The 57,671-nt window shown below is 58.6% G+C and carries 51 protein-coding genes (2 of these 51 running past the window's edge); 25 read left to right on the forward strand and 26 right to left on the reverse strand.

The features are described 5' to 3' along the window. From IFT84_RS16035 to IFT84_RS16090, 12 genes are all read right to left on the reverse strand, one after another. Positions 1-123, reverse strand: the 5' portion of a protein-coding gene (locus IFT84_RS16035; protein WP_192121156.1) for a carbohydrate ABC transporter permease. Its footprint begins 723 nt before the window's first position; 123 of the gene's 846 nt are visible here — the first part of the coding sequence; it begins with the start codon at positions 121-123; the stop codon falls past the left edge of the window. Between the two features lie 162 nt (positions 124-285). After that, entirely contained in the window at positions 286-1,590 is a 1,305-nt protein-coding gene (locus IFT84_RS16040; RefSeq protein WP_192121158.1) for an ABC transporter substrate-binding protein, read from the reverse strand. Beyond that, the gene (locus IFT84_RS16045; protein WP_192121161.1) at positions 1,587-2,645 is read right to left on the reverse strand and encodes a LacI family DNA-binding transcriptional regulator; all 1,059 of its coding nucleotides are present in this window, start codon (positions 2,643-2,645) and stop codon (positions 1,587-1,589) included. The genes IFT84_RS16040 and IFT84_RS16045 overlap by 4 nt, the downstream gene beginning before the upstream one ends. A gap of 149 nt (positions 2,646-2,794) precedes the next feature. After that, positions 2,795-4,501: a D-lactate dehydrogenase gene (gene dld / locus IFT84_RS16050; protein ID WP_192121163.1), complete on the reverse strand. Its 1,707-nt coding sequence runs from the start codon at positions 4,499-4,501 to the stop codon at positions 2,795-2,797. A gap of 49 nt (positions 4,502-4,550) precedes the next feature. Beyond that, the gene (locus IFT84_RS16055; RefSeq protein WP_192121165.1) at positions 4,551-5,552 is read right to left on the reverse strand and encodes an ABC transporter permease; all 1,002 of its coding nucleotides are present in this window, start codon (positions 5,550-5,552) and stop codon (positions 4,551-4,553) included. An 11-nt stretch (positions 5,553-5,563) separates the two neighbouring features. Next, positions 5,564-7,120, reverse strand: a complete 1,557-nt coding sequence (locus tag IFT84_RS16060) for a sugar ABC transporter ATP-binding protein (protein WP_192121167.1) — start codon at positions 7,118-7,120, stop codon at positions 5,564-5,566. Positions 7,121-7,293: 173 nt separating this feature from the next. Beyond that, on the reverse strand, positions 7,294-8,376 hold the full coding sequence (locus IFT84_RS16065) for a sugar ABC transporter substrate-binding protein (protein ID WP_197975578.1): 1,083 nt from the start codon (positions 8,374-8,376) through the stop codon (positions 7,294-7,296). Between the two features lie 186 nt (positions 8,377-8,562). Further along, entirely contained in the window at positions 8,563-9,267 is a 705-nt protein-coding gene (gene rpiA / locus IFT84_RS16070; RefSeq protein WP_192121171.1) for a ribose 5-phosphate isomerase A, read from the reverse strand. A gap of 79 nt (positions 9,268-9,346) precedes the next feature. Continuing rightward, the gene (locus tag IFT84_RS16075) at positions 9,347-10,186 is read right to left on the reverse strand and encodes a MurR/RpiR family transcriptional regulator (protein ID WP_192121173.1); all 840 of its coding nucleotides are present in this window, start codon (positions 10,184-10,186) and stop codon (positions 9,347-9,349) included. Beyond that, a complete protein-coding gene (locus IFT84_RS16080; RefSeq protein ID WP_192121175.1) occupies positions 10,183-10,878 on the reverse strand; it encodes an HAD-IA family hydrolase in 696 nt (231 codons plus the stop codon). The genes IFT84_RS16075 and IFT84_RS16080 overlap by 4 nt, the downstream gene beginning before the upstream one ends. A 68-nt stretch (positions 10,879-10,946) precedes the next feature. Next, positions 10,947-12,467, reverse strand: coding sequence for a xylulokinase (gene xylB / locus IFT84_RS16085; RefSeq protein WP_192121177.1), 1,521 nt, complete (start codon positions 12,465-12,467; stop codon positions 10,947-10,949). Between the two features lie 3 nt (positions 12,468-12,470). Further along, on the reverse strand, positions 12,471-13,940 hold the full coding sequence (locus IFT84_RS16090) for an aldehyde dehydrogenase family protein (RefSeq protein WP_192121179.1): 1,470 nt from the start codon (positions 13,938-13,940) through the stop codon (positions 12,471-12,473). A 296-nt stretch (positions 13,941-14,236) separates the two neighbouring features. Between IFT84_RS16090 and IFT84_RS16095 the strand changes: the two genes are divergently transcribed. Beyond that, complete coding sequence (locus IFT84_RS16095) at positions 14,237-15,382, forward strand: fumarylacetoacetate hydrolase family protein (protein ID WP_192121181.1); 1,146 nt, start codon at positions 14,237-14,239, stop codon at positions 15,380-15,382. A gap of 61 nt (positions 15,383-15,443) precedes the next feature. Beyond that, the gene (locus IFT84_RS16100) at positions 15,444-16,196 is read left to right on the forward strand and encodes an SDR family NAD(P)-dependent oxidoreductase (RefSeq protein ID WP_192121183.1); all 753 of its coding nucleotides are present in this window, start codon (positions 15,444-15,446) and stop codon (positions 16,194-16,196) included. Here IFT84_RS16100 and IFT84_RS16105 read toward each other — a convergent pair. The 4 genes from IFT84_RS16105 to IFT84_RS16120 all read right to left on the reverse strand — a co-directional run bounded on the left by IFT84_RS16105 (position 16,193) and on the right by IFT84_RS16120 (position 21,542). Beyond that, entirely contained in the window at positions 16,193-17,014 is an 822-nt protein-coding gene (locus IFT84_RS16105; RefSeq protein WP_192121185.1) for an inositol monophosphatase family protein, read from the reverse strand. The genes IFT84_RS16100 and IFT84_RS16105 overlap by 4 nt on opposite strands. A 19-nt stretch (positions 17,015-17,033) precedes the next feature. Next, positions 17,034-18,116, reverse strand: a complete 1,083-nt coding sequence (locus IFT84_RS16110) for an ABC transporter ATP-binding protein (protein WP_192121187.1) — start codon at positions 18,114-18,116, stop codon at positions 17,034-17,036. After that, complete coding sequence (locus IFT84_RS16115; protein WP_192121189.1) at positions 18,113-20,338, reverse strand: ABC transporter permease; 2,226 nt, start codon at positions 20,336-20,338, stop codon at positions 18,113-18,115. The genes IFT84_RS16110 and IFT84_RS16115 overlap by 4 nt, the downstream gene beginning before the upstream one ends. A 178-nt stretch (positions 20,339-20,516) precedes the next feature. Further along, a complete protein-coding gene (locus tag IFT84_RS16120; protein ID WP_192121191.1) occupies positions 20,517-21,542 on the reverse strand; it encodes an ABC transporter substrate-binding protein in 1,026 nt (341 codons plus the stop codon). 169 nt (positions 21,543-21,711) lie between these two features. Between IFT84_RS16120 and IFT84_RS16125 the strand changes: the two genes are divergently transcribed. Then, on the forward strand, positions 21,712-22,719 hold the full coding sequence (locus IFT84_RS16125; protein WP_192121193.1) for a LacI family DNA-binding transcriptional regulator: 1,008 nt from the start codon (positions 21,712-21,714) through the stop codon (positions 22,717-22,719). Between the two features lie 3 nt (positions 22,720-22,722). Here the strand turns inward: IFT84_RS16125 and IFT84_RS16130 are convergent, their stop codons facing one another. Beyond that, a complete protein-coding gene (locus IFT84_RS16130; protein ID WP_192121195.1) occupies positions 22,723-23,631 on the reverse strand; it encodes a LysR family transcriptional regulator in 909 nt (302 codons plus the stop codon). A 91-nt stretch (positions 23,632-23,722) separates the two neighbouring features. On the opposite strand from IFT84_RS16130, the gene IFT84_RS16135 reads away from it, so the two are divergent. Next, complete coding sequence (locus tag IFT84_RS16135) at positions 23,723-24,589, forward strand: aldo/keto reductase family oxidoreductase (protein ID WP_192121197.1); 867 nt, start codon at positions 23,723-23,725, stop codon at positions 24,587-24,589. Here the strand turns inward: IFT84_RS16135 and IFT84_RS16140 are convergent. Beyond that, positions 24,477-25,499, reverse strand: a complete 1,023-nt coding sequence (locus IFT84_RS16140) for a LysR family transcriptional regulator (RefSeq protein WP_192121199.1) — start codon at positions 25,497-25,499, stop codon at positions 24,477-24,479. The genes IFT84_RS16135 and IFT84_RS16140 overlap by 113 nt on opposite strands. A gap of 127 nt (positions 25,500-25,626) precedes the next feature. Here IFT84_RS16140 and IFT84_RS16145 point away from each other — a divergent pair, with 127 nt between their 5' ends. Beyond that, the gene (locus IFT84_RS16145) at positions 25,627-26,664 is read left to right on the forward strand and encodes an aldo/keto reductase (RefSeq protein WP_192121201.1); all 1,038 of its coding nucleotides are present in this window, start codon (positions 25,627-25,629) and stop codon (positions 26,662-26,664) included. Position 26,665: 1 nt separating this feature from the next. On the opposite strand, the gene IFT84_RS16150 is transcribed toward IFT84_RS16145, so the two are convergent. Beyond that, positions 26,666-27,862 (reverse strand): MFS transporter, encoded by a 1,197-nt coding sequence (locus tag IFT84_RS16150; RefSeq protein ID WP_244651254.1) that lies wholly within the window; start codon positions 27,860-27,862, stop codon positions 26,666-26,668. Positions 27,863-28,078: 216 nt separating this feature from the next. Further along, positions 28,079-29,059 (reverse strand): L,D-transpeptidase family protein, encoded by a 981-nt coding sequence (locus IFT84_RS16155; RefSeq protein ID WP_192121203.1) that lies wholly within the window; start codon positions 29,057-29,059, stop codon positions 28,079-28,081. Between the two features lie 180 nt (positions 29,060-29,239). Here IFT84_RS16155 and IFT84_RS16160 point away from each other — a divergent pair, with 180 nt between their 5' ends. The 4 genes from IFT84_RS16160 (at position 29,240) to IFT84_RS16175 (ending at position 32,788) form a co-directional block, all read left to right on the forward strand. After that, the gene (locus IFT84_RS16160; RefSeq protein ID WP_192121205.1) at positions 29,240-29,812 is read left to right on the forward strand and encodes an aminotriazole resistance protein; all 573 of its coding nucleotides are present in this window, start codon (positions 29,240-29,242) and stop codon (positions 29,810-29,812) included. Between the two features lie 111 nt (positions 29,813-29,923). Then, positions 29,924-31,495, forward strand: a complete 1,572-nt coding sequence (locus IFT84_RS16165) for an ABC transporter ATP-binding protein (protein WP_192121206.1) — start codon at positions 29,924-29,926, stop codon at positions 31,493-31,495. Continuing rightward, on the forward strand, positions 31,482-32,153 hold the full coding sequence (locus IFT84_RS16170) for an energy-coupling factor transporter transmembrane component T family protein (protein WP_192121208.1): 672 nt from the start codon (positions 31,482-31,484) through the stop codon (positions 32,151-32,153). Before IFT84_RS16165 ends, IFT84_RS16170 begins: the two co-directional genes overlap by 14 nt. Next, the gene (locus tag IFT84_RS16175; protein WP_192121210.1) at positions 32,150-32,788 is read left to right on the forward strand and encodes a phosphoribosyltransferase family protein; all 639 of its coding nucleotides are present in this window, start codon (positions 32,150-32,152) and stop codon (positions 32,786-32,788) included. The genes IFT84_RS16170 and IFT84_RS16175 overlap by 4 nt, the downstream gene beginning before the upstream one ends. A 36-nt stretch (positions 32,789-32,824) precedes the next feature. Here IFT84_RS16175 and IFT84_RS16180 read toward each other — a convergent pair whose 3' ends face one another. Continuing rightward, positions 32,825-33,712, reverse strand: a complete 888-nt coding sequence (locus IFT84_RS16180; RefSeq protein ID WP_192121212.1) for an SDR family oxidoreductase — start codon at positions 33,710-33,712, stop codon at positions 32,825-32,827. A gap of 158 nt (positions 33,713-33,870) precedes the next feature. Between IFT84_RS16180 and IFT84_RS16185 the strand changes: the two genes are divergently transcribed. After that, the gene (locus IFT84_RS16185) at positions 33,871-34,479 is read left to right on the forward strand and encodes a TetR/AcrR family transcriptional regulator (RefSeq protein ID WP_192121214.1); all 609 of its coding nucleotides are present in this window, start codon (positions 33,871-33,873) and stop codon (positions 34,477-34,479) included. Continuing rightward, positions 34,476-34,904, forward strand: a complete 429-nt coding sequence (locus tag IFT84_RS16190; RefSeq protein WP_342212885.1) for a DoxX family protein — start codon at positions 34,476-34,478, stop codon at positions 34,902-34,904. Before IFT84_RS16185 ends, IFT84_RS16190 begins: the two co-directional genes overlap by 4 nt. Positions 34,905-34,908: 4 nt before the next feature. On the opposite strand, the gene IFT84_RS16195 is transcribed toward IFT84_RS16190, so the two are convergent. The 3 genes from IFT84_RS16195 to IFT84_RS16205 form a co-directional block, all read right to left on the reverse strand. Then, complete coding sequence (locus IFT84_RS16195; RefSeq protein WP_197975579.1) at positions 34,909-37,188, reverse strand: putative bifunctional diguanylate cyclase/phosphodiesterase; 2,280 nt, start codon at positions 37,186-37,188, stop codon at positions 34,909-34,911. Positions 37,189-37,396: 208 nt separating this feature from the next. Further along, positions 37,397-38,230, reverse strand: a complete 834-nt coding sequence (locus tag IFT84_RS16200; protein ID WP_192121216.1) for a shikimate dehydrogenase family protein — start codon at positions 38,228-38,230, stop codon at positions 37,397-37,399. A gap of 192 nt (positions 38,231-38,422) precedes the next feature. After that, on the reverse strand, positions 38,423-39,808 hold the full coding sequence (locus IFT84_RS16205) for an MFS transporter (RefSeq protein ID WP_192121218.1): 1,386 nt from the start codon (positions 39,806-39,808) through the stop codon (positions 38,423-38,425). Between the two features lie 144 nt (positions 39,809-39,952). Between IFT84_RS16205 and IFT84_RS16210 the strand changes: the two genes are divergently transcribed. The 5 genes from IFT84_RS16210 (at position 39,953) to IFT84_RS16230 (ending at position 45,088) form a co-directional block, all read left to right on the forward strand. Next, positions 39,953-40,867: a LysR substrate-binding domain-containing protein gene (locus tag IFT84_RS16210; RefSeq protein WP_192121220.1), complete on the forward strand. Its 915-nt coding sequence runs from the start codon at positions 39,953-39,955 to the stop codon at positions 40,865-40,867. A 175-nt stretch (positions 40,868-41,042) separates the two neighbouring features. Beyond that, positions 41,043-41,867: a transporter substrate-binding domain-containing protein gene (locus IFT84_RS16215; RefSeq protein WP_192121222.1), complete on the forward strand. Its 825-nt coding sequence runs from the start codon at positions 41,043-41,045 to the stop codon at positions 41,865-41,867. A 79-nt stretch (positions 41,868-41,946) separates the two neighbouring features. Further along, positions 41,947-43,227, forward strand: a complete 1,281-nt coding sequence (locus tag IFT84_RS16220; RefSeq protein ID WP_192121224.1) for an NAD(P)/FAD-dependent oxidoreductase — start codon at positions 41,947-41,949, stop codon at positions 43,225-43,227. Positions 43,228-43,245: 18 nt separating this feature from the next. Then, positions 43,246-44,217, forward strand: coding sequence for an amino acid ABC transporter permease (locus IFT84_RS16225; protein WP_192121226.1), 972 nt, complete (start codon positions 43,246-43,248; stop codon positions 44,215-44,217). A gap of 118 nt (positions 44,218-44,335) precedes the next feature. Further along, positions 44,336-45,088, forward strand: a complete 753-nt coding sequence (locus IFT84_RS16230) for an amino acid ABC transporter ATP-binding protein (RefSeq protein ID WP_192121228.1) — start codon at positions 44,336-44,338, stop codon at positions 45,086-45,088. Between the two features lie 24 nt (positions 45,089-45,112). Here IFT84_RS16230 and IFT84_RS16235 read toward each other — a convergent pair whose 3' ends face one another. After that, the gene (locus tag IFT84_RS16235; RefSeq protein ID WP_192121230.1) at positions 45,113-45,925 is read right to left on the reverse strand and encodes a PfkB family carbohydrate kinase; all 813 of its coding nucleotides are present in this window, start codon (positions 45,923-45,925) and stop codon (positions 45,113-45,115) included. 82 nt (positions 45,926-46,007) lie between these two features. Further along, a complete protein-coding gene (locus tag IFT84_RS16240; protein WP_192121476.1) occupies positions 46,008-47,021 on the reverse strand; it encodes an SIS domain-containing protein in 1,014 nt (337 codons plus the stop codon). A 218-nt stretch (positions 47,022-47,239) separates the two neighbouring features. Here IFT84_RS16240 and IFT84_RS16245 point away from each other — a divergent pair, with 218 nt between their 5' ends. The 9 genes from IFT84_RS16245 to IFT84_RS16285 all read left to right on the forward strand — a co-directional run. Continuing rightward, a complete protein-coding gene (locus tag IFT84_RS16245) occupies positions 47,240-47,971 on the forward strand; it encodes a GntR family transcriptional regulator (RefSeq protein WP_192121232.1) in 732 nt (243 codons plus the stop codon). Between the two features lie 135 nt (positions 47,972-48,106). Then, positions 48,107-49,468, forward strand: coding sequence for an NtaA/DmoA family FMN-dependent monooxygenase (locus IFT84_RS16250; protein ID WP_192121234.1), 1,362 nt, complete (start codon positions 48,107-48,109; stop codon positions 49,466-49,468). A gap of 45 nt (positions 49,469-49,513) precedes the next feature. Continuing rightward, on the forward strand, positions 49,514-51,127 hold the full coding sequence (locus IFT84_RS16255) for an ABC transporter substrate-binding protein (RefSeq protein ID WP_197975580.1): 1,614 nt from the start codon (positions 49,514-49,516) through the stop codon (positions 51,125-51,127). Positions 51,128-51,132: 5 nt separating this feature from the next. Next, entirely contained in the window at positions 51,133-52,146 is a 1,014-nt protein-coding gene (locus IFT84_RS16260; RefSeq protein ID WP_192121236.1) for an ABC transporter permease, read from the forward strand. Beyond that, positions 52,143-53,018, forward strand: coding sequence for an ABC transporter permease (locus IFT84_RS16265; protein WP_192121238.1), 876 nt, complete (start codon positions 52,143-52,145; stop codon positions 53,016-53,018). The genes IFT84_RS16260 and IFT84_RS16265 overlap by 4 nt, the downstream gene beginning before the upstream one ends. Then, positions 53,015-54,688 (forward strand): dipeptide ABC transporter ATP-binding protein, encoded by a 1,674-nt coding sequence (locus IFT84_RS16270; RefSeq protein ID WP_192121240.1) that lies wholly within the window; start codon positions 53,015-53,017, stop codon positions 54,686-54,688. The genes IFT84_RS16265 and IFT84_RS16270 overlap by 4 nt, the downstream gene beginning before the upstream one ends. A gap of 25 nt (positions 54,689-54,713) precedes the next feature. Then, complete coding sequence (locus IFT84_RS16275; RefSeq protein WP_192121243.1) at positions 54,714-55,982, forward strand: acyl-CoA dehydrogenase family protein; 1,269 nt, start codon at positions 54,714-54,716, stop codon at positions 55,980-55,982. Positions 55,983-56,156: 174 nt separating this feature from the next. Further along, positions 56,157-56,801: an aldehyde dehydrogenase iron-sulfur subunit PaoA gene (paoA, locus tag IFT84_RS16280; protein ID WP_192121245.1), complete on the forward strand. Its 645-nt coding sequence runs from the start codon at positions 56,157-56,159 to the stop codon at positions 56,799-56,801. After that, positions 56,798-57,671: the 5' portion of an FAD binding domain-containing protein gene (locus IFT84_RS16285; RefSeq protein ID WP_192121247.1), read on the forward strand. 77 nt of this gene lie beyond the right edge of the window; only the first 874 of its 951 coding nucleotides appear in the window; its start codon is at positions 56,798-56,800; its stop codon lies off the right edge, out of view. The genes paoA and IFT84_RS16285 overlap by 4 nt, the downstream gene beginning before the upstream one ends.

The raw sequence follows: 57,671 nt of genomic DNA on the forward strand, positions 1-57,671 counted from the left end.
AACAAACAGCGGATCGCTGATCCCGTCCCACTCGAAAAATGCGAGCATGACAGTCACCAGCGCCGGAATGGCGATAATTGCGACATTGATGATCAATGTCGGCAAGACGTACAGGCGGTGCATCCTATAAACCTTTCAGGGTCGACCGGGCATTTCCCCCCCCCGCCTGTCCTCATCAGGGAGGCGGGGGTCTGAAAGCGCTGGCGGTGCCAGCGCGGTGTTTCAGTTTGTGTTTTCGCGCAGTTGCAGATGCAAAACGCTGCTCGCTTTGCGGGATTTGCCCACTCAGCGCGCGGGGATGGCCGGCACCTTCTTGGCTTTCAATTCCTTCTGGAACGACGCATCAAGCTTTGTCAGAAAATCAGCAGTGCTGATTTTACCGAGCCAGACTTCCTCGATACCGTTGATGAGATAGCTGTCGGTTGCCGGTGGCAGGAATGTCCACGTCGTGTAGCCGTAATTCCCTGCACTCACCGCCGATGACAGGTTCTTCATCGTTTCGGTAAAGAGCGGTGTCACATCACTGCCCATTTGCACGCTGGACAAGTCCTTGAGTGGAATATTCCACTCGCCCTGCCACGCCGAATTCATCGACCCGTAAACCTCGGGTGAGAACACATAATTGATGACGGCGGCTGCACCATCCGGGTTCTTGGTACGGCTCGCGATGGAGAATGTGGAGCCGATCCCCAAGGGAAAGACGGGATCTCCGCTGGCGCTGGGGAAGCCGACAAATCCGGCTTCCGAGCCTGCCTTTTTGCTGTAGCTGGCAACATTCTGGAACTGCCAGGTTCCGGTCGGCATCATGCCCGCACGGCCTGAGGCCATCATATCTGCGGTCTGCTCTGCGCTGGTGAGCGAGAAATAGTTCTTGCCAAAGTATCCTTTTTTCCACCAGCCATTCAATCGGTCGATAGACTGGACGAAGGGTTCCGATGTCCACGGCAGCTCGCCGCGCAGAGCCTTGTTGACATTGTCTGGGCCTGCAACCGCATTCAGTGCCAGCGTCACAAACCATTCATTGGCGCCGCGCCAGTCGGCATTGCCAGCGGCAAAGGGTGTAACACCGGCCTCCAGCATGGAATCGGCCACTTTTTCCAATTCATCCAACGTTTTGGGCGCCTGCCAGCTGTTCTTTTCAAACAGTGTTTTGTTGTAGAACAGGCCAACCGTCTCGTAGGTCTTTGGCAGCGCGTAGAGTTTTCCGTTGTACTCACCCATCTTCAGAAAGACGGGCAGAATGCGCTCCTGCCATTTGAACTTGGTTGCGTAATCGTCAAGCGCCAGCAACTGACCGGACTGCGCCATGGGCGCCACGTAGCTGGGACCGGCGGTGTAGACAACATCGGGACCATTGCCCGAGAGCATCGCCACGCGCAACTGCTTGTCGAGTTCGCTCCCACGGTAATCGACAGTCAGTGCATAATCTGCATTCGCCTTGTTGAAAGGCTCGATAATATGCTGCTGGATGAGTTTCTGTTGCTCCGGCGTGGCAAGTTCATACCACCAGGACACCGGTTCCTGCGCCAGCGCGCCCTGCGCTGCGCCGAGCAACACGGCAGTTGTAATAGCAAATCGGCTCGTCTTCATCGGGTTTCCTCCCTGAGGTGATTTTGGACATGCGGCTGCCGCTTCGGTGCGGCAATCGAAGCACGTATGATCAGTTCGAATGACATTTCCTCGGCATGTCCCGGATCGCTCCGGTTGCTGACGAGGCGCGCGAGCAGCCTCTCTGCAGCCCGCGCGCCCAGCCTGTCCTGAAACTGGGCCACGGTGGTCAGCGCTGGCGTGACCAGCGCCGAGGCCAGAATATCGTCAAATCCCGCCACCGAGATTTCGCCGGGAATGGATACGCCGTGCGAAATCAGGCTCTGCATGACGCCGATTGCCATCAGATCGTTGGCAGCAATGATGGCTGAAACCTGTCGGCCATCGGCCAGCAGAGTGTCGGTGGCGGTGCGTCCTCCCTCGACTGTGAAATGATCGGCTTCCAGAACGACGGGCTCGGCACCCATGGCTGCCATGGCCAAAAGATAACCGTTCAATCGCACCTGCTGCGGGCCGCCGGGCGCCGCAATCATGGCAATGGCGCGGTGACCGAGATCAAGCAGATGTTGCGTCAGCGCACGCGCCGCTGCCTCGTTGTCGATGAACAGGTCATCGATTGGCAGGGGACCGCCTGCCTTTCGGCTCACCTCAATGCGCACGACCGGCACACCGGCTTTGCCGAGCGGAGACAGTTCCTTGACGCCAAGATTGAAGAACACACCGACAATCCCGTCAAATCGTCCCTGTTGAGCAGCCGCCACGACCTGCCGTTCGTTGGCCAGTTGACCTTCCGTGTCGATGGTGATGACTTCATAGCCCGACGCACGGGCAACACGCTGAACGGCAACGACCAGTGACGGGTAAAAGGGGTTTGCCAGATCCGGCACGACACAGGCGATAACATGCGTGCGCTGTGTACGCAGGGCCTGCGCAAAGCGGTTCGGCTGATAGCCAAGATCGGCAACCGCAGCTTCAATCCGCTCGGCCGTATCCGCAGAAACTTTATCACGACCGCCATTGAGAACAAGCGAGACCGTGGCCTGAGCAACCCCGGCCTTCTTCGCCACTTCCCGCTGTGTGATTCTCTGCCCGCGCATACAACCTCCCCGTTGATACGTAGCAATAGTGCGTTGATACGTATCAACTGTCAAGCATGTTTTGTGGGACACGGTTGGGCTGTTGATAAACTCGATGTATTTTTGGCTAGCGTGTCGTCAACAAAGCCGGGGCCGACAAGGCGAACCCGTTACAGCGAGGCGTGATGCCCGGCGTCTTTCCAGTCCAGATGAAGCGAGGTCTTGCCGATTCCCGGGTTGAAGGAATTGGTCGGGTCGAGTTCGCGGTAGAAATTCTTCAGGCTGTCGGCAGCTTCATACTGGTGGCCAACATTGTGCTCCGCCGGATATTCTGCACCGCGCGCTTTCAACAGGTCGAGCAGGGCATGCTTGACCGCGTCGCAATCCTCGCCCTTCTTTACCAGATATTCCTGATGCATGACGTGGCAGAAGAAATGCCCGCAATACATCGTCACATCAATCTTGTTGGCGATGTCAACCGGAAGGGTCTCAAACCAGTCGATGGTGTTGCGTGGCAGGGCCACGTCAAGCGCCACGATATCCTCCACAGTCCCGGCATGGACGGCGCGATAGCGCACGACCGAGCCGCCGACTGCGAACCGGTTGAGGAATGCCGCCTGCCCCTCCGCTACCGTGCATTCAAAATACGCGCCCTGCGCAGACGGAAACCGCGCAGCCAGATAATCGCGTGCTTCCTGCACGCCGTCATTGCCCATTTTCAGCAAAAGATGATGCTCGTACCGGTCACGGTATTCATTCAGACGCTCCGGCAGGTGGTTTGGAAGCAGACCCGTAAACACCTGCAAGAGGCGGTCGCTGACTGCGCCGCCGAGACCAAGCTTTTCCGTTATTCCATCAAAGCGGCTTTTGGCGGCAAAAGCACGCGGAACCCGGTCCGTGCCGAATCTCTGAATGAACATAAACAGATCTTTGCCATAGCGCTTGCTCAAGTCGAAGGCTGAGCGGTGCATATATTCGCCAGCGATTGGCAGGCTATCGAAACCACCCAGAATATCCCGGCGAATGGTTTCAAGCTCCAACGGATCATTGCTGCCGATGTAAAATACCTGCGTGTTCTCGTCTGCCAGAAATGTGTCGAGCCGCAGAGCAAACACGGCAATTTTTCCCGCAGACCCTGACGCCTCATACAGGCGGCGCGGATCGGCATTGAACCGCGCGGGCGTGCTCGCCGAGATATCACGAACGTGGTGGCAATATTCGTGATCGGACGCAAAAAGGTTCGAAGGCGTTCTGATATCGGTATCTGCAATCTGGCCTCGATCCAGCCTGCTCAGAATCTCATCAGGTGTTTGGCCAAGTTCGATGCCGAGATTGTTGACGAGTTTCAGCTCACCGCTCGCATCGATCTGGGCAAACAGTGCAAACTGCGTGAAAGCAGGACCGCGACGGATCAGCGAGCCGCCGGAATTGTTGCAGATACCGCCGGTGACGGAGGCACCGATACAACTGGAGCCAATCACGGAATGCGGCTCCCGGCCAAGCGGGCGAAGGGTTTTTTCAAGCTGCTCCAGCGTAACGCCGGGATGTGACACAATCTGCTCACCGCCCTTGACGAGATCGAGGCGGCGCAGCCGAAGCGTGCTGATGATCACAACCGGGCGATCATAGCCTTCCGCAACCGGTGTGGACCCGCCCGTAAGCCCCGTATTGGCCGCCTGAAAGATGACGATCATCTTCGCGCGGTGGCAGGCCTGGAGAACACGCCACATTTCCAGAAGAGTGCCCGGCTGCACGACGGCAACCGCGTCCCCGCCGCCATAGCGGTAGCCCTGCCGGAAGCGGCGGGTTTCCGTCTCCCCTGTCAGAACGTGCTTGCGGCCAACGACTGCGCGCAGCTGATCAGGAAAATCGTTCATGCGTTCATGCTCTCTGTCGTGGTCTGGAAGACCGGAATATTTTCAGGGATCAGGCGAAATAGCGCACACGAACCGCATCGATTGCAACCGCGATGAAGATCATGAAACCGCCGATCATGCCCACATAAAAGGATGGCACGTTGGTAATTGCAAGTCCTACCTGAATAACAGTGAGAAGGAGCACACCGCCGAGGATACCAACCACATTGCCGCGCCCGCCAAATACGCTGACCCCGCCAATGATGGGCGCAGCAATCGCATAGAGCAGATAGCTCGATCCCTGATTGGACGTAATTGCCATCTGCCACGACGCCAGCAGAAAGCCCGCGACCCCCGCCAGAAAGCCCGCAATGGTGTAGGTGATGATCTTGACGCGATCCACGCGGATACCGGCGGAGTTGGACGCCAGCGGATTGCCACCTACGGCATAGATGGACCGGCCGAGGATCGTCATCCGCAGGAGAACGCCGATCAGCGCGAGCGCGACCAGCAGGATCAGTGGCATCAGCGGCCAGCCGCCGATTGTGGTTGCCTGACCGATCCACACGTAACCGTCAGACAGGTTTGTCAGCGTTTTGCCTTGCGTCAGCGCCAGCAAAGCACCCTGCAGGATAATCATCATCGACAGGGTCTGGATCAGCGACACCATACGAAGTTTGGTGATGCAAAGGCCGTTGAAAAAGCCAACCAGCGTCGCAACCGCGATGCCAATCAGCATGGCCGGAAACCAGGGTAATCCCCAGTCCGAATAGGCCAGTGCCCCAATCGCAGACGAGAACCCCAGATTTGCAGGAATAGACAGATCGATTTCCGCCACAAGCAGGGGCAAAGCCACGGCCAGACCGAGCATGCCGAGAACGGTTGCCTGCACGGTAATGTTCTGCATGTTGAGAACGGTGAGGAAAAATTCGTTGAACATGCCGAAGCCCAGAATGAGGGCCACCAGCCAGATCCAGACCACGTTGTGCAGCACCCAACCGATGATCCTGTGCATTCCCACCTCTTTATCAGGCGTGTCCTTCGGTGCGGTCGTCGTTACGACTGTGCTCATTGTCTTTTCTCCTACCGAACTGTCTCAGGCTTGCTTGGGGCGCGGCGCAGGCGCTCGGTTGTTATGTCATCGCCGATAATTGTCTCGTGAATTGTGCCATCTCGAAACACACAGACGCGGTCAACGGCGCGAACCAGTTCGTCTGTATCCGTCGAAACGATGATGATACTGACGCCGGTCTTGCTTAGCGCATCGATGATGCGCAGCACATCCTGCTTGACGCCCACATCGATGCCTCTGGTCGGCTCATCGAGGATCAGAAGTTTCGGCTCGGTCGCCAGCACGCGGCCAAGGCACACCTTCTGCTGGTTGCCACCGCTCAGCGTGTTGACCACCGCGCCTGCATTGGGCGCCTTGATACCCATGCTGTTAAAATAGGTCTTGCAGAGGCTGGATTCTGCCGATCCCTGCACGAAGCCAAACGTGGCCCGGCGCTCCAGTGACGACAGCGCAATATTTTCAGCTATCGACAAATGCCCGACGACGCCGTCCTTGCGACGGTCATCGGAAAGATAGGCAATGCCCCGGTCAAAGGCTGCCTGCGGGTGGTCTGGCAGGGGCTCGCCTTCGTTTCCGGCAAGGCTGACAGACCCGGTTGCCGTACCGTTCAAACCGAAAATAGTCTTTGCCAATTCCTTGGCACCGGCACCCGGAAGGCCGGTGAACCCAACAATTTCACCACGCCTGATGTCCAGTTCCTCAAGCTTCACATGTTTGGCGGCAACATTGCGCAAACGGATCGCCACCGGCTCGTCCGCAAAGCTGCGGCGCGCCCGTTGGAACAGTACCAGATCACGACCCAGCACGAGCTCGGATAATTGGCCCGATGTCATGGCAGCGATATCCTTGCTGCCGCCAGCGAGCGAGCCATCCCGAAGAACCGAGACGGCGTCACAGATTTCCAGTATCTCGTCGTTATAGTGCGAGATAAAAATGAAGGTCACGCCGTCGTTTTTCAGCGCGCGCATGAAGTCAAACAGTTGGCTGCGATCCGGCACTGTGAGTGCTGCGGTCGGCTCATCCAGAATGATGACCTTGCCGCCGGAAAACATGGCGCGCAAGATGTTCAGCTTGCGGCGCGCGACCGCGTTCAGCCGACCTGCATTGACGTTCGGGTCGATACCCGAGCCCGTCAACATACGGGCTGCATCCGCCTTCAACGTGCGCCAGCGCACGAAACCGCCCTTGGATGGCCAGATGCCCAGCATCAGATTTTCGGCAGCCGACAGGTGATCGATGATCATCGGTTCCTGTGTCACCAGAAACACGCCCGCTTCTTCCATGGCGCGCACATCCGCACCAACGATCGGCTTGCCATTCAGGAAGATTTCGCCACTGCTTGGCGTTCTCTGCCCGGAGATGATACCCACCAGCGTACTTTTGCCCGCACCATTCTCCCCCAACAGGCCGTGAATACTGCCCCGGCGAATATTGAGCGAAACGGAGCGCAGCGCATAAAACGCACCATAGGCCTTGCTGACATTTTCGATGCGCAAGGCAATATCGGCCTGATCCCCGGAAGCGGATACCGTGCCTGTTGAAGGAGGTGTTGCTGTTTGAATCGCCATTCTGCCCGGCTCCTCTTATGTCTCGCCGTGGTCCACGGCATGCACCGGCAGCGAACGCACCGCTGACGGCAATGGCACAGTCACGATTCTGGCACGGTTAGCGCAGCGTCGGACCGGGCCTGAACCGGCCCGCATACGTGAAACGAGCCGGTTCTGTGTCACCCGGGTATTAATCAAGTGTAGGGAATGCCCCACTCCTTCTCGGCGACATAGCCCCAGTGGCGCTTGTCGGAGGCATTCTCACCATTGATGATGAACGGCGGAATGATCAGGGTCGGGCCCGTAGTCCCGGCAACGATCTCGCCTTTTTCCCAGAAGTATTTCGGGTTTTCGTAGGCGCCCAAAGGAACTGCCTCGCCCTTCATCGAATGCTTTTCGAGCATTTCAACGGCGATTTCGCCGTAGGCAATCGGATCTTGCGAGACGCAGGCGTCCATGTACCCATCCTGGAGCAGCTTTACAGCAACCGGCTCGCCGTCAATCGTGACGAAGATCACATGGCCTTCCTCGCCGACCTTCTTCCAACGACCCTTCTGCTGCAGAGCGGTTGCAATGCCGCGCGCCGGGGAATCGCTCGGTGCGTGTACGGCGTCCAGATCGGGATGCTCGGACAGCGTCGCCAGCGTTACCGACAGCATCTGGTCAAGCTGGCCTTCCGTGGGACGGCTGATATAGGTGATGTCGGGGTATTTAGCGAATTCTTCGTCCATCCCTTCCTTGCGCTGCCGCCAGGCAACACTTGCCAGCGCGCCGTAGCAGTTCAGCACTTTTCCGCGCGCACTGCCGTATTTCTTCGTCAGCCGGTCGATGATCTCGCGGGCTGCCATGACGCCGCCCAAATGATTGTCGAAGCTGACCGTAATGGCAACATCACCGCCATCGGCTGGCGTATCGATGATCGCAACCGGAATTTTCTTCTGGTTGTAACGACGGATCGCGCTGACGATGGCCTGACTGTCGATCGGGTCGGCGACCAGAGCGGCAGGCTGCGACAGCATGGTGCTCTGCCACTGCTCCAACTGCTTAGTGTTATCGAAGTTGGCATTGGTGGCCTGAAACGACCACTTGCGACCTTCAACCGCACGCTTGACGGCTTCTTCCTCGATCACGAAGAAGTAATAGTCTAGGCTCTTGTTGCTGAAGGGCAGAAAAACGCGGTCCTGCGCAAAGCCCATTCGTCCTGCCGTGGCGCTGACACCAAGCGCCAGACCTGCCGCCAGAACCTGACGGCGATTGAGTGGAAATGTCTTGTCCATAGTCATCCTCCCTGTTTCTCCCTGCATAGTTTCACTACATTTGGTAGGCTGCTGTCAACCCGGTTTCGTACCGGCGCCGCTGAAACCTACGAATATAGACAGATATTTTGTACAGATATTATGTTTGCGTTGCAGTCAAACCAATCCGAATAGTAGCTTAGTGACCAAGGCGAAGTTTTACTACATTCATCGCATCTTTACGTAGGAGCTTCCATCGAAGCAGCCGACGACCATGCCATTGGATTCCCGCGTGAACAGGCCATTCTCCACGACACCGGGGATCTGGTTCAGGTCGATTTCCAACGGTCGCGGATTGGAGATCACGCCACATTTGCAGTCCAGAATGAAGTTTCCGCTATCGGTTACCACGGGCTGGCCATCGCGCATTCGCCGCGTCATCTGCGCCTGAATGCCATGTTCGTCCAGCACGCGGGCAACCATTCGCTCCGTCTGCTTCCACGCAAACTGCACGACTTCCACAGGAAGCGGGAAAGCGCCGAGATGCTCGACAATCTTGGTCTCGTCACAGACCGTAATCATCTGCTTGGACGCGTGGGCGATGATTTTTTCCCAGAGAAGACACGCGCCGCCGCCCTTGATCATGTTGAACTGATGATCAATCTCGTCCGGCCCATCGACTGTCAGATCGAGCTCACCGATATCATTGGGATCGGTAATCGCAATGCCAACCTCGCGGGCAACATCAATGGTGGACCGGGACGTTGTGGTGCAGGTCAATGTCATACCATTGGCGACATGTTTGCCGAGTTCGCGCACAAACAGATGGGACGTGGTGCCCGAGCCGAGCCCAAGCTTCATGCCATCCCGCACGAATTCCTCGATCACCCGGCGGCCTGCTACTTTTTTCGCTTCGTTTTGCTCTTGAGACATAGGGTTTGCCTTGTTTTGCTTGAAATTTGCTAGAGCATTTCCAGTGAAAACGAAGTCGTTTTCACGTTTGGACAATGCTCTAGATCTTGTCGGTGAGCCATGAATCCAGCGCCGGAAGCTGGTCCGGAAACTCCGCTCCGCTCGATACGGCTATAGCAGTAACCAGCATATTGATGACGAGGTGATGGTTCAGACGCGACGCCAGCGGGGTCATCAATTCGGTCTGGTCGTAGGGAAGCACGGCAATCAGCGCGTCGGTGACCCGGGCCAAAGGACTTTCCGCAGCGGTCACGGACACCACACGGGCACCCCCGGCACGCGCGGCAATCGCCAGTTCCACCATTTGCTTGGTATGGCCCGATTGGGAGAAGATCAGCGCAACTTCACTTGGCCGTGCGCTTTCCACATGCATCCATTGCTTGTTTCTACCGAGAATGGCTGCGCAACGCATGCCCAGGCGCTGAAACTTGTGTTCCGCATCAATGGCGGTCACTTCCGATATGCCGCTTGCATAGATGCCCGTCCATGCCGCATCCCGCAGCAATAGAGCCGCACTTTGAATTTGCTGCGGAATTAAATCATCCATCGCGCGCTGAATGGCATTCAACGAGTTACGGCAGGTTTTGCGCACGATATTGTCGATACCATCGTTTGCGACAATCTGTTCATAGGCAAACGGCGCGGCGGGAACCAGACTTTGCGCCAGTTTAAGCTTGAAATCCTGATAGCCCTCGTAGCCGAAACGGCGGCAGAACCGCATGATCGTCGGGTCACTGACGGAGCAGATTTCCGCAAGCTTTGCCATGCTCATGTGAATGACCTCTCCCGGCGAGGTATTCACGAATGTTGCGATGCGCTGTTCGGCCGCGCCCATCCGGTCCATTTCCTGGAAAACGCGCTGCAGCAGGCTTGTGGTCATGCGATCTGGTCCCGGAAACGCTCGGCAGCAGTATCTTGCCGTGGACCGAAGGCCAGAAGATCGGCGATCCGTGTCAGCCTTTGATCCGCGTTGACGGCAACCTCGGCGCCCCCGCCCCATGGCACAACGAAAAATGGCGCCTGCGTCGCATCCGCCGTTGCCTTGTCGACATTGGTATCGCCCACATAGGCCCAGCTTCCCGGCGCCAGCCCCATATGGTCGGCAACTGCCAGCAGGTGGCGTGGGTCGGGCTTGCAAGCCGGTACGGCGTCTGCACCGAGCGCAACCTCTATGATATCGCCAAGTCCCAGTAGCCCAAGAATCTGCTGGGTCAGGGCATGGGGTTTGTTGGTGCAGATACCCAAACGAAACCCGGCCTCGTACAGCCGCTGCAAATCCTCGCGCACATGGCTGAAAAACCGGGTTCGGCCAGCCGGATCGCGCTGATAATTGTCGATGTAGCTTTTCACAGCTGCATCGACCGTAGCGTCATCGAAGGGAAGTCCTTTGTCGATGAAGATATCCAGCAGCAGACGACGCGGACCGTTGCCGATGAATTTTTCCACATAGGCAACCTCAAGCTCGGGCCAGCCCTTGGCAGCCATATAGACGTTCACGGCTGCGGCAATGTCCGGCGCGCTGTCGATCAACGTACCATCGAGGTCAAAAATCAAAGCCGAATACTGTTTCATAGCTGCCAAGTCCTTGCCTGTTTCCGGGAGTGCTTATTAGAGCTTTATCCGCCTTTTCTGGAAATGCTCTAGAGGTTAAATGCAGGATCGGCCAACGCTGAAAAGCTTTTTCGAAGGGTTGGATAGAGTTCGCGATAGACCTCGTGCGCTTTCAGATAGACGCTGCGCGTCGCGTGGTCAGGCCTTTCCCGCGTCAGCGCCTTCAGCGTTCCAGCCGCCTCGCCCGCATCTGCCCATGCACCGATGCCGACGCCCGCAACGAGCGCTGCACCAAATGCGGCACCCTCTGCGGCCCCCTCGGTTGTTACCACGTCACAATCAAACAGGTCCGCCTGTATCTGCCGCCACAATGCGGACTTCGCGCCGCCACCAGACGTCTTGATCACACTGCCCTGAATGCCCATCGGCGTCATCAGTGCATGCATATCGTAAAATGCATGGACCACGCCTTCCATAACGCTGCGGCCAAGATCTCCCTGCCCATGGCGTGCCGTCAGGCCCACAAACGCGCCCCGCGCCAGCGGATCGGGATGCGGGCATCGCTCGCCGTTGAGATAAGGCAAAAACAGCAAACCGCGCGCGCCCGCAGGGCTGCGTTCTGCTGCCGCGCAGATATCTTCAAACGACAGGCGATCATCGCCTGCAGCCTCGGCAAAAAGCGACCGAAACCACCCCATCGCCCCACCGGCATTCAGCGAAACACCCATAGCGTGCCATTTGGACGGCGCAACATTGCAGAACATCTGGATCCGCCCGTCCGGGCTCGGCGATGGTGCATCAAGTGCCGCTGCGAGAATACCGGCCGTGCCGATGGTCGTTTGCAACTGGCCGGGATCGATGACGCCGGAGCCGAGCGTCTGGATCACACTGTCCCCACCGCCCCCGGCAACGGGAACGCCTTGGGGCAAGCCGAACAAAGTCGCCCCCGCCGCGCTGACGCGCCCGGAAATTTCATGGGACTCGAAACAGGGCGGAAGAAACGACGGGTCGATTCCCAATGACTCGATCAGATCGCAAGCCCAGACCCGGCGCCTGACATCGAACAGGCCTGTCCCCGAAGCATCCGAAACCTCCGTCGCTACCTCGCCCGTTAGCATGAGGCGCAGGTAATCCTTCGGGTTCAGCACATGGCGCAGCCGCGCATAGAGGTCCCGCTCATGGTTGCGCATCCAGATGATCTTGCCGCCGGTGTATCCGACCAGCATACGGTTGCCCGTTCTGGCCAGCAGCGCGTCTAGCCCGCCTGCTTTCTCGGTTGTGTCCGTCACTTCGTCCGCATTGCGCTGGTCGTTCCAAAGAATGGCGGGGCGAAGCACCGTCATATCCTTGTCGAGCGGCGTTAGCCCATGCATCTGCCCCGACAGGCCAATTCCGGCAAGCTCGACATCAGGGCGCTGGCGCATTACTCCGGCAACGGCTTTGCGTGTCCCATCAATCCAGAGCGCGGGGTCCTGTTCGGTCCAGCCGGTGTGCGGCTGGGACAGGCCATAGGTTGCCGTGCTTGTGGCCAGCACGTCACCGTCTGTCGACAGAAGCAGCGCCTTGCAGCCTGATGTACCGATATCGATGCCCAGCAGAGCGGTCGTCATAGCTCAGGCTCCGACGCCGTGAAACAGGCGGACGTGCTTGAAATTGAAGTATTCCAGCAGCCCTTCCCGGCCATGCTCGTATCCAATACCGCTCTGCTTGCGGCCGCCATAGGGCGCATTCATGATTCCCGCATCCACATTGTTGATTGCCACGTTTCCGTAGTCCAACTCGGCGGACAACTGGTAGATTTCCTGTAGATCACGCGCGAAGACGTAGGATGCCAGACCATAGGGCGTGTCATTTGCCAGCGCAGCCGCTTCCTCCAGCGTATCAAACGGCGCGACACCGACGAGCGGGCCGAATGTTTCCTCGCTCATGACCTTCATCTCGTGCGTGCAATCGGCGACGATGGTGGGGCGGAAGAAGAAACCATTTTCAAACCCCGCGCCTTCCGGCGCCCGGCCTCCGGCAATCACCCGCGCACCCTTGTCGCTTGCATCGGCCAGATGGTCACGCGTTTTTGCCAGCGGGTCGGCAGAGGCCATTGAGCCAATATCGGCTGCCGGGTTGTTCAACCCGTCTCCAATCGTCAGGGCATCCGCGGCCTTTGCGAACTTGTCGAGGAATGTGTCGTAAATTTCGCGCGCCACATAAATGCGGTTAATGGCAATGCAGATCTGCCCCATATTGCGAAACGACCGGCGCGTCGCGCCCTTCACGGCAGCGTCAATATCGGCACTTTTCGTAACGATCAGCGGGCAGTTGCCGCCCAGTTCCAGCGACAGGCGCTTGACACTGGGGCAGGAGCGCTGGATGTGAAGCCCCACCGCGCTTGATCCTGTGAAGGCAATCTTGTCGACACCGGGATGCTCCACCAGTGCCTGCCCAACGATGGACCCTTTGCCGGTCAAAACGCTGACAACGCCGTCTAGAATACCGGCTTCCTTGACCTTTTCCGCAATCGCAAGCGCGGTGAAGGGCGTCAGCTCCGCTGGCTTGATGAGAATCGTGCAACCGGCCGCCAAACTGGCGCACAGCTTCCAGCCGACCAGTTCCGCCGGATAATTCCATGGCGTAATGGCCCCCACAACCCCGATCGGTTCGCGAATAACCTGGCTCTGGTAGCCATTCTGATCATTGGGGACGATTTCCCCGAAAACCCGCACGGCCTCTTCGCCGTAGAAGTGGCAGGCCTCGGCAAGTTTGAGAATTTCGCCCTTGGCCTCGTTCAGTGGCTTGCCCTGCTCACTGGTCATGATTTGCGCCATGCGGTGCGCGTCAGCCGCTATCAGGTCACCGAGCCGGTGCAACGCGTTGGAGCGGGTTTTGGCAGGCACGCGCGACCATGTTCTGAACGCCGCCCGTGCGCTTTCGACAGCACTGTCGATCTCTTCCGCCGTGGTTGCTGCGATCTGTCCGATGACTTCGCCGCGCGCTGGATTCAGCACATCGATACGCTCACCGCGTCCCTCGACAAATGCGCCACCGATAAACAGCTTGCCGCTGATGTGTGACAGATCAACGTTAGTCATGAAGTCCTCCAGAAGCTTTTCCACCGGATGATCAAAAAAACCGGTAGACGATGAGGTAGCATAACTACCTGCCAATAGCTTGGCAATTCACCCGGTGCGAAATTTTTGATATCTTGTTGAATACCGCGACAATATTCTGAATTTCATAAGAAAAATCGTATCTGAACGCCTTTTCCATCGCGTACTTGATGTCCTAATGCACCTTCAAAAAACTTTCCACACCCCTTTCGGAGGTTTGGACTTGACGGGATCGGGTTTCATTAAATAGTTTTACTAGCAGTGCCGAGGAGAAATTGATGCTTCCTGATAATTCTGAGAGTGCGCGCCTGATCGGGCGCGTCTGGCGTGCCGATCTGAACGCGCCATCCGTGGTGGTCGTGCGTGACGGAATGGTAATGGATGTGACCACCGAGGTTACCTCTGTCGCGGATTTTCTCGACAACGATCCCACGGGGCGGTTCGATAGTCTGGACGGTGAATTGCTCGGTAGCGTTGAAAGCTTTCTGACGCCTGCGCAACAGACCGGATATGGTTCTTCGCGCAACTGCTTGCTCGCGCCGTGCGACTTCCAGTCGCTCAAAGCATGCGGCGTTACCTTCGCCCAGAGCATGATCGAGCGGGTCATTGATGAGCGCACTCTGGGCAACCCCGCCGAGGCCTATGCAATTCGTCGTCGAATCGGTGAACTCATCGGGGGCAGCCTGTCCAACATTCAAGCTGGTTCTGAACAGGCCGCAACCGTAAAAGCCGCGCTGGAAAAAGACGGGCTCTGGTCGCAATATCTCGAAGTCGGCATCGGGCCGGATGCGGAAGTGTTCACGAAGTCGCAGCCCATGTCATCGGTTGGGTATGGTGCTGAAGTTGGCGTCAACAAAATTTCCAAATGGAGCAATCCGGAGCCGGAAATCGTGCTGGCCGTCGACAGTACCGGCGTCATTCGGGGCGCAACGCTGGGTAACGATGTCAACCTGCGCGATGTCGAGGGGCGCTCCGCGCTTCTGCTCGGCAAGGCCAAGGACAACAATGCATCCTGCGCTATCGGTCCGTTCATTCGCCTGCTGGATGACACGTTCACGCTGACGGATATCGAGAACGCAACATTGACGCTGACGGTTGAAGGCAGCGACGGGTTCCGCATGTCTGGCGGCTCCAACATGGCGGAGATCAGCCGCAAGCCAACCGAACTGGTCGCGCAGACCATCAATGCCAGCCACCAATATCCGGATGGTTTCATGCTGTTTCTGGGCACGATGTTTGCGCCGACACAAGACCGGGGCGAAACAGGAAGCGGTTTCACCCACAAGCAAGGCGATGTTGTGGAGATTTCCACGCCCCTGCTTGGAACGCTTCGCAATGTGGTGACCACCTCGGACAAGGCGCAGCCATGGACCTATGGTCTTCGAGCTATGATGCGCGACATGTCAAAACGGGGCTTGATGTAAAATTGCCCCCTAAAAGCGGGACAATGCTAAGGCGCCTCACATTCAGATAAAGGACGACCACATGACTTATCGCTCAAAAATGGACCTGAATGGTCGTCTGGCGTTGGTAACCGGAAGCGGACAAGGCATTGGCGCGGCTTGCGCGCAAGCGCTTGGCGAAACAGGTGCACAGGTGATCTGTACCGACATCGACCTCGCGCGGGCCGAGACGATCGCCGCGTCAATCGGAGGCACGGCGAGCGCTCGCAAGCTCGACGTGACGGATAGTGCCGGTCTCAACGCGCTGGCGCTGGAACTGCCACCGCTGGACATCCTCGTGTGCAACGCTGGCATTGTCAGCAATGTTGCAGCCGACGAGATGACCGACGAACAGTGGGATCGGGTGATCGAGGTCAACCTCAGTGGCGTCTTTCGCACCTGCCGCGCCTTTGGTCGCCGTATGCTCGAAAACGGCAAAGGGTCCATCATCAATATCGGCTCGATGTCGGGCAACATCGTCAACGTGCCGCAACCGCAATGCCATTACAATGCGTCCAAAGCGGGTGTCCATCACCTCACCCGCTCACTTGCCGTTGAGTGGGCCACGCGTGGCGTACGGGTTAACGCAGTAGCACCGACCTATATTGAAACGCCGCTGCTGCAGGGACTGGAAAGTCAGACCGGGCTCGTGGAACGCTGGCTCGACCTGACGCCCGCCGGTCGAATGGGCCAACCGGACGAGATCGCCTCCATCGTCCAGTTCCTAGCCTCCGACGCCTCCAGCCTGATGACGGGATCGATTGTTGCGGCGGACGCGGGGTATACCTGCATTTAGAGCACGGGCTTGTTGACCGGTGCAAAACCAGCAATGATTTCGAGTTCCTCAAACACCGTTTCTGACGCCGCCAGCACGGGCGCGCCTTGGGTGATGCCCTCGCCCGCCACAGGGAAAGGCCGGAATTTACCGCCCGCTTCCTTGACGAGGCAGTAGCCCGCTAAGCAATCCCAGGCATGCATATAGGGCTCGACATAGCCCACCAGCCGTCCTGCCGAGACGTAGGCCAGCATCAACGCACCGGAGCCGTTGCGGATGAAATTGCCACCAGCATTCAGAAGGTTTTCCACCATTTTGGCAACGGACGCTGGCGTGACATAATTGTTGGCACCGATGCCCGTCACCGCGTTGCGCAGTGTTCGGGCGGGATCGATAGCCAGCCGCTTACCGTTCAGCGTTGCGCCATGGCCCAATGCTGCGGCGTAATGCTCATCATGGCAGGGGGCGTTGATGACGCCGATGACCGGGACGTCCTCGTGCAGAACCCCGATGGATACGCACCAGTTCGGCATGCCGTTGACGAAGGGGCTTGTGCCGTCAATGGGGTCAATCACCCACGTGAAACCCGAGGTTCCAGCCGTCAGCCCGTATTCCTCGCCGAGAATTCCGTCGTCCGGATGTGCACTGGCAATCGCAGCGCGAATGAGATTTTCCACCTCGCGGTCAGCAATGGACACCACGTCCTGCGGGTCGTTTTTGGTTTCGATGACCAGGGTTTCACGCCGCTTGAAATAATCAAGCGCCGTTGCGCCCGCTGTGCGTGCCATGGTTTCAGCCAAAGCAAAGCGCTCTGTCAGACCGGAAATGTGTGAAGTCATCACTTCGTCCTTTGCATTCTCAAGCATCAATAATCGCCAGCCCGCGCTCGCGAAAGCCGATAGCCACATCGGTGGCCGGTGCCAGCGCGTTTTCCACTCCGGTATCCACCACGAACAAAGGCCCTATACTGGTCTCCACCTCGTATTCAATATGGTCACCAAGATAGGCAGCGGTGGTTATTTGGCCGCCGAATGGCGCGTTGCCCCCCGGTACCTGCGCAGAAGCATGGGGCGTCAGCGTAATGGCATTGGGGCGCACGGCGAGTTTTGCCGGTCCGGGACGCGTTGCCCGCGCGGGCACGGTATGAAGTAACTGGTCCACCAGAACCGTCGCCGCGCCACCGGCAAGCGACAGCACTTCGCACGGCACCACATTGGCCTCACCCATAAAATCCGCGATAAAGGCCGATGCGGGCGACTCGTAGAGATCGCGCGGCGCGCCCTCCTGCGCCACATGGCCGTCCTTCATCACGATGATCCGGTCGGAGACGGCCAACGCCTCATCCTGATCGTGGGTGACATAGACAGCGGTGAAACCAAGTCTTTGCTGCAACTCGCGGATTTCCGTGCGCACACGGCGGCGCAACCGCGCGTCGAGATTGGACAGTGGCTCGTCCAGCAGTAGAACCTGTGGCTCCAGCACCAGCGCACGGGCAACGGCCACGCGCTGTTGCTGGCCACCGGAGAGTTCGGCGGGCAGGCGCTGGCCAAAGCCCCCGAGACCCACGAGATTCAGCCCCTGTTCTGCCCGCTCACGCGCTTCCTTTTTCTTCATGCCGGACGATTCCAGCCCGTAGGCCACGTTGTCGAGCGAGGTCATGTGCGGAAACAGCGCGTAGGACTGGAAGACCATGGACACATCACGCTCATTGGCGGGCAGCATGGTCACATCTTTGCCACCGATGAGGATGCGGCCGGATGTCGGGTGTTCCAGCCCTGCCAGCATACGCAGCGTGGTGGTTTTGCCGCAACCGGAAGGGCCAAGCAGGGTTACCAGCGTGCCGGGCTCAATGCTGAGCGACAAATCGTGAATGGCGGTAAAGGCACCGAACTGCTTGCGAATATTCTTGAACAGAACGGAGCCTTGCTGCGGCGTGCTCATGCGGGTGTCTCCTGTCGAAGGGGAATGGCGGGCGCGGCCAGCGCCACGCGGTTTTCACGTCTGAGCCTGCGCTCGCCCACCAGCCCCTGAAAGGCTGCAATCACCACGATCATCACGACAATAAGCATGGAAGAGTAGGCAATCGCCACGCCGTATTCACCATTTTCCACCAGACCGACAATATATGATGTCGCCATATTATACTGCGCACTGACCAGAAAGATGACAGCGCTAATGGAGGTGATGGCCCGCACGAACGAATAGACCAGTGCGGCGGTAATGGCCGGGCGCAGAAGCGGCAAAATAACCTTGCGAATGGTGCGGAAAGAATTGGCCCGAAGCGTCAGCGAAGCTTCATCGAGACTTTTGTCCAGCTGGCTCATGGCGGCCACGCCACCGCGCACGCCCACCGGCATGTTGCGGAAGACGAAGCAGGCCACCAGAATAAGGGCCGTGCCCGTCATTTCCAGCGGTGGCAGGTTGAAGGCCATGATGTAGCTGATGCCGATAACCGTACCGGGAATGGCAAAGCTCATCATCAGGGCAAACTCGAACAGGTTGCGCCCGGCAAACCGCTGCCGCACGATGATATAGGCGGTGAGAAGCCCGACAGCGGCGGTCAACGGCGCGGAAATCAGCGCGATTTCCATCGTGGTCCAGAACGAGTTCCATGCAACGCCCGTCCATGCCAAACCGCCGTTTTCAAGCGTCACCGAAAAGGCGCGGCGGTAGTGATCAAGCGTCAGCGTGTTATCCAGACCCCATGTTTTGACGAAGCAGCCAAACAGGATCATGCCGTAGACCACCACTGTAAACAGCATCCACGGAATGACAACGGCGTGAAGCCCAATGGACAGGCTGCGCGGCAGCGCGATATGCGCACCGGAATCGCCTTTGCCTGTGACGGTCGCGAAATTCTTGCCCGATAGCCAGACCCGCTGAGCGATGAACGCCGTCAGCGTGAAGCAGAGAAGGATAATGGCAAGCACGGCAGCACGGGACGGGTCGTTCTGCGAGCCGACAACGGCGAAGAAAATCTCGGTGGACAGCACGCCATGGCTACCGCCCAGTACCAGCGGATTGCCAAAGTCCGCCATGCTTTCGATAAAGCCGATCAGAAAGGCATTGGCGAGACCTGGTGCCATCAACGGCAGCGACACATTCCAGAACGTGCGCCAGCGCCCCGCCCGAAGCGTCTGCGATGCCTCCTCCATGGAGGGGCTGACCCCTTCGACCACACCGATGAGGACAAGAAACGAAATCGGCGTAAAGGACAGTACCTGCGCAATCCAGATGCCGGTTAATCCATACAGCCAGCGCCCCGGCTCTATGCCAAACAGGTTGGACAGAGACAGCGTGACGACACCGGCGCGACCGAACAGCAGCGTCAACGCCAGACCAATGACGAAAGGCGGAGTGATGATGGGCAGCACCGTCAGCAGGCGCAGCCCCTTCTTGAACGGAAACCGCGTGCGGGTGGCCACCAGTGCGAAGGCAAGGCCCAACGTGGTAGACCCCGCAGCCGTCAGCAGCGCCAGCATCAACGTGCGCCACGCAACCCCGCACCGCTCACCACCAGTCACGCAACCAAGGCTCCAGATCGAGGGATCCTGAATGTTGCGAACGAAGCCGGTGGTGTTGAGCGAACCGTCAAAGTCCTGAAAAGCGCCAACAAGCATGCTGCCGACCGGGTAAAACACGAATATGGCGACCAGAAACACCAGAAGCGTGATCGACGATACCACAAAGGCATCACCCTTCATTACCCCACGCTCGGCAAGGCCGAAGGCAAACAACAGCACGAACGCAAATGCCGCAAGCACGGCTCCCGCCCCCATGGCGGGCTGCCCATCGGCCATCTGGCCAAACAGCGTTTCGCTGATACCCCATGTCCAGCCGGCAAACCCGATCGCCAGTCCCTGAAGAGCCAGAAACAGCACTCCCACGCCGCCAGCATAGGCAAGCACCGTGCCGCGACGCTCCGGTGACCGAATAAAACGCGCAGCAAGGCAGACGAGCATGATGGTAGCGGCTATGCCCAGCCACCAGCGGCCAAGGGCCAGCATCTGCACAAGACCCGGTGCATCGGCGGCATCCATAGGAAAGCCCTGCAACCAGCCAAGACCGGTAAATCCGCCTTCAATTCTGTACCAGGGCACGGCCGCGAAGGCCAGAAGGCCGATACCGAGCGCGATATCCAGCCTGCGGTTGCGATGTTCCATAACGATACGTCGCCTCTTGCGTTATAAGTGTAAGGGGCGGCTGCTGTGATGCAGCAGCCGCGGCAGGCATGAGCGCGGTCAGAGCATAATCCGACCGGAGCGAAGCGAGGATCGATAAGATCATGCTTCAAATAGACAGCTGGAGCGCCGATCTGATCCAATCAGATCGAACAGCGCTCTAGTTCGCACTGGCACCGACTTCGGTATCCCAGCGCTCCAGCAATTCCTTGCGCTTGGCCGGATCGCCATAAGTTTTGAAGTCATAGTCGATGAGCTTGATGTCCTCGAATTTCGGCGCTTCCTTGGGCACTTCGGCCTGCTTGTTGGAAGGAAGCTGGAACGATTTGGCGTCCTTCATACGGGACTGAACAGCAGGCGACAGCGCCCAGTCATACCAAGTCTTCGCCTCTTCCAGATTGCGCGCACCCTTGACGATGGACATCGAGCCGATCTCGTAGCCGGTGCCTTCGCAGGGCGCGACAGCCTTGATCGGGAACCCTTCCACCGTCATCGACACAGCATCGTGCATGAATACGATGCCGATGGCGTTTTCACCGCGCGCAGCCGATTTGACCGGTGCCGAGCCGGATTTGGTGTATTGCGAGATATTGGCATTGAGTTTCTTCAGATAATCGAATGCCTGATCCTCCCCCATGATCTGCACCAGCGAGGCGAGCGCCGTGTACGCCGTGCCGGACGAGTTGGGATTGGCGATCTGGATTTCGCCTTTGAAGGATGGATCCAGAAGATCGGCCCAGCATTTGGGCTCCTTCAAGCCTTTTTTCTCGAAAATCTGCGTGTTATAGCCCCAGCCCAGCGCACCCGCATAAACGCCAACCGTGCGGAACTGAGCACTTTCGGCCTGCTTCTTCGCCCAGTCCTGCAAATCATCAAACAGGGGTGATTTGTATTCCTGCGTCAGCCCTTCGGACGCGGCCTGTAAATGCGGATCGCCCGTGCCTGCCCACCAGATATCGGTCTTGGGGTTGCGCGCTTCGGCGCGGATCTTGGCGTAGGTCTCACCCGATGACAGGCGCACCATATTGACCTTGATGCCCTTTTCTTTCTCAAAGCCCTCCTTCATCTGCTCGCAGATCACCACATCGGCAGAGCAGATCAGGTTGAGGTTACCAGCCGCATGGGCTGAGAAGGCAGCAAGGGTTGTACCGGCGGCCAAAGCCGCAGCAAAAAGTGCTGATCGCATAATCGTCCTCCCGTTTGAAACCGCGCCTCCACGCAGGTTTCAGCTTTTGCAAGCGTGTGCAATCGTCACACAGTTATAAGCATTGTGTCAACTCCATTCGTTATTCCCTGTATCTCTTAAGGCTTTACTGCTATGCACAAGCGTGCATGAAAGCAGGAACAATGAGAGCATGACGATACAGAAGGCATTTGTCAGCGCGCAGGATGTTGCGGCCCGCGCGGGGGTTTCCCGCTCAGCGGTTTCACGCACGTTTACGCCGGGAAAAAGCGTGTCGGCAGAAACCCGGGCCAAGGTTCTGGCCGCTGCCGATGCGCTCGGCTACCACGTCAACCACCTGGCGCGGGGCCTGATGCGCAATGAGAGCGGCATCGTCTGCCTGATTGTATCGGACCTCGGCACGCCCTATCGCTCCAACCTTGTCAACGCGCTGACCCAGCAGTTGCAGGATGCGGGCAAGATCGCGATGTTGATCAATACCGACCGCTCCGATGAAAGCGTGGGACTGGCGTTGCGCCAGGCCATTCGCTACCGGGCCGATGCATCGATTGTCGTATCGGGCATGCCGGATAAATCCATTGTCAAGCTATGCCTGCGCAATGGCCTGCGGCTGGTGCTGATCAACCGCGATGACGAGCACGACGGAACCCTGCGCATCAATCTGGATGATGCAAAGGCGGCAGAAAACGCGGTCACTGCCTTTGCCCGGGCGGGCTGCAAGCATTTGGCGCTGATCAATTCCACGGCGGGAACACCGAGCCTGATGGCGCGCGAGGCTGGATTTATCGCTGCTGCAGCGGCGAGAGATTTGCCCGTAATGGTCGAGCATCACGGACACACGAGTTATGCCAGCGGACGGTTGATGGCGCAGCGACTGCTGACACGGCCCACACGGCCCGATGGCGTTTTCTGCGTGACGGACCTTCTGGCCTGCGGGTTTATGGATACGGCGCGGCGCGAATTTCATCTGGATATCCCGAAGGACCTGTGTGTCATCGGGTTTGACGATATCGAACAGGCCAGCTGGATATCCTACAACATCACGACCTTCGCCCAACCGATCGACGGTATCGCGGCCAACGCGGTGGCATGGCTGCGCGGCGACGCCGAGCAGACCGAGCGCACCTCGCTGCGCTTGCACGCCGATATGGTGTGGCGCGGCTCGGTACGCGGCGGATAGTTTTTACCGCAAATCGGGTTGCGCCTTGATGAAATCAATGAAAGCCCGCAGGGGTGCCGGAACCAGCCTTCGCCCGGGATAGTAGAGAAATGGACCGGAGAAGCTCTGCCACCAGGGCTCCAGCACGGGCTCCAGCAGACCGCGGTCCAGAAAGGGACGCAGCCAGTCTTCAAACAACTGGATGATGCCGGTGCCAGCAATAGCGGCATCAACGGCAAGGTCCGTCGCACCGCCGGGCCGCACGATCAACGGACCCGTGGGCTCGACGGTGACGACTTCACCATCGCGCTCATACTCCCACGCAACCATGGCACCACTGGCAAAGCGGCCACGCAGACAGGCGTGGCTTAACAGATCACGCGGGTGTTGCGGCATGCCATGCCGGGCGAGGTAGGCCGGGGATGCGGCCGTGGCAAAGCGCTGGATACGCGGACCGATGGGAATGGCGATCATGTCCTGCTCCAGCCGCTCATCGTAGCGAATGCCGGCATCGCAGCCTGCCGCCAGCACATCGACAAAGCTTTCCTCCGTAATGACGTCCAGCCGGATATCAGGGAAGGCCGCCAGAAATTTTGGCACGATAGCCGGTAACACAAGCCGTGCGGCGCTGACCGGAACATTCAAGCGCAGAAGGCCCGCCGGTCGATCTCGAAAGCCATTGACGACATCCAGCGCCGTTTCCACCTCCTTCAAGGCGGGCGACATCCGATCGAGAAGCCCCTGCCCGGCCTCTGTCGGTACGACGCTGCGGGTGGTGCGGTTCAAAAGCCGCACGCCAAGCTGTGTTTCCAGCCGCCGCACGGCCTCACTCAGGCCCGAAGGACTACCGCCGCTGACACGCGCGCCCTCGCGAAAACCACCAGCCGTTGCGACCGTCACGAACGCCTTGAGATCACCAAGGTCCGCATTCATTGTTCGTCCTTTCGCACACCCTGTGCCGACTGTACGGGATTATCGTCAGATTGCTCAAGCCCTATTTTGAATGGATAGAAGGAGACACCTTATGACGACACTTCAAAATACGAGCACCTACACCTTGGCGGGCAGGCCCATCAAACGGCTTGGCTATGGCGCGATGCAACTGGCTGGGCCCGGCGTGTTCGGGCCACCCAAGGACCGCGACGCTGCACTGAATGTGCTGCGCGAGGCGATTTCGCTTGGCGTTGACCACATTGATACCAGCGACTTTTACGGCCCGCATATCACCAATCAGCTGATCAAAGAGGCCTTGCATCCCTATCCAAACGATTTGCTGATCGTGACCAAAATTGGTGCGCGACGTGGCGACGATGCCTCCTGGTTGCCCGCGTTTTCTGCGGAAGACCTGACCAAAGCGGTACACGACAACCTGCGCAATCTGGGTCTCGATGTTCTGGACGTGGTCAATCTTCGGTTCATGTTTGATGTGCATGGCCCGGCAGAGGGGCCCGTGGAAGAACCCCTGACCGCACTGGCCGAGTTGCAAAGGCAGGGATTGGTTCGCCACATCGGCCTAAGCAATGTCACGCCGAAACAGGTCACCGAAGGGCGCAAGATAGCCGAAATCGTCTGTGTGCAGAACCAGTACAATTTGGCGCATCGGGACGACGATGCCCTGATTGACGATCTGGCCCGCGATGGCATTGCCTATGTGCCGTTCTTCCCCTTGGGTGGCTTCAGTCCGCTGCAATCGTCAACGCTGTCATCGGTTGCGCAACGGCTGGGGGCGACACCCATGCAGGTGGCGCTGGCGTGGTTGTTGCAGCGCGCGCCCAATATCATGCTGATCCCCGGCACATCATCCGCCGCGCATCTACGTGAAAATTTGAGCGCGGGTCAGTTGCATCTCTCCGCCGAAGTGATTGCCGAACTGAACGGGATTGCCGGATAACACCTGAACTCACACGTCCGTGCTCTGCCAGAAAATCCAGCAGCGCACGGACGCGCGATGGCAAATGCCCGCCTTGCCCCACATAGACGGCGTGAAACGCTTCCGTTTCACCGCTGTCTTCATCCGCGAGAAGAGACACCAGCCGACCGGCAGCAATATCGTTTTGAACGGTAAAGGCCGCCAGACGGGCGATGCCAACACCGGCCAACGCAAGGTGACGAAGCCCCTCGCCATCGCTGACCCTCACCCGTTCGGCCTCGGGGAATGCAGTAGTTCGCTCGCCAACCGGCAGCGGCCACTGCGATGTTGCGCGGCTGTAGCAAAAACCCAGAAGGGTGTGGCCCGCGAGATCATCGATCACACGCGGTTCTCCGCAACGCTCCAGATAGGACGGAGCAGCGACGATGGACAGCGCGGCCTCTCCCAGTTTGCGCGCCATGAGACTGGAGCTTTTCAAGGGTCCGGCCCGCACCGCGACATCGGCGCGCTCTGCGAGAAGGTCTACCACCGCATCCGTCTGGATCAAATCCACGGAAATGCCCGGACGATGCGCCAGAAACGCAGGCAATATCGGCGCCAGAATATGCGTTGCATACGATGCGCTGGTATTAATACGGACCCGACCAACCGGCTGCTCACCCGCCCCGACGGCGCGCTCGGCGTCGTTCAGATCGGCGAGAATACGGGTTGCCCGCTCGTAAAAGACACAGCCCTCCGGCGTAATCTGCAGTTGACGCGTGGAGCGATTGAGAAGACGTGCACCCAACCGCCCCTCAAGCCGGGACATCAATTTGCTGACGGCGGAAGGTGTCATGTTTGCCGCACGTGCTGCGGGCGAAAAGCCGCCAAGCTCCACCACACGAACGAACATCTCCAGTTCCCCTGCCCGGTTCACGTCCAGTCGCGCCATATGACTTCACCTCACAAGTGATATTCCGAACCACCTTCTATTTCATCCAGTCACAAGCGTCTATCGTCCGGTCATAGGGAAAGCTTTCACGGCTTTCATCTCCTGAAAGAACGCGAAGGAAGATGTTATGGAATATCGCTCTCTTGGGAAATCCGGCTTGAAGGTGCCGGTGCTCAGCTTCGGTGCCGGGACATTTGGCGGCGCCGGCCCGCTGTTCAGCAACTGGGGAAGTTCGGATGCGGTAGAGGCCCGTCGCATGGTGGACATCTGCCTTGAGGCCGGCGTCAACCTGTTCGACACGGCCGACGTCTACTCCGACGGCGCTTCGGAGACCGTGCTGGGCGAGGCAATCAAGGGTCGACGCGACAGCGTTCTGATCTCGACAAAGACCAGCTTACCCATGGGCGAGGGGCCGAATGATGCCGGATCGTCCCGGTTTAAACTGATCCGCGCGGTGGATGACGCCCTGCGTCGCCTGCAAACCGACCATATCGATATCCTCCAGCTTCACGCCTATGACGCGTTGACCCCGGTCGAAGAAGTTCTATCAACACTCGATACGCTCGTGCGGGCTGGAAAAGTGCGCTACACCGGGGTTTCCAATTTCTCCGGCTGGCAAATCATGAAATCCCTGGCCGTGGCAGAGCGTTACGGATGGCCGCGCTATGTCGTTAATCAGGCTTATTATTCGCTTGTTGGGCGGGACTTTGAGTGGGACCTGATGCCGCTGGGTGCAGATCAGGGATTGGGCGCCATGGTCTGGAGCCCGCTTGGATGGGGACGGCTGACCGGCAAGATCCGCCGCAACACGCCTCTGCACGAAGGCAGCCGCTTGCACGAAACGGCACAGTTCGGTCCACCGGTGGACGATGAACGCTTGTATCGCGTGGTTGATGCCCTAGACGCCATCGCGGAAGAAACAGGCAAGACCGTCGCCCAGATGGCGCTGAACTGGCTGCTGCAACGTCCGACAGTTTCCTCGGTCATCATCGGTGCGCGCAACGAGGAGCAACTACGCCAGAACCTTGGCGCCGTGGGCTGGACTTTAACGCCGGAGCAGGTGCAAACGCTGGATGAAGCCAGCGCGCAAATCATGCCCTACCCGCATTTTCCATACCAGCGGCAGGAAGGCTTCGCACGGCGAAACTCGCTGATTGCTGGTTGATTCAAACTCGCCCGACATGGGCAGCCTGCCTGTTTTTCTGGTCCAGCCAATACGACAAACCGAAAACAGCCAGACCGCCTGCGCCGAGCGCAGCCCCCACCCAGCCGGTCGATGCGTATCCGTAACCGGCAGAAATGGCCAAGCCGCCGAGCCACGCTCCGGCGGCATTGGCGATATTGAACGCGGAGTGCATGGACGCCGCCGCCAGCGTCTGGGCATCCCCGGCCACATCCATCAGCCGCGTTTGCACCGCCGGAGCCAGCGCCACGCCGAAACCGATAAAGAAAACACACAGGCACAGCATCAGCGGATGCGCTGCCGTCAGTGCGAAGACTATGAGAACAACGATGTTGAAACTCATCATACCGCCAAGCGTCTTCATTAACGAGCGATCGGCAAGCCATGCGCCAAGAATATTGCCGAGAATCATGCCGACGCCAAAGATGGCCAGAATGATCGGCACCACGTCGATAGAGAGACCTGCAACCTCGGTTGCGGTAGACGCGATATAGCTGAACACTGAAAACATGCCGCCGAAACCGACAGCTGCGAAAGCAAATGTTAACCAGACCTGCGGGCGCATGAGGGCCGACAGTTCACGAAGGGCGCTGGCTTCGGTGTGAACCTTGTCCTGCGGCAAGGTCAGCCAGAGGAGAATGGCCGTAAACAGCCCGATACCGCCGACCAAAACGAACAGAGATCTCCAGCCGAACATTTGGCCGAGCCATGCAGCAAGCGGCGTTCCGAGAAGGGTCGCGACCGTCAACCCCAGCATCACCCGCCCGACCGACTGTGCCCGCTTGCCCTTCCGCGCCACCGAAGCGGCAACAAGGGCCGCAACGCCAAAATAAGCACCATGCGGCAGGCCGGACAGAAAACGCGCGCCCGCCAGCGACCAAATTTCCGGCGCGACGGCACTGGCGATATTGCCGATGGCAAAGCCCAGCATCAACAGGAGCAGCAATGTCCGGCGGCTGAGTTTCGCCCCGAGAAGAGCAATCAAAGGCGCACCGATCACGACGCCGAGCGCGTAAGCGCTGATCAAATAACCTGCACCCGGCACCGAAACGCCGAGACCGTCAGCGATGTTGGGCAAAAGACCCATGATCGCGAACTCGCCCGTTCCAATGCCGAAACTGCCGACTGCCAGTGCCAGCAGGATAAGCGTGGTATTCTGCTTAAGGACCGGCACGGGCATAACGTCGGCGGGGCTCACCGCGTCGGGCACTGTATCGAGCATGGTATTGACTTTCATTCAGAGTGCCGAGAGCAACTTGGGAGGAGCGCTCATGGCGCGAAGGCGGGTCATTCAGACAACAAGCTTCGATCCGATAATCCGAATGTCGTATGATGTCCAGATCTGTTAGACACCCATTCAGCCCATTAGAATTGACTGAAATCGAGCGAACACGTGTCAGTCAACGAACGTGACGACCACACCGGGCTTGACCATGTCTGACAGTTCTTCAACATCCCAGTTTGTCAGGCGGACACATCCGTGCGAGCCAACCTTGTCAATCAGTTCCGGCTCGGGTGTGCCATGTATGCCGTAAGTTGGTTCCGTCAGGTCAATCCAGACTGTGCCGACAGGACCATTGGGCCCGCCGGGCAGTTGCAGGACTTTCTTGTTGTCGCCCTGCTGAAAGTTGATCTTCGGATTGTAGGTATACTTCGGCATACGTGAGACGCCTTTGACCTTATGCGTGCCCTTGGGCGACGGCGAATCCTCGCTTCCGATTGTGGCGGGGTAAACCGCCAGCAACGCGCCGTCCTCTGCAAATGCAAACGCTTCTCCAGACTGCCTGCGCACTTCGATCCGATTGACGGTGCCTGTCCTTGCTTCGCCGGGAGCGGCTACAGCAATTGTTTCGCCTGGCGCAAAGGACGCGGTGGGGTTGAGCGCTGTGATCAGCCCGATATCCATGTGAAAGCGCTCGGCCAGTTTTTCAGCAACGCTCGTATAGCCGAGATGCTCCATCTTAGCCTGCTCGGCATAATCCTTAGGGATTTCTTTCACGATATCCGCAGCATCGTCCGCGGTGATCTCGTAGGGCTGAACGACCGGCTCTTGGCTGGCCAAGTCTTTCAGCACCTCGGGGTCCAGCTTCCCATCCACCGACAAACCTTTCAAGGCCTCGAACCCAGAGACCGCTTTCGCCAGATTGCTGCCCACATAACCATCGATCACGCCCGGAGAGGCACCGGCCCGGTCCAAAAGAACCTGTAGACGCACAATAGCCGCGTCTGGCTCCGTTGGTTTTTCCGCCGGGGCTTCAAGCGATAGGGTGTCAATGGAGGCTCCATTAACCGCATCGGCGTTTATGGGGGCTGCCAATGCTGGTCCGCAGAGTGCAAGGGCGGTGGAGAAGGCAAGGTATCGAAGCGAATGTGTCATGCTCCTTAAAGCAATTTGCGACAAAGTTGTTCCGGACGGTGGCCGGTCAATCCGTGTTGACCGAAGTGACGTCCGTGGGATAGACGTCGCTCAACAAAAACACTAAATTTTGATTGGTTATATTGCGAAAGGGCACGGATCTTGCGTCTGCCTGATCATACCATTTCTCGGGGATCCCAAATGTCACAGTCCACCCTTTCTCAGCCGGAAGGCAACACCTTCTTTCCCATTGTTTTATCGATTGTCGCTGCGGCGGCAACCGGCGTGCTGTGGGCCTACGCCAATCCCATCCAACTTGTGCCTGGCGTTATTCAGTGGCGCATTTTTGCGTTTCTTCCGCCGTTGATCGGCATTCTGCTGGGATGGCGCAGCGGCTTTATCTGCGGCTATCTCGGCACCATCGTCTGGTCGCTGCTGGCTGGCACCTTCATTCCGGCCCATTCCCTGCTGATCGATGGCATTATGGTTGGCCTTACCGGCCTTGTTTCGGGCCTGCTGTTTGACCCGGCAAAGGTGGTGTTTAACCGCGCAACCCTGCTCAAAATTACAGCAACCTGCCTCGTCGCGGGCATCGTCATGGTTCTCGCCGTATCGGCCAGCTTGGCCTATCTCGGCATTTTCCCATTCTGGTGGGCCTTCGGCTATCTCGGCCTTTCCGATATCGTTCCCATGATCATCGGTACGCCGCTGCTGATCATTCCGGCATTAAAGATTTTGAAGAGCGCGCATCCGGCAGGTTTCAGCCGGTTCTAGGGTTATATCCAGTCGAAGCTGAAACGCGTTTACGTCTGGACGCCGCGTCAAAACAAAGGTTAGAGCATTTCCGGTCAACACTGGACATGCTCTGAAGTAGAGTTTGAAATTTTGCTGAGCATTCGAAATCTCGACATTGGCTTTGGAAGCGGCGACCTGGCCGTTTCCAAAGCCAGTCTTCATATCGCCGCCGGTCAGCGCCTGGCTGTGTGTGGCGCTGCTGGCAGCGGCAAAACCACGCTGTTGCATGCCGCCGCTGGCATCATTCCCCGGCTCGTTCGACCGCCCGTCATTTCCGGCGAAATCGAGCTGGACGGAAAGCCGATAACGACCATCGCGAAAGACGACCTCTTTACCGCCATCAGCCTTGTCTCGCAAAATGTCGAGGATCAGGTTTGGGATTTGAGCGTCGAGGATTTGATTGCCTTTCCACTGGAGAACCGGGCCGTCGCCAAGGCTGATATCCGCGCGCGAATTGAAAGCCTGTTGGTCGAGCTGGAACTCGAACCCCTGCGGGGACGCCGTGTGCTGACCCTGTCGGGTGGTGAGCGCCGCATGGTCGCTATTGCGGCGGCACTGGCCGCCTCTCCACGCTTGCTGGTGCTGGACGAGCCGACCACCGGGCTGGATCCGGCGGCACGGCAACGGCTTGTGCGTATCCTGCACAAACTGGGATCAGATCAACTCGCCATCCTGATTTCCGAGCAGGACCCAGCGGCAATCGCCGACGTTGTCGATGATATCGCGCTGCTGCAATCCGGTGCTTTGACGCCAGCTGTGCCAAAAGCTGCGCTGATGGACAAGCCGCAGCCATGGATCGAGGCGGGCATTCTGCCACCACACCGTGGCCGTCAACCCCGCAAGACCTATGCCGAGGGTGCAACGCTTCTATCGATTGCAGGCCTTAAAACCCAGCTTGCCCGACGGGACGGACGCCCCGTGCTGGAATCCATCGATCTGGAGATCAAGGCGGGTGAAACCGTCGGATTGATCGGGCGGAACGGCGCGGGTAAAACCACGCTGTTCCAGTCGGTTCTCGGCCTTGCCAAAGTGACAGCCGGGACGCTGTCGATTGAAGGACAGGATGCCTCGAAGTGGACGCCAGCGCGGCGCGCGCGGTCCGTGGCATATCTGCCGCAGAACATGCGACGCATTCTCTTCAACATGACCGTGCAGCAGGAGGTAACATTTGCCATAACCGCCTCCCCCGCCATCCCCAAAGATCCCGCCGTTGTCGATACCGCGCTGGCGGCTTTGGAAAAATACGGCCTGTCCAGCTTTCGCGAGGCCAATCCCTTCGCCCTATCCACCCGGCAGCAGGCATTGCTGGGTCTGGCTTGCGCGGATGCTGCCGGGTCTGCGGTCGCCATTCTCGATGAGCCGCTTCTGGCGCGCGATGGGCAGGGCCGCCGTATGCTGGATCTCTTTCTCGACAGCACACTCAGCGCAGGGCGGGCTGTCATGATCATCAGCCATGATCTGGAATTGATCGCAGATGCAGCATCGCGCGTTCTGGTGCTGGATCGCGGCGCCATCACCTTTGATGGTTCCGTGGACGATGTCTGGGACAGCGCCGGTTATGGCGCGCTCAACTGGCCAGCGCCGGCCTTCATGGGCGTGGGCCAAGGCGCTGGCCAAGGTGCAGGCCAAGGCGCAGGGAAGACCGACCATGCTGTTTTATAACGTTAATTTCTTTATCAAGCTCGCCGTTGCGTTCCTCATCATGCTCGCCGCGTGGCTGGCACCGGATTGGCGTTATGGCGTTCCGCTATCGGCCCTCATGCTGGTGTTTCTGGCGGTAACCAACGTTCCGGGGCTGAGGGGCTACCTGAAAGGCGCGGTTTTGCTGGTGACGCTCGTCATCGCAAGCTGGATGCTGAACCTGACACTGCAAGGCCACGCGGTCTTTGACTCCTTTCAAATCGCGCTGGGCATGGCCGCACGACTGGTCACGACGACCGCTGCCTTCTACTTCGTCATGGAAACCAGTTCACCGGGCTCGATACTGGCGGCTGCCAGCGCTGCCCGTATGCCGCCGGTTGTCACGCTCGTTCTGTCCCTCACCTTCGGCATTATCCCGATGTTGCGGGAGGATTTTGAGCGGATTGCCGATGCACAGCGCGCACGCGGCATGGAAATCGACAATGTACCGTTTCCCGTAAGGCTCAAATTCTCGCTGGCACGCGGCTTGCCACTGCTTGTGCAGGCCATCCGCATGGCCCATGCTATCTCCATTTCGCTGTCGATCTATGGCTTTGACATGAAACACAAGCGCACCACATGGCGCAATGTCGGGCTGATGGTCGAGCCCATGCTGCCAATCAAGGATCGTAACCCATGACGTCATCCGCAACAGACACCGCTTCCCCGCCCCAGTCCTGGCCCGTCGATGTGGCAGGCGTTACCATCAACCTGACGATTGTGCCGATCACGCCGGACTTCGCGATCTCGCTGATGATGGTGATCGATCTTGGCGTCAAATTCGGCGAGCATATTGGTGAAAAACTTGCGCAAAAGCTCGCGCCGCTCCAGCCGGACGTGATTGTCGGCGCGGCCACACTCGGCATTCCCGTCGCCATCGAAGTCAGCCGCGCGCTTGGGCTGGATGATTATGTCGTTTTGCAGAAGTCGCCCAAAATCCACCTGCACGATGCCCTCGTGCAGACGATTACGTCGATCACATCCAAGGGCGACCAGAATTTACTTCTGGACCGACGTGCGATTCCGCTGCTGCAAGGCAAGCGCGTTGTGGTGGTAGACGATGTCGTCGCGTCCGGCTCCAGCTTGAAAGGCTCAGTGGATCTGGTGCGCAAGGCAGGCGGCAACGTGGTTGGCATCGGTGTGATCCTGACAGAAGCGCGCGACTGGCAAAAGGCACTGGGAGATGACGCAAGCCTCATTCACAGCCTTGCGCATATTCCCCAGTTCACCAAGACATCGGACGACTGGGAACCCATCGCTGACACCTTTTTGTAGCGGTTTCACCAACCTCCGAGGGCACCTAGGCCTTTCTTACCCGAAATAGCGCCCTGCCTGAATGTCTTGCAGCAGGCTTGGTCCCCGGGGCGTCCACGCCATGGCTTCCCTTGTTTTGTTGGCACTCGCATTAACGTCCAACGCGGCAAAATGCGCAAAACCGGCAAAATGATCGCCTGCCGTCTCCGGCGCTATGGAAACAGTTGGCAAGCCCAGACCATCGCCGATGGCGCGGGCTATCTCTTCAAAGCGGATGCCGGGTTCGGCCACGGCGTGAAGCGCAGGCAGGCCTGAGCGTATTTCCAGGCAGGTCGCGAAAAGCTGCGCCGTATCCTGCCGGTGAACGGCTGGCCAGCGATTGTCCCCTTTGCCGATAAACGCCGACACGCCGCGCTCCCGCGCGATCCGCACCAGCGTTGCCACGAAATTGGGATCACCCGCACCGTGGACAGACGGGGCCAGACGCACGATGTCAATTCGAGCTCCGTCATCACGCAAAGCGCGCACGGTTTCCTCTGTCAGCGCACGGGGGTTAACCTCGGCGGCCATTGGCAGGAAAGTTTCATCAACCGTTTCGCCGCGGGGCAGAACGCCGATGGCGGAGGTGACCACAAACGGCCCGCCTTTGCCAAAACCACGCGTTAAGGCTTTGATAACCCGCTGGTCCTGCTCGCAGTTTGCCCGGAAGCGGGTAAAGTCGTGATCGAATCCCGTATGAATAATGGCGTCAGCTTCAGCGGCTGCGCGTTCCAGCACAGCCTCATCCCCCAGCGCGCCCGCAATGGTGCGCACGCCAATGGCGTGCAATGCAGCCTTGCTTTTGTCCGAATGGGCCAACGCAAGCACATCGTGACCGTTGGCTCGGACAGTGTCCACAATGGCTCGGCCCACAAAGCCGCTGGCACCCGTCATAAAAACCAGCATTCGTTCGTCCTCTCGATACGAGGTATTTTCAGTAATCTTGTTGCAGGGATGACCTGCGCTGACATGAAGCACATGGACGCAATGTCCATTTATCAATACGATCAGTACCGATAATATGTACCATCAGTACCTATTGGTCAAGAGTGAACGGAGAGATTATGTCACAGGTTGGAATCAGCCGTCGTTCTATTGGGGCCCGACCGAACCCGGAGGCCGCCGCCGCCATTCTGGATACCGCCGCGCGGATACTGGCAGAAAAAGGGCTGAAGGGGCTGACCACCGAGGCGATTGCCCGGGAGGCTAGGGCTAGCAAAAGCACGCTCTATCGTTGGTGGCCGAGCCGAGGGGCGCTGCTGTTGGCTGTCTACATGCGCATGAAGCAGGACCACGGTTATGCGGATACAGGATCGCTGATAGGGGATGTGGCGGTATCGCTCAGCAACTTGTTTGCCTTCTGGCGGGGAAACGGCAGCGTCTTCGCTCTGATTATTGCCGAAGCGCAAACGGACAAAACCCTTCTACCCGCTCTCGATTCCTTTCGCGAGGAGCGTGTTGGAGAGTGGAAAGAGGTGCTGGAACGCGCACAGGTCCGTGGGGAACTGCGCGCCGGTGCGGATTTGCGTGCGTTGGCCGAGTCAATTATCGCCCATGCATGGTTTCATTTGCTAACGGCTCGCCTTCATGTTGATATGAACCGGCTGGCATTCGATATCGTCCATCCTTATTTGAAATCACCGCATCGCATTGCTGGGGGACAGAATACGTGACGCGTAGCCGGAGCCAGATGTCCCCGTGGCAGTATCGAACGCGCATCGGGCTATCGCTGTTCTACGCGGCCGCGGGCCTTTTTCATCTGTTCCGCCCCGGCGTGTTTGTGACGATAACCCCGGACTGGGTGCCATTTGCCCGTGAGGTAATTCTGTTCACCGGGCTATGCGAACTGGCTGGGTGCGTCGGACTTTGGGATGCGCGGCTGTGCAAGGCGGCGGCCATAGGTTTGTCGCTCTACGCGGTCTGCGTTTATCCTGCCAATATCAAACACGCCATGATCTTCATGGGCACGCCCGGGCGCAGCCTCTGGCCTTGGCTTTATCATCTGCCACGGCTTGCCCTGCAACCGGTTCTGGTCTGGCTTCCGCTGTTTGCCGCAAATCTCACCACATGGCCGTTTAACAGAGGACCAACGCCATAAGCCTTCATAGGGCAGAGGCAAGCCACGTGACGACCTCGTCCTTAGCCAGCGGGGCGGCAAAATGGTAACCTTGCAAAGAGCCGCAACCGATACTTTGAAGGATGGCAACCTGTCGTTCCGACTCGACGCCCTCAGCAACGATATCAAGACCAAGCGCCTTGCCCAGTTTTACGATCATATCCACAATGGCCAAGGTTTGCGGGTTTTCGACGATATCATCGATAAAGGACTTGTCGATCTTGATGGCATCGATGGGATAGCGGTTGATGTAACTGAGGGAGGAATAGCCGGTTCCAAAATCATCCAGCGCCACGCGCACCCCGAGGCTGCGAACAGCGGCAATGGTTGCGGCGATATTGGGTGACGGATCCAGAAATATTCCCTCGGTGATTTCAATTTCCAGACACTCCGGATCGAAATCGAACTGTTCCAGAGTCGCCGACAGTTCATCGACGAAACCGGGGTCCATAAATTCGGTGGCAGAGGTGTTTACGCTCAGGCGCATGTCCGGCATGGAAAACTGCGTCTGCCAATAGCGCAATTGCTGGCAACCCTCTTGCAGAACGTAGCGACCGATTTGCCGGATCAGCCCAATTTCCTCCGCAACCGGCACAAATTGGCAGGGTATCATTTCTCCGCGTTCGGGGTGGTTCCAGCGCAGCAAGGCTTCCAGCCCACGCACGCGGCACGTCGCGCCATCAACGATCGGCTGATACGTCAGGTAGAACTCGTTATGCTTTACAGCGCTGCGCAGATCGGTCTGAAGCGTCAATCGCTCGACGGCCTTGGCCCGCATAGAGGCATCAAACACCGCATAATCACCAAAACCCGTCCGTTTCGCCTCGTACATGGCAATATCCGCATCGCGGATCAGGTCTTCCGGCAGATCGGTTCTGTCTGCGGAATAGGCAATTCCGATGCTGCATGAGGGAAAGATGCTCTGGCGTCCTAGCTGTACGGGCGATCGCATGGCCTCGATAATACGCTCCGCAATACGAACTGGCGTTGCAAGGTCGGACGCGTTTTCAATCAGAATGGCAAATTCATCGCCGCCAACACGCGCCAGCGTGTCTTCCGGCCGCACGCACCGTGTCAGACGAACGGCGATTTCCTGCAACAGCGCATCGCCCTCGATATGGCCCAGACTATCGTTGACGATCTTGAACCGGTTGAGATCCAGAAACAGCACCGAACAGGCACCGGCAAACGGCTGCGGCTGGAGTGCCGACGCGAGACGCTCCATAAAAAACGCCCGGTTACGCAGCCGTGTCAGGCTGTCATGAAATGCGGTGTACAGAAGTTCGGCTTCAACCTTCTTGCGCTCCAGAATTTCTGTCGCCAGCAACCCGTTCTCGTGTTCAGCGTCGCGCACCCGAATGCCCAGCGCTTCCGCCTGTTTGCGTTCGGTAATATCCCGTTGCACCGATACCCATTGGGTATACCACCCGCGGTCGTTGGCAACCGGAACGATGCTCAGTTCTACCCAGAATTCCGTGCCATCCTTGCGGTAGTTGATCAATTCGATTTCGATAGGTTTCCAACTGGACAGGGCTTTGCGGATTTTTGCTCTCGCAGCCGGGTCAGTCTTAGGACCCTGCAAGATTCGAGGCGTCTGGCCGAGCAGTTCTGCCGCCGCGTAGCCGGTGGCACGCGTGATTGCAGCGTTACAGTAGATAATGCGAGGGCCGGGAAGATCGATCGGTTCCGCTTCGGTGATGATAATGGAATCACGCGCGTGAACCGCCACGGATTCCAGCAAACGCAGTCGTTCGATATCCTCACGGCGACTGAGATCCTCAACGATTGATGTTTGTTCGCGCAGGCTGGTAAGTTCAAACACGGTGGCCAGATGGGCTGCGTGAGCCTGAAGCAGATAGGTCTGCGCAGGATTGGGCAGCGTGGTGATGCTGTCATAAAGCGCGATGAGATAGGTTTCTTCCGATCCACGAATCCGGGCTGCGGCCAGACAATGCGGCGCGAGGATACTGTTCACATTTAGCCGGACAATCTGAATATCCGGTGTATCATGGATGTGCAGCGCAAGCGCATCCAGAAGGTTGTTATCAATGCGAAACGAAATATAAGACGAAGGGTTGACGACGCTTGAAATCAGCTCAAAAACACCGTCGACCTTCCGACACACCATAGCCTTCGTGCATTCGGTTGCCTGCACAACATGTTTGATGACGCGATCAATACTGCGGTAATCGTACGGTCCTGCAGTCATCTTGGCCGCCGGGGTCGCAGCCAGTTCCTGGCCCGCGCTCAATAAATCCATCTGCATTCATTCAGCTCCGGGACTATTTTTGATCTTCAGGACGCCGACAATGGAACACCCAGGCGAGCATAAATAGGTAAACCCTTAAAAATTTCAGGGTTGCAACTGAAAAAAATGACACCGAAAGGTTAAGGAGCCATTCAATTTGATGAGCCCTGAAGCAAGACCATAGATTACGGCTGCCCGGTGTCATCAACGGAGCTGAATGGACGGGTCAATAGCGGATGGCTGCGTGCTGGCGCAGTTCGTCCACCGAGGGCTTGCGAAATCCGAAAAATTCCATATAGGCCGGAATCTGCTCAAACAACATATCGGTTCCCACCTGATACCGGCATCCCCTTGCAGCAGCGGCCAACAGAAGCGGGGTCATCTCGGTTTTCATAACCACCTCGCCGACGAAGGTTGCCGGGTCCAGGCGCTCCACGTCGACAGGCAGAGGATCACCCTCCCGCATTCCAAGCGGCGAAGCATTCACGACCAGATCGTAACCGGATGGATCACTTGTGCCGATGTTAACCTGCAATTGCGGATAGGCAACACACAGGCGTCTCGCCAGCCCCTCGGCACTTGGCGTATGCGGATCGAAAATGACCAGCCGCGCAACGCCTGCGGCTGCGAGCGAAGCGGCAATCGCGGACCCGACGCCGCCCGCCCCCACAACCAGCGCGGACCGGTTTGCAAGCAGCTGGCCTTTTGCTAGGACACCCGCCACAAACCCCTCGCCGTCAAACATATCCGCTTCCAGCGCACCGTCTGCACCGAGCCGCACAGCATTGGCGGAACCGGCAATTTGCGCCCGCACCGAAACCCGGTCGGCGAGGCCGAGCGTTGCGACCTTGTGCGGCATGGTGATCAATGCGCCACCGATATTTGACAGCTTAAACAGCAATGGCAGAAACCGGTTAAAGTCCTCCGGTTTGACGCCCATTGGCACGACAACAGCGTCAACAGCGTTGGCCGCAAACCAGGGATTGTAGATCATTGGCGCTTTGAATGTTGTGGTCGGGTAGCCGAGATGCGCAATCAGGCGCGTTGTGCCGCAGATCATGAGAGATGCCTATGTTGAAGAATGAGCGGGCAGCGATGGTGTGGTGCCCGCGTAGTGGATACTCCCGTCAGCAAGCGTGACGGGTAGACGCCTCAGAGCGCTATTTGATCTGCATGAATCAGATCGGCGCTCTAACTTTTGTTTTTGAGCATAATCTTGTCGATCCTCGTTTCACTCCGGTTGGATTATACTCTAGCGGTGCGCGATTGCGTCGTGGCGCAACCGTTCATAGTCGGTCACCGGCACCGGCACCGCATCCGGGTTGCCCAGATCCTCCGGCCTGATCCTGTAAGTTTCGCGCGCAGACCAGGCGGCGGTTGCCGCGATGACCGTTATGCCGAAAGCGATGGACCCCACGACAAGCGGAATATTGGCCGAGCCGGGCGGTGCCACGGTCGCAAACAGCGCCGGAAGCATGGCCGTGATGGTCGTGCCGATATTCTGTGAAATTGCCATCGAGGATACGCGTGTGCGGGTGGGAAACAGTTCCGGGTAGAAGCTTGGGAAGGTGGCGTTGTACCCCTGATAGATCAGCCCCCACATGAGAAGCGACATGACAATGGCCAGAGGCACCGACTGGATCGAGATCGCATACAGGTAGCCGAAGGCGAGCAAGCCCGAGCCAAGTGCGCCGATAATTATGGGCGGACGACGCCCGACCCTGTCCGAAAGCTTTCCGACGAACGGGATGATGACGCAGGCGAGAATATTGCCGAACACCGGAATCCAGAGATAGACATCCTTGTGAAAACCAATGCCATAGGCGGCCTGCACGGCATAGGCGGCCCCGAAGACGGTCGCAACAACGGGAATAGTGTTCATCAACGACATGCACATCACCCGGATCATATCGGGCCACGTCGTTTTGATGGCTTCCACGACCGGCGAACGCAGCACGGTCTGCTTTTCCTCCTGCTTGCGGAACGCGGGCGTCTCATCAACTTCGCGTCGGATGACCCAGCCGGCGATGATGACCACGAAGCTCAGCAGAAATGGAATGCGCCATCCCCAGCTGTTAAAGGACTCTTCCGGCATGAAATGCGCCAGTGGCAGAAAGATTGCCGCCGCCATGATCTGCCCTGCCTGCACACCTTGAAGGGTAAAGCTGGCGTGAAAACCGCGCCGCCCCATGGGCGCATGTTCCATGACCATGGAGCTTGCGCCCGAAATTTCGCCCGCCACCGCAAAGCCCTGCACCAGCCGCAGGATGACGAGCAGGATCGGCGCGAGAATGCCCACCTGCTGATAGGTCGGCAACAGGCCGACGAGCAAGGTGGAGATGCCCATAAGAAACATACACAGAATCAAAACGTTTTTGCGCCCATGAGTATCGCCCCAGTGGCCCAGCGCCACCGCCCCGATAGGGCGCGCGACATACCCAACCCCGTAGGTGGCCAGCGACGCGATGATCGCCACGCGGGGATTATCCGACGGGAAGAAGATCTGCGGAAAAACCAGAGATGCAGCCGTCGCGTAAATGAAAAAATCGTAATATTCCAGTGCAGAGCCGATCCAGGCACTGGCTGCTGCCTTGCTGGACTGGTTTTTGCCCTTTTTGGGACCGGTTAATGTCGTCATGAATGTCTCCCGAACAAACGCGAACTCCCCTCGCGCAATTACACCACGCTTGAGCGATCGGAAGAATAACGTCAAATACTGATATATGCAGCCCGTTACCAACATGTTATTCTTTAGAATGCTAATGTTACACGGAGGGACGTGGTGAAAGAGCTGACATTGCGGCAGGTCGAAGTCATTCGTTCGGTGATGATGGCGGGCACGATTCAGGGCGCTGCCAAACTGCTGAATGTTTCGGCACCCGGCATTTCCCGTCTGGTCAAACACACGGAGGAGTCGCTGGGTATCCGCCTGTTTGAACGTCGCGCGGGCTTGTTTGTGCCCTCGGCGGAGGCTTCGGCGATCTTTGAAATCGTCCATCAGGTCTACCGTCAGATGGAGAACCTGAACAGCGCCGTCGCGTCCCTGCACAAGGGCGAGAATGTGCGCCTGTCGTTTGCGTCCGCGCCATCCATTGCCCAGTTCATCGCCGCAAGGGCGGTCAAGCGCGTCCGGTCTCGCTTTCCCGACCTGTTCATCGATTTGAACATTCTGAAAATCGAGGAGGCTGCCGACTATCTGCTGCTGGAGCGCGGGGAATTCGTACTGATGAGCACGGCTATCGACAACCCGGCCGTTGAAAACGTGGCACTTGCCCATGGCCGTCTGGTTGCCATTGTGCCGGAGGGCCACAGACTGGCAGGGAAGGATCAGATTTCTGTCCATGATCTGGTGCAGGAGCCATTTGTCGGCATCGATCCCGCAGATCCCTACGGCAAGGTCTTGGCGGAACCGTTTCGTGCAGCGGGTCTCGACCTGCGGTACACGGTGCGCGGACGTTTCGCCCAAACGGTCGTCAGCCTTGTTCGACATGGCCTTGGCGTCGCGGTCATCGATGAGTTTTCCGTAGCAGAGGTCTATATGCCTGGACTGGTACGCAGGGCCCTTGTTGAAAACGTTGGGATCACGGCATGGGTCGTGACCAAGAAGGACAGGGTGCTTTCCAGCTTCGCGGAATTTGCTATCACCACCCTGAAACAGGAACTGGCAAAGGCCGTTGCGCGCACACAATGGGACTAGGTGGGGTTATCGTGTCAGTGATGCGGGACCGGAAGGCAAGTCTAAGTGTCGGCGATGCGCATTAAAGAGCGGCACAACTTTAAACTCCTCTGAACCCCGATCAAACGTGTTGACACAATCCCCTCAATTGATAGTGTTGTCAGACATCCTACAAAACAATAATGTGGAGGGAACTATGAAACTGTTTGGTCGTATTTTTACCGGCATTGCCATGCTTGCCGTTGCCTACCCCGCCGTAGCGGGCGAAACTCTGGATCGCGTCATGGGCAACAAGGCGATGGTTGTGGCAACCAATAGCAGCTGGCCCCCGCAGAGCTATCTGGATGACAACAACGAAATGGTCGGGTTTGATATCGACGTATCGCGTGAAATCGCCAAGCGCCTTGGTGTGGAGGTCAGCTTCCAGACACCGGACTGGGCCACGCTGACCGGCGGCCGCTGGCAGGGCCGGTATGATCTGGGTGTCGGCTCGGTTACGCCCACCAAGGCTCGCGCTCAGGTGATTGATTTCGCCGGCATCTATTACTACAGCCCCTATGTCTACGTGGTTCACAAAGACAGCACGGCCAAAACAGTTGCAGACCTGAAAGGCAAGACCATTGGCGTGGAAACGGCCACCACCTCGGAAGACTTCATTCGCCGTCAACTCGAAATCGACGCGCCCGGCCTGCCTCCGATAGACTATAAGCTGGAGCCCGGCGAGGTCAGGACGTTCGCCGACTCCATGCTGCCGTTCGATGATCTGCGCCTTGGCGATGGCGTGCGCCTTGATGCAGTCATTGCGCCGGAACAGACGGCCAAGAATGCAATCAAAAACGGCTATCCTTTGCGCATCCTCGATGATGGTTATGCCTTCCGCGAACCACTCGTCGTCATCGATGAAAAGGGCGATCCGGAGTGGACCGCGAAGGTGGGCGGCATAATCGCCGATATGAAGAAGGACGGTAGCCTCGCTTCGTTGACCACCAAGTGGTACGGCACGGATTACAGCGCCGACTGACGTCCACGACACGCGAAAAGAGCGTGGCGCGAGATCGCAAGAACACGCCACGCGGCTCTTCCTTCGTCGGAGATCCTTCATGACATATCCTGATACTTATTATCGTCGCACAATGACGAGCGAGGCCGAACGCCCGGCGCTGAGCGGCGCGGTGGAATGCGACACGGTCATCGTGGGTGGTGGCCTTGCGGGGTTGACAACTGCACTGCAACTGGCAAGGGCAGGCGTTTCCGTCGCTGTGCTGGAGGCCGAACGGATTGGCTTCGGCGCATCCGGTCGCAATGGCGGCTTCGTCAGCCCGGGCTTTGCAACAGGCGGTGACGCAATTGCCAAAGCGGCAGGCCCGGATGCGGCGCGAAAGATCCATCACCTGTCCATTGAGGGTTGCGATTTCGTCCGGGACACCATTCGGGACTTGCAAATAACCGAGGCCCAGCCGCAATCGGGGATTATGAGCGTGTTGCGCCATGACGGTGGCGAAAGCCTGAAACAACACGCGGAACAGGTCGGTCGCGACTATGGTTACGAGCTTGAGTATCTCGACACGGACGCCGTGCGGCAGAGTTTAAAATCCAGCCGCTATTTTCAGGCCTTGCGGGACCCCAAAGCCTTCCACATGCATCCTTTGAACTATCTGCGTGCGCTTGGCGCAGAAATCGAACGGCTTGGCGGCGTCATATTCGAAAAATCTGCCGTCACGCGTTGCAGTCTCGATGGCCCTCGAAAGCGGGCCGACACTGTGAGCGGTCATATCAATAGCCGTCGTATCGTCTTTACGACGGGAGGGTATACAGGGCCGCTCGTCGGCAAGCTCAACCGGTCCTATCTGCCGATTGCTACCTATGTCATGCTGACCGAAGAAGCACCAGAACTGATTGCCGAGGCCATTACCACCCGGGATGCCATCGGGGACAACCGCCGCGCCGGAGACTATTACCGGCTGGTAGAAGACGGGCGACGGATTTTGTGGGGCGGGCGTATTACCACGCGGGCCGCCTCGCCCGCCGTCCTTGCGCGGGAACTGCGCCGCGAGATGGTGGGCACCTATCCGCAACTCAGGGACCTCAAGACGGAGCTCGCCTGGTCCGGGCTGATGTCCTATGCCCGGCATATGATGCCACAGATCGGTGAGATGCAGCCGGGGGTCTGGTATTGCACCGCCTTTGGCGGCCATGGCCTGAACACCACGGCCATCGGGGGCAAACTCGTTGCCGAAGCGCTGCTCGGTCAATCCGACCGTTACACTCTTTTGAAGCCTTTCGGTCTGGTTTGGGCCGGGGGACTTGCGGGGCTGGCTGCCGCGCAACTGACCTATTGGAAACTGCAGGCGCAGGACTGGTGGCGTGAACGCGGTGCCTGATGTGACGGGGGGACGTCTATGCTTGGAAAACTGATACTCAACTATCCTGAAGCCGCGCGCCGCATGGGCCTGCTGCTGATTGCCGCCCTCATTGTCACGGGCCTCTATGCGCTCGGTATCAGTTCCGCATGGATCGGCAAGATTTTCCCAGCGGCGGTCGACTGGTTGAAAGAAAACAAGCAATTCGGGCGACTGGTGTCTGCTGTCATCATCACCTTCATACTGGCGGTCAACTGGGCTCTGTTGCAGTTGCTCTCGCGCCGTCAACAGATCGCGGCAATCTGGATCGAGTTGTTCGCGCTGCTGATGCTGTTCTTCTATTCCTTCGATTTGTCTATTTCGTTCATTGCCCGCAAGATTGGTTTTATGATTTCGCAGGGTGTGGTCACAACCCTGTTCATTTCGTCCATATCGATTGCCATTGCCACGCTGATTGCGCTGGCAGGAGCCATTGCCAAACTGTCCAAGAATGGCGTGGTCTACGGCATAGCGACCTTCTACACCTCGTTGTTTCGGGGCCTGCCGTTGCTTATGCAGATCTATATCATCTATCTCGGCCTGCCGCAGGTGGGGTACGTCATCAGCGCGATTCCGGCCGGCATTCTGGCGCTGTCGCTCTGCTATGGTGCCTACATGACCGAGATTTTCCGCGCGGGCATTGAGAGTATCCATCGTGGCCAGACGGAGGGCGCAACGGCGCTTGGTCTCGGCCCCAACCAAACCATGTTTCTTGTGATACTCCCACAGGCGATGCGGGTGATCGTACCGCCCACCGGCAACCAGTTCATCGCCATGCTGAAGGATTCCTCGCTGGTTTCGGTCGTTGGGGTATGGGAAATCATGTATCTTGCCCGCACACAGGGACAGACCGAGTTCCGCCATATCGAAATGTTGATCACCGCCTCCATGATCTACTGGGTGTTGTCGATCGGACTGGAATTCATTCAATCGCGTATCGAAGCGCATTTCGGTCGCTTCAATGCCCGCTGAACCATGCTGACGGTATCGGTGCGCCGCTGTTTGGCGTCCCTATCGCAATCCACACACGGGCCGGTGCCGCCGACATCGTTGCATCCGGTCTGCTGAACCTCAAATAAACGGAGAGCCTATGCCCGCACCTGTTGAGACAGATAGTGAAATCTCCCTGGTCGGCGTCCACAAATGGTATGGCGTGTACCATGCGCTTGACGACATCAACCTAGAGATCGGCCGGAAAGAACGGATTGTCATCTGCGGTCCCTCCGGGTCCGGTAAATCGACGTTGATCCGCTGCATCAACAGGCTCGAAACGCATCAGGAAGGGCGCATTATCGTCGGGGGCGTTGAACTGACGGACGATGAAAAGAACATTGATGTGGTGCGCCGGGAGGTCGGCATGGTGTTCCAGCATTTCAATCTGTTTCCCCACCTGACGATTCTGGAAAACTGTATTCTGGCGCCGGTATGGGTGCGCAAAATGCCTAAGGCCAAGGCGACTGAGATCGCCATGCACTTTCTGGAACGGGTCCGCATTCCCGAACAGGCGGGTAAATATCCCGGACAGCTTTCAGGCGGTCAGCAACAGCGTGTCGCCATTGCCCGGGCTCTGTGCATGAACCCGAAGGTGATGCTGTTTGATGAGCCGACCTCGGCTCTGGACCCGGAAATGGTAAAGGAAGTGCTCGATACCATGGTCTCACTGGCGCAGGAGGGCATGACGATGATTTGCGTGACGCATGAGATGGGCTTTGCCCGTCAGGTGGCCGACCGCGTCATCTTCATGGATCAGGGCAAACTGATCGAGCAGGCGTCACCAAAGGAGTTTTTCGATAACCCGCAGAATGAACGCAGCCGGCTATTCCTCAGCCAAATACTGCACTGATACGCGCGCGCGCCGCGCCTCTGGTTATAATGGGTGGGGTTGCTGCGGAAAACCACCCGCGTGGCCGCAGGTCCGGGCGGCGCAATCGCGGCCCGATATTAAACAGGCTTCCAGCCCCTCGCCTGCCAGAAATGCATGAAGAAACCCGGCGATGAAACTGTCGCCCGCGCCGGTCGTATCGACAACGTCGACCGGGCTGATGCCGGTTTCGGCATAGGCACGCCCATTGGTCGCCGCCGAACCACCGCTACCACGGGTCACCACCCCCACACCGACACCTGAGGTCAGAAACTCCGCCAGCATCAAGGTCGCACGCACGAGGTCCTCCCCTGCCGAACCAAAGGCAATGGTCAAGGTATCGACACCCAAATGGGCAGCGTCATTGTTGACCGAAATATCCTGCGACACGCTGGGTTTTTCGGTTGCCAGCCTGCGGCGCACCGCACCTTCGTCCCGAATCCAGCCGATGTGAACATGATCCATGCCCGCAAGCACGGAGAAATCGGCTTCGGACGGACAGTAACGCTGGCAGACGCCAAATTCTTCGAAGGTAAAGACGCGGTCTCCGTCTGGCGTCAGATCGATATTGGTATAGGCCGTTTCACCCGGCAAGATCTGCACATGGTCAACCGTCACGCCGTTCATGCGGAGAATATCCAGCGTCCGCCGGCCATCGGCATCGTTACCAACGGCACCGAAATAGGCAACATCGTGACCCAGCAGTGCCAGCTGGATGGCAACGTTGACCGCATTGCCGCCGATCAGCGACTGACCAAGCGGCGGTTGAAAGCGATCAACGCAGTTATCGCCGACAACGGCAAATCGGTAACGGGACATGAAACCTCGGATGACGTGCTGCGAAACGGGCACTGGCGATCAGCCTAGCACCCGCTCTTTGCCAAATCCAAAATAAATTGGCTCAATACGCAACGCGCTTGTAATAGCGGCGGGTTGTCAGGGGGTGGTTGCGCATGACTTCGAGATGCGCGCTGATGCGTTCCAGCACGGCGGACAACAGAAGCGGCGAAATCAGTCCGCGAACCTCCGGCGAAATGCCCGGTAGATCAAAGCTGGCCGTATCGAGCACAGTCAAACGATCGGTGTAGGTACGGGCAAAGGTTTCCACACGGTCTGCCAAGGGGCGGCAGTCGTCTTCTCCCTTGAACAGGATTACGCTGACGTCCTTTTCGACCAGTTCCAGCGTGCCGTGGAAGAAATCAGATGCATGCACAGGGCGCGTGCGAATCCACTGCATTTCCTCCAGTATGCACATGCCGTAGTAGAACGCTTCCGGCCAGACATTTCCGGCACCGGTGACAATGTGATAATTCGACCCTGCCAGAATACGGGCGAAGTCCTCGGCCTTGTTTTCATAGGCGCGCTTCATGTCGACGAGGCGCGTTGGCAACGTGTGCAACTCACCGACAACCTGATCGTAATTGGCAATCTCGCCCCGGTGCTTCATCAGCGAAAGAGCGATCAGCAGCGATTGCAGGTAGAACGACTCGCACGACGTATCATCCTCGGCAAAGTTTACAAAGACATGGTCTCCCCCTTGCCCGAGCGGGGTTTCCTGATGGCCAACGAGGGTTAAAACCGTTGCGCCCGCTTCCTTTACCTTTGCCACCAGCGCGACGCTTTCCATGGTTGTTCCCGACAGCGACGGCATGACAACAATGGATTTGCGCGACAGGTTCACCGAACCGGTGATCAATAGTTCAGCGGTCAAATCCAGAAACACCGGAAATTTCGACTTGCGTTGCAGCAGTTGATAGGCTGGCTGCATCAAAATGGCCGCACCGCCAGTTCCAAGGAAAAACAGGTTGTCCGCACCGGCATCAAGGCAGGCTTTGATCACCGCGTCAAACCGCTTTGCCATGCCAACGGCACCCGACTGGATGCGTATATATCGGTCCTCGTCAAAATTCAGCATGGCGGTTGCATTCAACATTCTGGGAATCCTTATTGGCAAAATAAATGTTGTAAGACAACTGACATCTCTGCATCAGGCTGTCAAGCGGGATGCGTTTTGCTCACAGATTGACGACGCTGCTCCAAGGAAGACGCGTTGCATGCGACCTCCCGGGGCTTGCTTGACCTTTGCATATTTGTCAGACAATAAGGACAGCGCTGAAACATATGAGGATTGCCTTGGACGAGCCCCTTCGTGATACGCGCACACTGGTTATCCAGCTACGCGATCGTATTGCCGACCTGATACGCGATGAAGGTTTGCAACCGGGCGATAAACTTCCGACGGAAGCACAGCTGACGGCCCGTTTTAAGATTTCCCGTGCAGCCTTGCGCGAAGCGCTGAAACTTCTGGAGCAAGACGATATTATCTACGTGGAGCACGGGCGTGGCCGGTTTATTTCAGCCATGTCCGCGGTGCACGTCGACAGGCCGATAACCGTATTTGAAAGCGTCACCGATATGGTGGTGCAGTACGGGTATGAGCCTCAAAACCGGGTGTTGTCGATCTCCGAAGAAACGCCGGACGCCACGATTGCCAAGCAATTGCGCCTCGGTGACGGTGAACGCGTTATTCGCGTCGAGCGTCTGCGGCTGGAGAACAACACACCGATTCTTTACTGTCTCGATTATGTGCCGCGCAGCATCATTCCATCCCGCCTCTACGATATCGACTGGAGTGGATCGCTGCTGTCGCTTCTCGAAAAATACAAGCAGCGCCCGCGCATGTCTGCCGCATCTGTGACCGCTGTCATGCTGCCCGCAGATGTGGTGGACCGCAACGATCTCAGCGACTTCGGCCCCGCGCTACTCATCACTGAAACCTGCTTCAACACCACAGGTGTTCCCGTGATCTACGCCGTGGATTACCACAGAGGCAGCCATTTTTCCTTCAGTTTCGCACGCAAGTAGGTGCACATCCCGTCGTGCCCTGCTCGGCAATAATAGTCTACTCATTAGATAGATTATAGTATCCGGTCCCTTATCGAAGGGACTGTGCTGGCTACACTCCCGTCAACGAATTCTTCGCTGACAAAGGGATAGCTTTTGACCCGCCGCCTTATTTATAACGGATTTCTTCACCTCACGCCCAATCATCATAGCCACGGCTACTGGCGCACGCCTGAAGGCCAGGTCCAGTACGGCTATTCCAAGCTCCAGCCCTATGTGGATGTGGTCAAAACGCTGGAGCGCGGCCGCTTCGATACGCTGTTTCTGGCGGATGTGTCCGGCGTTTATGACTTTGAACACTCCATCCGCGCCGGATCGCAATTTCCCTCGGCCGACCCGATCACGATCATTTCGGCGCTGGGCCTTGCCACCGAGCATCTGGGGCTTGCGGTCACCAGCAACATCATTCAGAGCCACCCATTTGCCTTTGCGCGGCAATTGTCCTCACTCGATCATTATACCAACGGACGGGTTGGCTGGAATATCGTTACCAGCTACCTCACCAACGGTTTCCAGAATTTCGGCTATGACGATATCGTGCCGCATGACGAGCGCTACACCTGGGCGCAGGAATATCTCGACGTTACCTACAAGCTTTGGGAGCACTCCTGGGAAGAGGGCGCCGTTCTGCACGATCCCGAAACCAACCGCTTTTTTGATCGCGACCGAATTCACCGGATTGACCATGTCGGTGAGCGCTACAAGGTCGCCGGACCCCACATCGTGGAACCCTCCCCGCAACGCACGCCGGTGCTGTTTCAGGCGGGCAATTCAACAGCGGGGCGGGAGTTTGCCGTTCGCAATGCGGAGGTTACGTTTCTGCCATCCGCCACGCCGGAAGCAGCGGCCCGCGATATCGCTATTCTCAACGATCTGGCCCGCCAGCACGGTCGCGATCCCAATTCGCTGAAAAAGATCGTGACGCTGTCCACCGTTATCGGATCGACGGAGGAAGAGGCCAAGCGCAAGCAGTCCTACCTCTGGGACAATACGGATTTCAACGCACTTCAGGCCTTCCTCAGCGGCGGCAGCGGCATTGATTATTTCAGCATTTCCCCGGACACGACCATCGGCGAGCTGAAACAGAAATATGAGACGAGCGAGCATGTCCGAAGCGGGTTTCGGCGCATTCTCGATGCCAATCCCGATCTGGATCTCGACTCGACCTGGGGCGAGCACCTCATCAAAACGGCGCTGTTGCCCGGTCGCTTCGCCGGCACACCGGAGCAGATTGCCGATGAAGTGCAGCGCTTTGCCGATGCGGGCGTCGATGGCTTCAACGTCGTTCCTATTACCACGCTCGGCTGGTGGGACGAGTGGGTGGATAACGTCGTTCCCGTGCTTCAGGCCCGGGGACTGGCGCAGACCGAGTATGCGCCGGGCACGCTGCGCCAGAAGCTTTTCGGCACCGGCGACCGGCTTCCCGACACGCACCATGCGCGCACCATCGGCCTGTAACCGGCCAATTGGCTTTCAATCCTTGAATAAAGAACGAGCAACACAATGACGAACCACATCTTTCGCCGAACAACCGCTTCTCTCGCCACGGCAACCATGCTGTGTGTTTGCGGTTTTGCGGCCACAACAGCCAGCGCGGCTGATGAACAACGCATTGAGGGCGGCACCATAACCTATGTGCACGAGCAGGAGCCGCCATGCCTGTGGGGCGGCTGGGTGCAGCAGGCCTACCTGTCCCGGCAGGTCTTCGACTATCTGGTCAGCTACGACAAGGGTGCGATCCGGCCATGGCTTGCCACCGAATGGAGCGAATCCCAGGATCGAAAGACGATCACGTTCCACCTGCGCAAGGATGTAACCTTTACCGATGGCGACCGGTTTGATGCTGATGCGGTGGTGGCAAACTATCCCGCGTGGGAAGGCGGCATCGGTTGGCACGGCTTCACCTATATGAAGGGGTTCACCAAGGTCGATGATTATACGGTCAAGCTGCATTTGTCGGAGCCGAACCCGGAAATCTACAACATTCTGGCCAACGGCCATTACGGCTTTCAATCGCCCAAATCCATTGCCAGCAATAGCAAGGAACAGAAGTGCCTGACGCCGGTTGGAACCGGTCCATGGAAGGTTGAAAAATGGGCGCGTGGCTCCGGCATCAGCTTCGTGCGCAACGACAGCTATAACTGGGCACCTCCGAATGCCGCGCACAACGGCCCCTCCTATGCCGAGCGGCTGGAATGGCGGTTCGTGCCCGATGCCACCACCCGCTGGGGAGCACTGACCAGCGGCGAAGCCAATGTGGCCTACCAACCGCCATCAGTGCAGTGGAAGGCCGCGCAGCAGGAGTTCCAGACGCTGTCCTTCGTCGCCACCGGCCGCCCGCAGGGCCTGTCGTTCAACGTGGCCAAGGGGCCGTTTACCGACCAGAGGCTGCGGCAGGCCTTTGTTTACGCAACGGACCGCAAGCGCATCGTGGATGCCGTGTTCAAAGGCGCCGTACCCTTCGAGGGCAACGGTGCGCTGAGCAAGACCACGCCGCTCTACCACAATGTGGACGGCGACTATCCCTATGATGTGACCAAGGCCAATGCGCTGCTGGATGAGGCAGGCTGGACCGGGCGTGACGCGGACAACTACCGCACCAAGGATGGCAAGACGCTGGAAGCCCGCCTGCCCTTCAATCAGGCCATTATCGATTCCGAAGGCGCAATTGCCCTCCAGGTCATTCAGGATCAGGTCAAGGCCGTTGGCATCAAGGTGAAGCTCATTCCGCTGACCCAGACGGAAGGTTTTGCCGGTGCCTATTCCAAGCCCGATGACAAGGAAATCAGCTTCGGCTACTGGGTTTGGCCATCGCCCAACATTCTCGATATCGTCTATAACGACACGCTGAACGGTCATCCCAACGGCAACAACACGAGCTTCTTCAGCAATGCCGAGGTGGAAGACCAGATACTGGACGCCCAGCGCGAGCCGGACCCGAAAGCGCGCACTGAAAAATTTGCGAAGCTACAGCAGTGGTTCGATGATCAGGCTGTGGCAATCGGGGTCTACAATTTCACCTATAACGTCGCCGTTGCGAATAATCTGAAGGGCCTCTGGCAGGATCAGGGCAACGGCCTCCTGAACTTCAACGACGCCTATTTCGTGAAGGAGTAAGGCTCATGTCCGTCTTGTCCACCATTGACGAGCCAGCGGTGATCACCAGCGCGGTTTCCACCCCGCGCCCTGCCTTTACGCTGCTGCGTACAATCCTGTACCGCTTTGCCTCCGCGCTGTTTGTTCTGTGGGGTACGGTGACGATTACCTTTCTGGTGCTGACGACGCTGCCGGGGGACCGGGCCACGATCCTGCTCAACATCACCTCCGGGCAGGCGATTGAACGCACGCCGGAGGAACTGGCACCCATCAATGCGCTGTATGGTTTTGACCGGCCCGTGCTGGAGCAATACGTGCATTACGTTCTGGGACTGCTGCGTGGAGACCTTGGCCTGTCCTATGAGCTGCAACGGCCAGTGCTCAGCATTATCGCGGAGCAGATCGCGCCCACCTTTACGCTGGCCGTATCGGCGCTGGTGCTGGCCTGGGCCTTTACCGTTCCGTGGACGCTGCTGACGGCGGGGCGCGGAAGACGCATCGGGTCTGTTGGTTCGGCAACCGAAACCATCATGGCGGGCTTGCCGCAATACTGGGTCGGCATTCTCCTTCTCATCGTGTTTGCGGTACAGTTCCGCTGGTTCCCGGTGATTGGCGGAACGGGCTTTGCGGGCACGGTGCTGCCCACCATTACCCTTGCCATTCCGCTGGCTGGCTTCCTCGGCCAGTCGATCCGCAGCGAGTTTGACAGGACCATGCATGAGCCCTTCGTCCTGTCCGCCCGCGCGCGCGGCATGAGCCGCGCCGGTGTGCGGGCGCGCCATGTGCTGCGCCACGCGCTGATCCCCGGCATTACGCTCAGCGGCTGGGCCATCGGTCATCTGCTATCGGGAACGGTGCTGGTGGAAACTGTTTTTGCCCGCCCCGGCCTTGGCTCCGTGCTGGTCAATGCCGTCAGCAACAAGGATTTCGCCCTTGTTTCAGGCATCCTGATCCTCAACAGCTTTCTTTACGTCGTGATCAATCTCATCGTCGATATGATTTACCTTACCGTTGATCCGAGATTGCGGAGCGCGACATGACCGTAACCGTCACCAACCCTGCCAATTCGATAGATCACCGCAAAAGCCGCTGGCGACACTGGGTGCTGCATGTGCCCGTTGCCGTCTGGCTGTCCGTGTTCATCGCACTGTTCTTCATCATCGCGGCTGCCGCGCCCGCCGCGCTGGCAACGCATTCACCATTCGATACGGATTTGCTCAGCGCGCTGACGCCACCGACCTCTGACCACTGGCTTGGCACGGACGATATCGGGCGGGATCTGTACAGCCGCATTGTATGGGGCACGCGGGAATCGCTCCTGATTGGTCTGGGAGCCATGGCCGTGGCGCTGAGCGGCGCACTGGTGCTTGGATTTTCCGCAGCGCTGGGGCCGAAATGGATTGCCGAACCCATCAACCGCATCCTCGAAATCCTGTTGGCATTCCCAACGCTGTTGCTGGCACTGCTGTTCGTGGCGCTGCTGGGGCCATCGGCTAGCAGCCTGCTCATTTCCGTGGGCATTGGCACAGCACCCGGCTATGCGCGGCTGATCCGGGCGCAGGCGCTGAAGGTCAAAGGGTCCGGCTACGTGGAAGCCGCATGGGCGCTGGGCCATACCCGCACATCCGTTTTTCTGCAGCATATCGCCCCCAATGCGTTCCGCCCGCTGGTGGCGCTCGTGGCGCTGGGCATTGGTCAGTCCGTGGTTTGGGCGTCCGGCCTGTCGTTTCTCGGGCTGGGGGTCGCGCCGCCATCGCCGGAATGGGGAGCGCTGCTGGAATCTGGCAAGGCAAACATCACCGTGGCGTGGTGGCTGGAAATATTTCCTGGCATCGCCATCGTGCTGGTCGCGCTCTCATTCACGCAAATCGGGCAATATATTCAGGACCGGCTGGAAGGACAGACACAATGACATCCCGCAAAATTCTGGAGGTGCGCGGTCTGAACGTGTGGTTTGCCGGGGAACACGGTACCCGCAAACAGGTCGTCAAGGACGTCAACTTTGAGCTTTACGCCGGTCAGTGTGTAGCCCTTGTTGGCGAATCCGGCTCCGGCAAAAGTGTGACCGCACGCTCATTGGTCGGGCTAACGGGTGAAGGCTCGACCGTGGACGCGCAGACGCTGGAACTGGAGGGCCAAAGCCTGCTGGGCCGCAGCGACGCATGGTGGCGCAGCCTGCGGGGCTCAAAAATCGGCTTTATCCTGCAGGATGCGTTGGTCTCGCTGGACCCGCTTCGCCCGGTCGGCAAGGAAATTGGCGAGGCCCTGTCCCTCCACGGCTGGGGTGACCGCGCCACCCGCCAGCAAAAAGTGCTGGACGCGCTGGCCGACGTCGGCGTGCCGGAACCGGCACTGCGTGCGCAGCAGCGCCCCGGCGAGCTTTCCGGCGGCCTGCGCCAACGGGCGCTGATTGCCTCCGCTATTGCCTTGCACCCGGATATCGTGATTGCCGATGAGCCGACAACTGCGCTGGATGTCACCGTTCAGGCGCAGGTGCTGGAGGTGTTGCGGCAGATGTTGCGGCGGGGCACCAGCGTCATACTCATCAGTCACGACCTTGCCGTGGTGGCCAAACTTGCTGATGTTATTCTGGTCATGCAGGGCGGCACGATTGTGGAGGCTGGCACCAGCGACGACGTGCTCTCTCGCCCGAAGCATCCCTATACACAGCAGCTGATCGATGCCATTCCGAGCGAGCACACCAAAGGTACGCGCCTGACGCGCAGTGGCAGCCACGCCACGCCCACGCTGTTTGCCCCTTCCGCTCCACAAGGCAAGGAGGACACGCACCCGGTTCTGGAAGCGCGTCATATCGTCAAAAGCTTTCGCGGACCCGGCGGAACGCGCCGCACGGTGGTCAAGGATGTTTCCTTCACCCTGAAACGCGGCGAAACGCTCGGTATCGTCGGTGAATCCGGCTCCGGCAAAAGCACGGTCGCGCGCATCGCACTATCGCTGGAAACACCGGATAGTGGTGACGTCCGGTTCCGTGGGCAGCCGTGGAGCGATGCCACACCTGCCGCTAAAAGGGCTATACGGCGCCGAATTTCGGTGGTCTATCAGGACCCGCTGTCATCCTTCGATCCACGTTGGCGGGTGTCGCGCATTCTGACGGACGCAATCGCTCTGGGCGATCCCGGACGCGATGTGGACGCCCGTGCGGTCGAATTGCTGGAGGCCGTTGGGTTGAATGCGTCACATCTCCATCAATGGCCCTTGCGCATGTCCGGCGGGCAGCGCCAGCGCGTAGCCATCGCCCGTGCCATTGCCACCAACCCAGAAGTGATCGTGCTGGATGAAGCGGTGTCGGCGCTCGACGTGTCGATTCAGGCGCAGATTCTGGATCTGCTGTCCGATCTTCAGACGCGGCTTGGTGTCAGCTACCTCTTCATCTCGCATGACCTCGGCGTCATTCACCATATGAGCGACCGGGTGCTCGTCATGCAGAACGGCATTGCCGTTGAGCAGGGCACGGCAGACGAGGTTTTCTACAACCCCCGCCACTCCTACACGCAGGAACTGCTGGGCTCCCTGCCCCGCCTTGAATATGCGCGGCTTCGCCAAGCCGTTTCCGCTGAGTAAGCGTCTCACGATCAGGAATACCACCATGTCCCATGCCACACTCATCTGGCCCCATGTGCCGACGGATGATTTCAAAGATTTTGCCGCACGGTTTCGTCCTGTCTTCGATACCATTCGCGAGGGGGCGGCGGCCCGCGACCGGGACCGGCAGCTGCCTTACGAGGCGGTTGCGCTGCTGCGCGACAGTGGCTTTGGAAAGCTGCGTGTGCCCAAGTCCTTCGGCGGTTTCGGCACCAGCCTCACCACCCTGTTTGCCCTGCTGACGGAACTGGCAGAGGCGGATTCCAACCTTACGCAGATCCTGCGCGGTCACTTCGGTTTCATCGAGATCGTTCTGCCCCACACCAATGCGGACTGGTCCCATCGCTGGTTGACGCTCGCCGGTCAGGGCGCCCTGTTTGCGCCAGCCCATACGGAGCCGGGCGACTCGCAGCAGGGCACCTTTTCCACTGTCGTTACTGGCGATGGTGACGCCATCGAACTGAACGGCACGAAGTATTACACCACCGGTGCGCTTTATGTGGACTGGATCCACGTAACCGCCAATCGCGGCGATGAGGCCGTAACCGTGCTGGTACCGACCAAAGCGGAGGGTGTGACCATTGTCGATGACTGGGATGGTTTCGGCCAGCCGCTGACCGCCAGCGGCACCACGACGTTCAAAGGGGTTGCCATCACAGAAGCGGATATTCAGCCCGCAGCCGGGCGCGCCTCGCACGTTCCGTCCGTCTACCAGCTCATTCATCTGGCAACCCTTTCGGGCATTGGGCGCGCGGCGGTACGCGAAACCGTGGACTATCTTTCCAAACGTCGGCGCACCTATGCGCATGGTAATGCGGACCGCGCACAGCAGGACCCGCAAATTCTGCAGGTCGTGGGGGACGTGCTCGCAAAGGTTTATGGTGCCAACACCGCCACGCTTTCCGCCGCCGCTGCGTCACAGCGGTTTTTCGACAAACTCACCACGCATGTCGCAACGGAAGCGGACCGCGCATCCCTTGAAATCGAGGTGTATCAGGCGCAGGTTACCACAGCCACTCAGGTGCTGGAGGCCACGACTGCGCTGTTTGGCGGTCTCGGCGCTTCCGCCCTCAGCCAAACACGCGGGCTGGACCGCTTCTGGCGCAATGCGCGGGCGATAGCGTCCCACAATCCGCTGATCTATCGCAGCCGTCAGATCGGCGACTTCGCTGTCAACGACGCGGACCCGCCGCGCATGTTCTCTCTGCCGCTGGAGCCGAAACCAGAAAAGAAACGCGTTGCTTCCGACGTCCCGCGCCGACGCTATTCATGAACTGAAGTCATAGACCCTATAAATTTATAGTGACTAATCAACTTTTTCGTTTGTCCTACGTTGTGCAGCATGGGCAACGAGAATTTGCTGCTTGGCGGCGTGTAAACATCGTTTGCATCGGCATTGGCAACCCTCTCCCGCCTTGAACCTTGGCTCAAACACGGAGAACGGCTTATGCACTGTCCCGGCCACCTTGAACTTTCGCGGCGCGATCTGTTGATCGCGACTGCAGCAACGTCTGTCGCGATCTCGGCAGCACCATCGCTTGCCCATGCCCAGAACCAGACATCGCCGGCAGCCCGGCCTGCCTCTTCTACCGTCAACCTGACGGTCAACGGCAGTCCACGGTCGCTTGACCTCGACAATCGGACAACGCTTCTGGATGCCCTGCGTGAGCACCTCCATCTGACCGGCACCAAAAAAGGCTGCGACCACGGCCAGTGTGGTGCCTGCACGGTGATCGTCGAAGGCCGCCGCATCAACTCCTGTCTGTCGCTGGCCGTCATGCACGAGGGCGACGAGATCACCACGATCGAAGGCCTTGGCACACCGGAAGACCTGCACCCCATGCAGGCGGCGTTTGTGAAGCATGATGGCTTTCAATGTGGCTACTGCACGCCGGGGCAGATCTGTTCCGCCGTGGCTGTGCTGGCGGAAATCAAATCCGGCATGCCCAGCCACGTCAGCGCCGATCTGACCGCCGCCGCAGAGTTCTCCGAAATGGAGGTGCGCGAGCGCATGAGCGGCAATATCTGTCGCTGCGGTGCCTACCCCAACATTGTTGAAGCCATTACCGAAGTTGCTGGGAGGCAGGGATGAAAGCCTTTACCTATGAGCGCGCCACCTCGCCCGCAGCCGCATCCGCAGCCATGGCCAGCACGCAAGGCGCAAAATTCATCGCTGGGGGCACCAATCTGCTGGACCTGATGAAGCTGGAAATCGAAGCACCGACGCACCTGATCGATGTGAATGATCTCGGGCTCGATACAATCGAAGAAACGCCGGACGGCGGTTTGCGCATCGGGGCGCTGGTGCGCAATTCCGATCTGGCAGCCGATGCGCGGGTGCGCCGGGACTATGGCCTTCTGGCCCGCGCGTTGCTGGCCGGTGCCTCCGGTCAGTTGCGCAACAAGGCAACCACGGCCGGAAACCTGCTTCAGCGTACGCGCTGTCCGTATTTTTACGATACGAACCAGCCCTGCAACAAGCGGAAACCCGGAAGCGGCTGTTCCGCCATTGGCGGCTTCAGCCGTCAGCATGCGGTCGTCGGCGTCAGCGATGCCTGCATCGCCACCCATCCGAGCGACATGGCCATTGCCATGCGGGCACTGGATGCCGTGGTGGAGACCGTGCGGCCGGACGGCACGACACGCGCCATTCCCATTGCCGACTTTCACCGGTTGCCGGGCGATACGCCCCATATTGAAACCACGCTGGACGCCGGTGAACTGATTACCGCCGTAACCCTGCCTGCCCCGGTGGGCGGCACGCATATCTACCGCAAGGTGCGCGACCGCGCCTCCTACGCCTTCGCGCTGATTTCGGTTGGCGCAATTGTGCAGCCGGATGGCTCGGGACGTGTGGCCGTTGGCGGCATTGCCCACAAGCCGTGGCGCGTGGAAGCCGCAGAGGCGAAGTTGCAACAAGGTGCCCATGCCGTGTCGCAAACACTGCTGGCGGACGCCTCGC

Origin of the sequence: Rhizobium sp. CFBP 8762, assembly GCF_014841565.1 — a bacterium.
Classification (GTDB): domain Bacteria; phylum Pseudomonadota; class Alphaproteobacteria; order Rhizobiales; family Rhizobiaceae; genus CFBP-8762.

Bases quoted from the DNA above. Each gene is read 5' to 3' on its own strand.
- IFT84_RS16040 (WP_192121158.1), bottom strand. From the start codon at position 1,590: ATGAAGACGAGCCGATTTGCTATTACAACTGCCGTGTTGCTCGGCGCA.
- IFT84_RS16045 (WP_192121161.1), bottom strand. From the start codon at position 2,645: ATGCGCGGGCAGAGAATCACACAGCGGGAAGTGGCGAAGAAGGCCGGG.
- dld (WP_192121163.1), bottom strand. From the start codon at position 4,501: ATGAACGATTTTCCTGATCAGCTGCGCGCAGTCGTTGGCCGCAAGCAC.
- IFT84_RS16055 (WP_192121165.1), bottom strand. From the start codon at position 5,552: ATGAGCACAGTCGTAACGACGACCGCACCGAAGGACACGCCTGATAAA.
- IFT84_RS16060 (WP_192121167.1), bottom strand. From the start codon at position 7,120: ATGGCGATTCAAACAGCAACACCTCCTTCAACAGGCACGGTATCCGCT.
- IFT84_RS16065 (WP_197975578.1), bottom strand. From the start codon at position 8,376: ATGGACAAGACATTTCCACTCAATCGCCGTCAGGTTCTGGCGGCAGGT.
- rpiA (WP_192121171.1), bottom strand. From the start codon at position 9,267: ATGTCTCAAGAGCAAAACGAAGCGAAAAAAGTAGCAGGCCGCCGGGTG.
- IFT84_RS16075 (WP_192121173.1), bottom strand. From the start codon at position 10,186: ATGACCACAAGCCTGCTGCAGCGCGTTTTCCAGGAAATGGACCGGATG.
- IFT84_RS16080 (WP_192121175.1), bottom strand. From the start codon at position 10,878: ATGAAACAGTATTCGGCTTTGATTTTTGACCTCGATGGTACGTTGATC.
- xylB (WP_192121177.1), bottom strand. From the start codon at position 12,467: ATGACGACCGCTCTGCTGGGCATCGATATCGGTACATCAGGCTGCAAG.
- IFT84_RS16090 (WP_192121179.1), bottom strand. From the start codon at position 13,940: ATGACTAACGTTGATCTGTCACACATCAGCGGCAAGCTGTTTATCGGT.
- IFT84_RS16095 (WP_192121181.1), top strand. From the start codon at position 14,237: ATGCTTCCTGATAATTCTGAGAGTGCGCGCCTGATCGGGCGCGTCTGG.
- IFT84_RS16100 (WP_192121183.1), top strand. From the start codon at position 15,444: ATGACTTATCGCTCAAAAATGGACCTGAATGGTCGTCTGGCGTTGGTA.
- IFT84_RS16105 (WP_192121185.1), bottom strand. From the start codon at position 17,014: ATGACTTCACACATTTCCGGTCTGACAGAGCGCTTTGCTTTGGCTGAA.
- IFT84_RS16110 (WP_192121187.1), bottom strand. From the start codon at position 18,116: ATGAGCACGCCGCAGCAAGGCTCCGTTCTGTTCAAGAATATTCGCAAG.
- IFT84_RS16115 (WP_192121189.1), bottom strand. From the start codon at position 20,338: ATGGAACATCGCAACCGCAGGCTGGATATCGCGCTCGGTATCGGCCTT.
- IFT84_RS16120 (WP_192121191.1), bottom strand. From the start codon at position 21,542: ATGCGATCAGCACTTTTTGCTGCGGCTTTGGCCGCCGGTACAACCCTT.
- IFT84_RS16125 (WP_192121193.1), top strand. From the start codon at position 21,712: ATGACGATACAGAAGGCATTTGTCAGCGCGCAGGATGTTGCGGCCCGC.
- IFT84_RS16130 (WP_192121195.1), bottom strand. From the start codon at position 23,631: ATGAATGCGGACCTTGGTGATCTCAAGGCGTTCGTGACGGTCGCAACG.
- IFT84_RS16135 (WP_192121197.1), top strand. From the start codon at position 23,723: ATGACGACACTTCAAAATACGAGCACCTACACCTTGGCGGGCAGGCCC.
- IFT84_RS16140 (WP_192121199.1), bottom strand. From the start codon at position 25,499: ATGGCGCGACTGGACGTGAACCGGGCAGGGGAACTGGAGATGTTCGTT.
- IFT84_RS16145 (WP_192121201.1), top strand. From the start codon at position 25,627: ATGGAATATCGCTCTCTTGGGAAATCCGGCTTGAAGGTGCCGGTGCTC.
- IFT84_RS16150 (WP_244651254.1), bottom strand. From the start codon at position 27,862: ATGCCCGTGCCGGTCCTTAAGCAGAATACCACGCTTATCCTGCTGGCA.
- IFT84_RS16155 (WP_192121203.1), bottom strand. From the start codon at position 29,059: ATGACACATTCGCTTCGATACCTTGCCTTCTCCACCGCCCTTGCACTC.
- IFT84_RS16160 (WP_192121205.1), top strand. From the start codon at position 29,240: ATGTCACAGTCCACCCTTTCTCAGCCGGAAGGCAACACCTTCTTTCCC.
- IFT84_RS16170 (WP_192121208.1), top strand. From the start codon at position 31,482: ATGCTGTTTTATAACGTTAATTTCTTTATCAAGCTCGCCGTTGCGTTC.
- IFT84_RS16175 (WP_192121210.1), top strand. From the start codon at position 32,150: ATGACGTCATCCGCAACAGACACCGCTTCCCCGCCCCAGTCCTGGCCC.
- IFT84_RS16180 (WP_192121212.1), bottom strand. From the start codon at position 33,712: ATGCTGGTTTTTATGACGGGTGCCAGCGGCTTTGTGGGCCGAGCCATT.
- IFT84_RS16185 (WP_192121214.1), top strand. From the start codon at position 33,871: ATGTCACAGGTTGGAATCAGCCGTCGTTCTATTGGGGCCCGACCGAAC.
- IFT84_RS16195 (WP_197975579.1), bottom strand. From the start codon at position 37,188: ATGCAGATGGATTTATTGAGCGCGGGCCAGGAACTGGCTGCGACCCCG.
- IFT84_RS16200 (WP_192121216.1), bottom strand. From the start codon at position 38,230: ATGATCTGCGGCACAACGCGCCTGATTGCGCATCTCGGCTACCCGACC.
- IFT84_RS16205 (WP_192121218.1), bottom strand. From the start codon at position 39,808: ATGACGACATTAACCGGTCCCAAAAAGGGCAAAAACCAGTCCAGCAAG.
- IFT84_RS16215 (WP_192121222.1), top strand. From the start codon at position 41,043: ATGAAACTGTTTGGTCGTATTTTTACCGGCATTGCCATGCTTGCCGTT.
- IFT84_RS16220 (WP_192121224.1), top strand. From the start codon at position 41,947: ATGACATATCCTGATACTTATTATCGTCGCACAATGACGAGCGAGGCC.
- IFT84_RS16225 (WP_192121226.1), top strand. From the start codon at position 43,246: ATGCTTGGAAAACTGATACTCAACTATCCTGAAGCCGCGCGCCGCATG.
- IFT84_RS16230 (WP_192121228.1), top strand. From the start codon at position 44,336: ATGCCCGCACCTGTTGAGACAGATAGTGAAATCTCCCTGGTCGGCGTC.
- IFT84_RS16235 (WP_192121230.1), bottom strand. From the start codon at position 45,925: ATGTCCCGTTACCGATTTGCCGTTGTCGGCGATAACTGCGTTGATCGC.
- IFT84_RS16240 (WP_192121476.1), bottom strand. From the start codon at position 47,021: ATGCTGAATTTTGACGAGGACCGATATATACGCATCCAGTCGGGTGCC.
- IFT84_RS16255 (WP_197975580.1), top strand. From the start codon at position 49,514: ATGACGAACCACATCTTTCGCCGAACAACCGCTTCTCTCGCCACGGCA.
- IFT84_RS16260 (WP_192121236.1), top strand. From the start codon at position 51,133: ATGTCCGTCTTGTCCACCATTGACGAGCCAGCGGTGATCACCAGCGCG.
- IFT84_RS16265 (WP_192121238.1), top strand. From the start codon at position 52,143: ATGACCGTAACCGTCACCAACCCTGCCAATTCGATAGATCACCGCAAA.
- IFT84_RS16270 (WP_192121240.1), top strand. From the start codon at position 53,015: ATGACATCCCGCAAAATTCTGGAGGTGCGCGGTCTGAACGTGTGGTTT.
- IFT84_RS16275 (WP_192121243.1), top strand. From the start codon at position 54,714: ATGTCCCATGCCACACTCATCTGGCCCCATGTGCCGACGGATGATTTC.
- paoA (WP_192121245.1), top strand. From the start codon at position 56,157: ATGCACTGTCCCGGCCACCTTGAACTTTCGCGGCGCGATCTGTTGATC.